The 55,961-nt window shown below is 62.1% G+C and carries 57 protein-coding genes (2 of these 57 cut by a window edge); 33 read left to right on the forward strand and 24 right to left on the reverse strand.

What is annotated here, in order from left to right; genetic code table 11:
- On the forward strand, positions 1–137 hold the 3' portion of the coding sequence (locus EP837_RS02670) for a YbaN family protein (protein ID WP_066524226.1). 217 nt of this gene lie to the left of the window's left edge; the window shows 137 of its 354 coding nt (coding positions 218–354); the start codon falls outside the window, past its left edge; the stop codon is at positions 135–137.
- 85 nt (positions 138–222) lie between these two features.
- Here EP837_RS02670 and EP837_RS02675 read toward each other — a convergent pair whose 3' ends face one another.
- On the reverse strand, positions 223–1,116 hold the full coding sequence (locus tag EP837_RS02675; RefSeq protein ID WP_197486299.1) for an SMP-30/gluconolactonase/LRE family protein: 894 nt from the start codon (positions 1,114–1,116) through the stop codon (positions 223–225).
- 96 nt (positions 1,117–1,212) lie between these two features.
- A complete protein-coding gene (locus EP837_RS02680; protein WP_066524230.1) occupies positions 1,213–2,436 on the reverse strand; it encodes a polyhydroxyalkanoate depolymerase in 1,224 nt (407 codons plus the stop codon).
- Between the two features lie 125 nt (positions 2,437–2,561).
- On the opposite strand from EP837_RS02680, the gene EP837_RS02685 reads away from it, so the two are divergent.
- Entirely contained in the window at positions 2,562–3,218 is a 657-nt protein-coding gene (locus EP837_RS02685) for a glutathione S-transferase (protein ID WP_066524231.1), read from the forward strand.
- Between the two features lie 16 nt (positions 3,219–3,234).
- Here EP837_RS02685 and EP837_RS02690 read toward each other — a convergent pair whose 3' ends face one another.
- The 3 genes from EP837_RS02690 to acnA form a co-directional block, all read right to left on the reverse strand.
- Complete coding sequence (locus EP837_RS02690; protein ID WP_066524232.1) at positions 3,235–3,936, reverse strand: glutamine amidotransferase; 702 nt, start codon at positions 3,934–3,936, stop codon at positions 3,235–3,237.
- Positions 3,937–4,008: 72 nt separating this feature from the next.
- Entirely contained in the window at positions 4,009–4,266 is a 258-nt protein-coding gene (locus EP837_RS02695; protein WP_156518370.1) for a CBU_0592 family membrane protein, read from the reverse strand.
- Positions 4,267–4,462: 196 nt separating this feature from the next.
- Positions 4,463–7,132: an aconitate hydratase AcnA gene (gene acnA, locus EP837_RS02700; RefSeq protein ID WP_066524235.1), complete on the reverse strand. Its 2,670-nt coding sequence runs from the start codon at positions 7,130–7,132 to the stop codon at positions 4,463–4,465.
- Positions 7,133–7,538: 406 nt separating this feature from the next.
- Here acnA and EP837_RS20360 point away from each other — a divergent pair, with 406 nt between their 5' ends.
- Positions 7,539–7,802, forward strand: a complete 264-nt coding sequence (locus EP837_RS20360) for a hypothetical protein (RefSeq protein ID WP_082919642.1) — start codon at positions 7,539–7,541, stop codon at positions 7,800–7,802.
- Positions 7,803–7,835: 33 nt separating this feature from the next.
- Here EP837_RS20360 and EP837_RS02705 read toward each other — a convergent pair whose 3' ends face one another.
- Together EP837_RS02705 and EP837_RS02710 are read right to left on the reverse strand one after the other, a co-directional pair.
- Positions 7,836–8,039, reverse strand: a complete 204-nt coding sequence (locus EP837_RS02705) for a DUF5818 domain-containing protein (RefSeq protein ID WP_066524237.1) — start codon at positions 8,037–8,039, stop codon at positions 7,836–7,838.
- Between the two features lie 4 nt (positions 8,040–8,043).
- On the reverse strand, positions 8,044–8,229 hold the full coding sequence (locus EP837_RS02710; RefSeq protein ID WP_066524240.1) for a DUF1328 domain-containing protein: 186 nt from the start codon (positions 8,227–8,229) through the stop codon (positions 8,044–8,046).
- Positions 8,230–8,520: 291 nt separating this feature from the next.
- Here EP837_RS02710 and EP837_RS02715 point away from each other — a divergent pair, with 291 nt between their 5' ends.
- The 17 genes from EP837_RS02715 to EP837_RS02795 all read left to right on the forward strand — a co-directional run bounded on the left by EP837_RS02715 (position 8,521) and on the right by EP837_RS02795 (position 26,960).
- Positions 8,521–9,267 (forward strand): DUF4198 domain-containing protein, encoded by a 747-nt coding sequence (locus EP837_RS02715; protein WP_066524242.1) that lies wholly within the window; start codon positions 8,521–8,523, stop codon positions 9,265–9,267.
- Between the two features lie 26 nt (positions 9,268–9,293).
- A complete protein-coding gene (locus tag EP837_RS02720) occupies positions 9,294–9,674 on the forward strand; it encodes a hypothetical protein (protein WP_066528560.1) in 381 nt (126 codons plus the stop codon).
- Between the two features lie 9 nt (positions 9,675–9,683).
- Positions 9,684–10,412, forward strand: coding sequence for a HupE/UreJ family protein (locus EP837_RS02725; RefSeq protein WP_066524244.1), 729 nt, complete (start codon positions 9,684–9,686; stop codon positions 10,410–10,412).
- A 1-nt stretch (position 10,413) separates the two neighbouring features.
- A complete protein-coding gene (locus EP837_RS02730) occupies positions 10,414–11,025 on the forward strand; it encodes a hypothetical protein (protein WP_066524245.1) in 612 nt (203 codons plus the stop codon).
- Between the two features lie 30 nt (positions 11,026–11,055).
- Positions 11,056–12,267 carry a DUF1624 domain-containing protein gene (locus tag EP837_RS02735; protein WP_082919531.1) on the forward strand — a complete coding sequence of 404 codons (1,212 nt, stop codon included), beginning with the start codon at positions 11,056–11,058 and terminating at the stop codon, positions 12,265–12,267.
- Between the two features lie 338 nt (positions 12,268–12,605).
- Positions 12,606–14,753, forward strand: coding sequence for a TonB-dependent siderophore receptor (locus EP837_RS02740; RefSeq protein ID WP_066524246.1), 2,148 nt, complete (start codon positions 12,606–12,608; stop codon positions 14,751–14,753).
- Between the two features lie 103 nt (positions 14,754–14,856).
- On the forward strand, positions 14,857–15,906 hold the full coding sequence (locus tag EP837_RS02745) for a PepSY-associated TM helix domain-containing protein (RefSeq protein WP_066524247.1): 1,050 nt from the start codon (positions 14,857–14,859) through the stop codon (positions 15,904–15,906).
- Positions 15,903–16,829: a 2-hydroxyacid dehydrogenase gene (locus EP837_RS02750; protein WP_066524249.1), complete on the forward strand. Its 927-nt coding sequence runs from the start codon at positions 15,903–15,905 to the stop codon at positions 16,827–16,829. Before EP837_RS02745 ends, EP837_RS02750 begins: the two co-directional genes overlap by 4 nt.
- 233 nt (positions 16,830–17,062) lie before the next feature.
- Positions 17,063–17,731 (forward strand): haloacid dehalogenase type II, encoded by a 669-nt coding sequence (locus tag EP837_RS02755; protein ID WP_066524251.1) that lies wholly within the window; start codon positions 17,063–17,065, stop codon positions 17,729–17,731.
- An 8-nt stretch (positions 17,732–17,739) separates the two neighbouring features.
- The gene (locus EP837_RS02760; RefSeq protein WP_066524252.1) at positions 17,740–19,023 is read left to right on the forward strand and encodes an NAD(P)/FAD-dependent oxidoreductase; all 1,284 of its coding nucleotides are present in this window, start codon (positions 17,740–17,742) and stop codon (positions 19,021–19,023) included.
- Positions 19,002–20,555, forward strand: coding sequence for an ABC transporter substrate-binding protein (locus EP837_RS02765; protein WP_443019122.1), 1,554 nt, complete (start codon positions 19,002–19,004; stop codon positions 20,553–20,555). Before EP837_RS02760 ends, EP837_RS02765 begins: the two co-directional genes overlap by 22 nt.
- Positions 20,555–21,535: an ABC transporter permease gene (locus tag EP837_RS02770; RefSeq protein ID WP_197486300.1), complete on the forward strand. Its 981-nt coding sequence runs from the start codon at positions 20,555–20,557 to the stop codon at positions 21,533–21,535. Before EP837_RS02765 ends, EP837_RS02770 begins: the two co-directional genes overlap by 1 nt.
- Positions 21,532–22,353 (forward strand): ABC transporter permease, encoded by an 822-nt coding sequence (locus tag EP837_RS02775; protein WP_066524259.1) that lies wholly within the window; start codon positions 21,532–21,534, stop codon positions 22,351–22,353. The genes EP837_RS02770 and EP837_RS02775 overlap by 4 nt, the downstream gene beginning before the upstream one ends.
- Complete coding sequence (locus EP837_RS02780) at positions 22,350–24,167, forward strand: ABC transporter ATP-binding protein (RefSeq protein ID WP_066524260.1); 1,818 nt, start codon at positions 22,350–22,352, stop codon at positions 24,165–24,167. Before EP837_RS02775 ends, EP837_RS02780 begins: the two co-directional genes overlap by 4 nt.
- A complete protein-coding gene (locus tag EP837_RS02785) occupies positions 24,164–24,472 on the forward strand; it encodes a (2Fe-2S)-binding protein (protein WP_066524261.1) in 309 nt (102 codons plus the stop codon). Before EP837_RS02780 ends, EP837_RS02785 begins: the two co-directional genes overlap by 4 nt.
- A complete protein-coding gene (locus tag EP837_RS02790; RefSeq protein WP_066524264.1) occupies positions 24,454–25,827 on the forward strand; it encodes an FAD/NAD(P)-dependent oxidoreductase in 1,374 nt (457 codons plus the stop codon). Before EP837_RS02785 ends, EP837_RS02790 begins: the two co-directional genes overlap by 19 nt.
- Positions 25,824–26,960: an NAD(P)/FAD-dependent oxidoreductase gene (locus tag EP837_RS02795; RefSeq protein ID WP_066524271.1), complete on the forward strand. Its 1,137-nt coding sequence runs from the start codon at positions 25,824–25,826 to the stop codon at positions 26,958–26,960. The genes EP837_RS02790 and EP837_RS02795 overlap by 4 nt, the downstream gene beginning before the upstream one ends.
- A gap of 131 nt (positions 26,961–27,091) precedes the next feature.
- Here EP837_RS02795 and EP837_RS02800 read toward each other — a convergent pair whose 3' ends face one another.
- Entirely contained in the window at positions 27,092–28,564 is a 1,473-nt protein-coding gene (locus EP837_RS02800) for an aldehyde dehydrogenase family protein (protein WP_225870566.1), read from the reverse strand.
- A gap of 200 nt (positions 28,565–28,764) precedes the next feature.
- On the opposite strand from EP837_RS02800, the gene EP837_RS02805 reads away from it, so the two are divergent.
- From EP837_RS02805 to EP837_RS02830, 6 genes are all read left to right on the forward strand, one after another.
- Complete coding sequence (locus tag EP837_RS02805; RefSeq protein WP_066524272.1) at positions 28,765–29,622, forward strand: GNAT family N-acetyltransferase; 858 nt, start codon at positions 28,765–28,767, stop codon at positions 29,620–29,622.
- Complete coding sequence (locus EP837_RS02810; RefSeq protein WP_066524276.1) at positions 29,619–31,082, forward strand: NAD-dependent succinate-semialdehyde dehydrogenase; 1,464 nt, start codon at positions 29,619–29,621, stop codon at positions 31,080–31,082. Before EP837_RS02805 ends, EP837_RS02810 begins: the two co-directional genes overlap by 4 nt.
- A 107-nt stretch (positions 31,083–31,189) precedes the next feature.
- Positions 31,190–32,266, forward strand: a complete 1,077-nt coding sequence (locus EP837_RS02815) for a tartrate dehydrogenase (protein WP_066524278.1) — start codon at positions 31,190–31,192, stop codon at positions 32,264–32,266.
- A gap of 245 nt (positions 32,267–32,511) precedes the next feature.
- On the forward strand, positions 32,512–33,897 hold the full coding sequence (locus tag EP837_RS02820; protein WP_066524280.1) for an aspartate aminotransferase family protein: 1,386 nt from the start codon (positions 32,512–32,514) through the stop codon (positions 33,895–33,897).
- Between the two features lie 21 nt (positions 33,898–33,918).
- Positions 33,919–34,413, forward strand: a complete 495-nt coding sequence (locus EP837_RS02825) for an Lrp/AsnC family transcriptional regulator (protein WP_066524286.1) — start codon at positions 33,919–33,921, stop codon at positions 34,411–34,413.
- Entirely contained in the window at positions 34,410–35,555 is a 1,146-nt protein-coding gene (locus tag EP837_RS02830) for a M20 aminoacylase family protein (RefSeq protein ID WP_066524289.1), read from the forward strand. Before EP837_RS02825 ends, EP837_RS02830 begins: the two co-directional genes overlap by 4 nt.
- On the opposite strand, the gene EP837_RS02835 is transcribed toward EP837_RS02830, so the two are convergent.
- The 6 genes from EP837_RS02835 to EP837_RS02860 form a co-directional block, all read right to left on the reverse strand.
- Positions 35,545–36,201, reverse strand: a complete 657-nt coding sequence (locus EP837_RS02835; protein ID WP_197486301.1) for a copper resistance protein B — start codon at positions 36,199–36,201, stop codon at positions 35,545–35,547. The two genes, EP837_RS02830 and EP837_RS02835, sit on opposite strands and share 11 nt — an antisense overlap.
- 197 nt (positions 36,202–36,398) lie before the next feature.
- A complete protein-coding gene (locus EP837_RS02840) occupies positions 36,399–37,352 on the reverse strand; it encodes a copper resistance protein B (RefSeq protein ID WP_066524293.1) in 954 nt (317 codons plus the stop codon).
- Complete coding sequence (locus EP837_RS02845) at positions 37,349–39,103, reverse strand: copper resistance system multicopper oxidase (RefSeq protein ID WP_443019123.1); 1,755 nt, start codon at positions 39,101–39,103, stop codon at positions 37,349–37,351. Before EP837_RS02845 ends, EP837_RS02840 begins: the two co-directional genes overlap by 4 nt.
- 29 nt (positions 39,104–39,132) lie before the next feature.
- Entirely contained in the window at positions 39,133–39,708 is a 576-nt protein-coding gene (locus EP837_RS02850; RefSeq protein ID WP_066528569.1) for a sigma-70 family RNA polymerase sigma factor, read from the reverse strand.
- Between the two features lie 2 nt (positions 39,709–39,710).
- A complete protein-coding gene (locus EP837_RS02855; RefSeq protein WP_066524295.1) occupies positions 39,711–40,154 on the reverse strand; it encodes a periplasmic heavy metal sensor in 444 nt (147 codons plus the stop codon).
- Complete coding sequence (locus EP837_RS02860; RefSeq protein WP_066524297.1) at positions 40,155–40,421, reverse strand: hypothetical protein; 267 nt, start codon at positions 40,419–40,421, stop codon at positions 40,155–40,157.
- A gap of 139 nt (positions 40,422–40,560) precedes the next feature.
- Between EP837_RS02860 and copC the strand changes: the two genes are divergently transcribed.
- Positions 40,561–40,938 carry a copper homeostasis periplasmic binding protein CopC gene (copC, locus tag EP837_RS02865; protein ID WP_066528572.1) on the forward strand — a complete coding sequence of 126 codons (378 nt, stop codon included), beginning with the start codon at positions 40,561–40,563 and terminating at the stop codon, positions 40,936–40,938.
- Positions 40,939–40,941: 3 nt separating this feature from the next.
- On the forward strand, positions 40,942–41,847 hold the full coding sequence (copD, locus tag EP837_RS02870) for a copper homeostasis membrane protein CopD (protein WP_225870568.1): 906 nt from the start codon (positions 40,942–40,944) through the stop codon (positions 41,845–41,847).
- On the opposite strand, the gene EP837_RS02875 is transcribed toward copD, so the two are convergent.
- A complete protein-coding gene (locus tag EP837_RS02875; RefSeq protein WP_066524298.1) occupies positions 41,844–42,842 on the reverse strand; it encodes a 2-hydroxyacid dehydrogenase in 999 nt (332 codons plus the stop codon). The two genes, copD and EP837_RS02875, sit on opposite strands and share 4 nt — an antisense overlap.
- A gap of 126 nt (positions 42,843–42,968) precedes the next feature.
- Here EP837_RS02875 and EP837_RS02880 point away from each other — a divergent pair, with 126 nt between their 5' ends.
- Positions 42,969–43,439 (forward strand): SH3 domain-containing protein, encoded by a 471-nt coding sequence (locus tag EP837_RS02880; protein WP_066524299.1) that lies wholly within the window; start codon positions 42,969–42,971, stop codon positions 43,437–43,439.
- Positions 43,440–43,443: 4 nt separating this feature from the next.
- Here the strand turns inward: EP837_RS02880 and EP837_RS02885 are convergent, their stop codons facing one another.
- Positions 43,444–45,024 (reverse strand): peptide MFS transporter, encoded by a 1,581-nt coding sequence (locus tag EP837_RS02885; RefSeq protein ID WP_066524300.1) that lies wholly within the window; start codon positions 45,022–45,024, stop codon positions 43,444–43,446.
- A 110-nt stretch (positions 45,025–45,134) separates the two neighbouring features.
- Between EP837_RS02885 and EP837_RS02890 the strand changes: the two genes are divergently transcribed.
- Positions 45,135–45,713 (forward strand): nitroreductase family protein, encoded by a 579-nt coding sequence (locus EP837_RS02890; protein ID WP_066528576.1) that lies wholly within the window; start codon positions 45,135–45,137, stop codon positions 45,711–45,713.
- 72 nt (positions 45,714–45,785) lie between these two features.
- The gene (locus tag EP837_RS02895) at positions 45,786–46,130 is read left to right on the forward strand and encodes a GntR family transcriptional regulator (RefSeq protein WP_066524302.1); all 345 of its coding nucleotides are present in this window, start codon (positions 45,786–45,788) and stop codon (positions 46,128–46,130) included.
- Between the two features lie 56 nt (positions 46,131–46,186).
- On the opposite strand, the gene prsR is transcribed toward EP837_RS02895, so the two are convergent.
- The 7 genes from prsR to EP837_RS02925 all read right to left on the reverse strand — a co-directional run bounded on the left by prsR (position 46,187) and on the right by EP837_RS02925 (position 53,288).
- On the reverse strand, positions 46,187–47,515 hold the full coding sequence (prsR, locus tag EP837_RS02900) for a PEP-CTERM-box response regulator transcription factor (RefSeq protein WP_066524303.1): 1,329 nt from the start codon (positions 47,513–47,515) through the stop codon (positions 46,187–46,189).
- Positions 47,515–49,584: an XrtA/PEP-CTERM system histidine kinase PrsK gene (gene prsK, locus EP837_RS02905; RefSeq protein ID WP_066524305.1), complete on the reverse strand. Its 2,070-nt coding sequence runs from the start codon at positions 49,582–49,584 to the stop codon at positions 47,515–47,517. The genes prsR and prsK overlap by 1 nt, the downstream gene beginning before the upstream one ends.
- 9 nt (positions 49,585–49,593) lie before the next feature.
- Positions 49,594–50,982, reverse strand: coding sequence for a TIGR03013 family XrtA/PEP-CTERM system glycosyltransferase (locus tag EP837_RS02910; protein ID WP_066524308.1), 1,389 nt, complete (start codon positions 50,980–50,982; stop codon positions 49,594–49,596).
- Positions 50,983–51,156: 174 nt separating this feature from the next.
- Positions 51,157–51,372 carry a hypothetical protein gene (locus EP837_RS02915; protein WP_066528578.1) on the reverse strand — a complete coding sequence of 72 codons (216 nt, stop codon included), beginning with the start codon at positions 51,370–51,372 and terminating at the stop codon, positions 51,157–51,159.
- 115 nt (positions 51,373–51,487) lie between these two features.
- A complete protein-coding gene (locus EP837_RS02920) occupies positions 51,488–52,150 on the reverse strand; it encodes a sigma-70 family RNA polymerase sigma factor (protein ID WP_066524310.1) in 663 nt (220 codons plus the stop codon).
- Between the two features lie 109 nt (positions 52,151–52,259).
- Complete coding sequence (locus tag EP837_RS21230; protein ID WP_197486302.1) at positions 52,260–52,400, reverse strand: hypothetical protein; 141 nt, start codon at positions 52,398–52,400, stop codon at positions 52,260–52,262.
- Between the two features lie 93 nt (positions 52,401–52,493).
- Entirely contained in the window at positions 52,494–53,288 is a 795-nt protein-coding gene (locus EP837_RS02925; RefSeq protein WP_066524312.1) for a response regulator, read from the reverse strand.
- Between the two features lie 292 nt (positions 53,289–53,580).
- On the opposite strand from EP837_RS02925, the gene EP837_RS20365 reads away from it, so the two are divergent.
- On the forward strand, positions 53,581–53,805 hold the full coding sequence (locus EP837_RS20365) for a NepR family anti-sigma factor (protein WP_156518372.1): 225 nt from the start codon (positions 53,581–53,583) through the stop codon (positions 53,803–53,805).
- 228 nt (positions 53,806–54,033) lie between these two features.
- Complete coding sequence (locus EP837_RS02935; protein ID WP_082919644.1) at positions 54,034–55,542, forward strand: sensor histidine kinase; 1,509 nt, start codon at positions 54,034–54,036, stop codon at positions 55,540–55,542.
- A gap of 3 nt (positions 55,543–55,545) precedes the next feature.
- Here the strand turns inward: EP837_RS02935 and tgt are convergent, their stop codons facing one another.
- Positions 55,546–55,961, reverse strand: the 3' portion of a protein-coding gene (tgt, locus tag EP837_RS02940) for a tRNA guanosine(34) transglycosylase Tgt (protein WP_066524317.1). The gene runs 715 nt beyond the window's last position; the window shows 416 of its 1,131 coding nt (coding positions 716–1,131); the start codon falls outside the window, past its right edge; its stop codon occupies positions 55,546–55,548.

The raw sequence follows: 55,961 nt of genomic DNA on the forward strand, positions 1-55,961 counted from the left end.
GTAAGCGCGCGGCCCTCGCGGCCTTCGCCTTCAGCGCACTGCTGGCGCTATTCCTGGCGCCCTTCCCGTGGTTCCTGGCTCCGCTGACTGCCGCGCTGATCGGCGGCACATGGATTTGGACACGGCCGGAAGCGTGAGGATGCGGAGCCATACAACCCGCCATCATGCTGACCTTTCAGCGAATCCGCCACATCGCAGTCTGATTGGCTCGAGCCCTATCGGTCAGAGGCTTCCCATGTTAGCGAGAGAAACTTTTTCCAGCCGTCCCTCAGCCGCGGAGAAAGCGGCGGGCCCCTCGAACTCCGGCACTGTGCAGATGTAGAGCGTGCCCCCATTCGTGCCGCCGATGGCGCAGGCCAGGGCACGGCGGCCTTTGGCGAGAGACACGCAATGCGTCACATCGCCACTAGGCGCTATGCGGATGACGCCGAGACCGGAGTGCACCACCCCGTCGCTATACGCCACAGGGCTCGCGCTCCATACCGCGCCGTGATTGTCCAGGCAGATGCCGTCCGGTATTCCCCCTTGAGGCAGTGCGCCGAACAACCGGCGGTTGGACAGCGCGCCACTGTCCGGATCGATGTCGAAGCATGTGATCCGCATCGCGGTGGATTCCGCCACATAGAGCGTGCGCCCGTCCGGACTGATCGCCATACCGTTGGGCGACATCATATCTGATGCCGCGATCTTAGTGGCGCCGTCAGGCTGAACCAGGATTATGTCGGTCGGATCGGGCATGCCGTGGGCCTCATTGGTCCAGATGTCGAAGCCCGGCTGGCTGACATAGGCACGGCCCCCATGGACGACCATGTCGTTGAGAACGAAACGGCAGAGACCGGTCAGATCCGCATATTCTGTCGCACCTTGAGGTCCGATGCGCAGTAGCTTGCGCTGCTTCGACAGAACGGCCAGCAGGTCGCCGTTCGCGAGAAAGCCGAGGCCACCGACGAAATCATCTGGCTCTTCATGAACGATTTCCGCCTGATCATTCATGCCCAGTCGATATATCCGGCCCGCCGTGATGTCCGAGAAGGTGAGCGCACCATCATGCCAGCGTGGACATTCCGGCAGGTTCAGCCCTTCGACGATTACCGTGGGTTCCGATAACAGGATCATGCCGCCACCCTCTCCTTCGGGATGGCGCCTGTTCATCCGGCGACTATCCGCTCATGACGAACGGCTAACCCACTGGCCGGATCGTGACAATAAGCCTCAGTTCATCGCCAGGATCATATTCCGGACCTGCGGAAAGACTTCCTTTTCCCATTTGCTGCCGGAAAAGACGCCATAATGGCCAGCGCCGATCTGCAGATGGTGGCGCTTGAGATGCGGCCGCAATCCGGTGCACAGCGCATGCGCGGCAGCCGTCTGGCCCACCGCGCAAATGTCATCCTTCTCGCCTTCCACGGTCAACAGCGCAGTCTTGCGGATCGCGCCCGGATTGACCAGCCGGTCACGATGCTTCAGCTCGCCTTTCGCCAGCAGGGTCCGCTGAAACACACGGTCCACGGTCTCCAGGTAAAATTCCGCAGCCATGTCGAGGACCGCGAAATATTCCTGGTAAAAGCTTTTGATCCTGGCCGCCTCCGCGTCGTTGCCGTCGGCGAGCAGTTGATACAGCTCACGATGCTGAGCCCCATGGCGTTCCAGATTCATCGACATGAAGGCCGACAGTTGCAGGAAGCCAGGATAGACTTTCCGCCCCGCGCCGGGATAGCGCAGCGGGACCCTGGTGATCAGATGTTTTTCGAACCAGTCAAGCGGCCGCTCGTTGGACAACTCGTTAACGATCGTGGGCGCGGCTCGCGGATCGATAGGACCGCCCATCAGCGTCATTGATCGCGGCGTCGCCGCGTCGCCATCCTCGGCCATGAGGGCCACGGCCGCGAAGGCCGGCACGCAAGGCTGGCAGACCGACAGCATATGTGCGCCCGGCCCCATTTCCTGAAAGAAGGTGATCACATAATCGACATAGTCGTCAAATCCGAACACTCCGGCTGACGTTGGGACATCGCGCGCATTCTTCCAGTCGGTTATATAGACGTCATGGTCGCGCAGTAGCGTACGCACCGTGCTGCGCAGCAAGGTGGCGAAATGACCGGACATGGGCGCGACGAGCAGGACGCGCGGCTGCTCCGTTTCGACTTCGTCCTTCACGAAATGAAGCAGATTGCCAAAAGGCAGGTCGAGCAGCACTTCTTCCCGCACCGCAACAATGGCGTTGCCGCTGCGGACTTGGTCGATACCGTAGGCGGGCCGCTTGTGGGTCAGCCTGGCGCCCTGGAACACATCCATCAGCGCGAACATGCGCCGGGGCATGGGAAGGTCCGCCATGGGTCCCAATTTGTCCCGGAGCCCCAAAGCTAGCTCTGCACCGAAGCGGGCCGGAGCCAGCATATCTTCCAGAGCTTGATAACCGTTATACAGCATCATCATAATATGAATGGTGCCCCAAAATGTTCCCCCGGCCGATTCGGCCTCTATCGTTCGTTTATACCGCTTTTGCGTATTGCACCGCATCAATGTTTGATGGAAGATAAGTTTAAAGTGGGAGGATCGTCATGGCCGCTGCGGAATTGACCATATCGAGCAAGATATATTCTTCATGGTCGCTCAGAGGTTGGCTGCTATGTCGGCTCGCGGGGCTGCGCGTCGTGGAAAAGATGGTCTCGCTGGAAAATATGGAGAACCGCGCGGAGCTTCTGCTGCTGACCCCGTCAGTGCTGGTGCCCCGCCTGACGCATGAGGGAGCGAGCGTTTGGGACACGCTGGCGATCGCGGAATATCTTCATGAACTTTATCCCAATGTGGGCATGTATCCCCAGGATCGCATAGCGCGCGCCCATTGCCGGTCCGTGTCGGGGGAGATTCACTCCGGTTTCGCCAATTTGCGGTCTGCGCTGCCCATGAACCTGAAGGTGCGTCATGACAAATTCCCGATCTTTTCGGGCGCCAAGCCGGACATTGAACGGGTCGAGGCGATCTGGACCGAATGTCTTGGCACCTATGGCGGCCCCTGGCTGTTCGGCGACAGCCCGACCGTCGCCGATGCGATGTTCGCGCCAGTTGCGCAGCGTTTCCTGACCTACGCAGTGCCGCTGTCTCAAAAGGCCGCCGCTTATTGCAATACGATCAACAGTTGGGACCTGATGCGCGAATGGATCGATGAGGCGCGCAAAGAGCCTGACGAGGTAGAGGAACTCGACATAGAGTTCTAAAATCAGCTGCCGCCGCTCAAGCGTGTAACTGACTCAGCCAACTGCCGATCACGGCCCGGCCCGCCGCAACCGCGCCCGGCCCATGCTCATCATGGTCACGCCGCAGGGCGACACCGCATTGCTGCGCAATGTCCAGGTCGGCCCAGAAATGGGTCAGCCAATCCTCAAAGCGCGGGTCCTCGCCCATCTCAGCATGGAATTGCAGCGCCAGCAGGTTGCGGCCCCGCCGAAACGCCTGATGTTCATAGGCCGATGTGGACGCCAATAACTCAACGCCACGAGGCAGTTCGAACGTATCGCTGTGCCAGTGCAGCACGGGCACGCCCTGCAGATGCCGAAGCGGGGAATCGGCCCCAGCGTCGTTCAGTGTGACCGGCGCGAAGCCCAGTTCCATGGCCTCGCCCGGATATACCCGAGCCCCCAGCGCCGCCGCGATCATCTGACTGCCCAGGCACACGCCCAGCGTGGGCAAGTCCTGCTCCAGCCGCGCGGCGAGCTTTTCGATCTGCACGGGAATCCAGGGATGGATGTCATGTTCATAGACGCCCATCGGCCCGCCCATCATGATCAGTAGATCAGGCGTGCACAGATCGACATGGTCAAATTCCGGGCTCGCCACATCGATCCGCTCGATCTCATAGCCGGCGGCCTCGATCGGCTGGAGAAACCCCGCCGCTCCCTCTCGCGGCACATGTCGGACAATCAATGCTTTTTTCATTGCTGGGCGCTTGCCTAGCCAATGACGGCCGCAATCGCCACCACAGGCTTTCTTGACGGAGCGATAATCCTCCTATCGGCTGTCGGCCGCCCTGTTCCGGCGGATGCGCCAGAGCGCCGCAAAACCGATGGCGCCCCAGATGATGTTCAGCACCATCGACGGGATCGCTCCATGCCACCAAGTATTGAGGACGAAGAAGCTCGCCCCGAGCGCGTTCATCCACTGGAAGGCGGCGGAATTGCCGGACAGACGGCCCATCGAGACCAGGAGATAGGCGCCGAGCACCAGGATCGCGCCGAGCCAACCGACAAGTTCGATGAAGAATGTCACAACAATCCCCCTCTCCCTTCCTCCCTTGGCAGGTCTGCCCCGCTTAGGTGATGGACGAGTATCACTCCTGCCCTTGCGGAAACACCCCTCCGCCAGCTTCGCCGGTTCTCCTCCAGTTGCGGACGAGGAACTTGACGAAAAAAGGCCGCCTCCTGCTGGGAGACGGCCCTTCTTCTTACTTTAATCCGTCAGCCGATCAGGCCGCCAGCTTGCGCAGCACATACTGCAAGATTCCGCCATTCATGAAATATTCCAACTCATTGACGGTATCGATCCGGCAAAGCGCAGTGAAGGTGAAGGTCGAACCGTCGGCCCGCTTGACGAGTACTTCCACATCCTGGCGCGGCTTCAAGCCAGCGACATTCTGGATGGTGAAGCTTTCATCGCCCGTGAAGCCGAACGTGTCTTTGTTCTCGCCATTCTTGAACTGCAGCGGCAGCACGCCCATGCCGACCAGGTTCGAACGATGGATACGCTCGAAGCTTTCGACGATCACGGCGCGGACGCCGAGCAGGTTGGTGCCCTTCGCCGCCCAGTCGCGCGACGAACCGGTGCCATATTCCTTGCCGCCGATGACAACCAGCGCGGTGCCGTCCGCCTTGTGCTTCATCGCGGCGTCATAGATCGGCATGACTTCGCCTTCATAGCGGGTCATGCCGCCTTCGACGCCGTCCAGCATCAGGTTCTTGATGCGGATGTTGGCGAAGGTGCCGCGCATCATAACTTCGTGATGGCCACGGCGCGCGCCGTAGCTGTTGAAGTCGGCCTGCGCGACCTGATGCTCGCTCAGCCACTTGCCCGCGGGCGAGGTCGCCTTGATCGAACCGGCCGGCGAGATGTGGTCGGTCGTGATCGAATCACCGAAGATCGCCAGCGGCTTGGCGTCGAGGATGTCGGTGACGTCCTTCGGGGTCATGGTCAGGCCCTCGAAATAGGGCGGGTTGGCGACATAGGTCGAACCAGCGCGCCACGCATAGGTGTCGGAGCCCGTGACGTCGATCGCCTGCCAATGCGCGTCGCCCTTATAGACATTGGCGTAGCGCGCCTGGAACATCTGACGGTCCATACAGCCCGCCATGGTGGTGGCGACTTCATCATTGGTCGGCCAGATGTCCTTCAGATAGACGTCCTGACCGTCCTTGCCCTGGCCGATCGGGGTGGTGATGAAGTCCTCGATCACCGTGCCCTTAAGAGCATAAGCAACGACCAGCGGCGGCGAGGCCAGGAAGTTGGCGCGAACGTCAGGCGACACGCGGCCTTCAAAGTTGCGGTTGCCCGAGATGACGGCGGCCGCGACCAGGCCGTTGTCATTGATCGCCTTGCTAATCGGCTCAGCCAGCGGACCCGAGTTGCCGATGCAGGTGGTGCAGCCATAGCCGACCAGGTTGAAGCCGATGGCGTCTAGGTGCGACTGAAGCCCAGCCTTTACGAGATAGTCGGTGACGACCTGCGAACCCGGCGCCAGCGAGGTCTTGACCCAGGGCTTGGGCTTCAGGCCCAGCTCGTTCGCCTTCTTGGCGACGAGGCCGGCGGCGACCAGAACGCCGGGGTTCGACGTGTTGGTGCAGCTGGTGATCGCGGCGATGGTGACGTCGCCGTCGCCAATGTCGAAATCCTTGCCTTCGACCGGAACGCGCTGCTGCGCCTTCTTGTAAACCTTTTCCATGTCCGCGTTGAACACGTCATCGACTTCCGGCAGCGCGACGCGGTCCTGCGGACGCTTCGGCCCTGCAAGGCTGGGGACGACGGTGGAAAGGTCCAGTTCCAGCGTGTCAGTGAAGACCGGCTCGACGGCGGGGTCGATCCAGAAGCCCTGCTCCTTGGCATAGGCTTCGACCAGCGCGATATTTTCGTCGGTGCGGCCGGTCAGACGCATATAGTCCAACGTCTTGTCGTCGATGCCGAAGAAGCCGCAGGTCGCGCCATATTCCGGCGCCATGTTGGCGAGCGTTGCGCGGTCGGCGAGCGACAGGCTGGCAAGGCCGGGGCCGAAATATTCGACGAAGCGGCCGACCACGCCCCGAGCGCGCAGCATTTGCGTGCAGGTGAGGACGAGGTCGGTGGCGGTGACGCCTTCCTTCAACACGCCGGTGAACTTGAAGCCGACGACTTCGGGAATGAGCATGGAGACCGGCTGGCCCAGCATCGCCGCCTCAGCCTCGATGCCGCCCACGCCCCAGCCCAAAACACCCAGGCCGTTAATCATGGTGGTGTGGCTGTCGGTGCCGACGCAGGTGTCGGGATAGGCGACGGTCACGCCGTCAGGGCCTTCGCTCGACCAGACGGCTTGCGCGATATTTTCCAGGTTCACCTGATGGCAGATGCCGGTGCCGGGGGGCACGGCGTAGAAATTGGCAAGGCTCTTGGAGCCCCATTTCAGGAAGTCGTAGCGCTCCATATTGCGCTGATATTCGATTTCCACATTCTGCTCGAACGCCTTGGGCGTGCCGAATTCATCAACCATGACCGAGTGGTCGATGACGAGGTGGACGGGGACCTGCGGATTGATCTTGCCGGCGTCAGCACCCAAGGCGTTCATCGCGTCGCGCATGGCGGCAAGATCGACCACGCAGGGAACGCCGGTGAAGTCCTGAAGCAGCACGCGGGCGGGACGATACTGGATCTCGCGCTCGGCCTTGCCCTTGTCATTCTGCCATTCGACGATCGCCTTGATGTCGTCGGTGGTGACGGTCACGCCGTCCTCAAAACGGAGCAGGTTTTCCAGCAGCACCTTCATCGAGAAGGGAAGACGCGAAACGTCGCCCAGCTTGGCGGCGGCCTTCTTCAGCGAATAATAGGCAATGTCCTTGCCCCCGACCGTCAAAGTGTCGCGCGTGCCGAGTGTATCCTGTCCGATGGCGGTCATGAGTCGTGCGTCTCCTCGCATTGCTCCGGCCGGGAGCGGGAAGAAAACGACATTCCGCCATATCTTCGCCGGACAGCGAAAGAAGCAGCCGGCGAGGTGACGGGATGCGCCCCAACCATCGGCCGAAGCGGGTATGTCCCTTGATGCGCGCCGCCATAGCGCCTGCTCGCCTCAAGTCAAATGCGAAGGCGCGAAATGGGACGTTCCGAGAATCTTTCTTATAGACGCGGTCATGAAGGGCGGGATACATTGAGCCGTGGCCGCGTTCTGGCAAGACGGAGCGGGCTACCATGAAATCAAGCGGGTCGCACGCTCTGACGTTAGCCGTTGCATCAACTTGGCGTTGAAATTGTTTTCAAATTTTACGCCCGATGCCCGAGAATATATGTCTGAGGAGGAAGAGACGATGCGCCCAGTTTCGAGCCTCGCGACCGGGAAGTCATTTGACCCGGCCCTAAGGGGATACATCATACATTATCATGTTGGGGAAGCTAATCATTGCCCCAGTTGCGGCCGCAGCCAGTGGATCGTCGGCCGATTAATGGCGGAATGCGCCTATTGCGAAACCGCCTTGCCGCTGGAAAATAATCGCGGCGTTGGCGCGTGCGCCCGCTTCGTGCACACCCACACATCCGTACCGTTCGAACAGGGCGGTCCCGTAACCGCCTGACCTGCTGGTCATCGCTGCCGCAGGGGGGAAGTCTCAGGCGGCGGCGACGCCTTCCACCTCCACCACATCGTCACCCGCGTAGTAGCCCTTTACGCGTACGCGCTTTTCGACATGATCGATGGGCACGCGGAGCAATATCAGGCGGAATGTGCCGCCCAGATCGCGCTGGAGCAGAAACCCGGCCTCGTCGCGCAGCAACCTGCCCGTCTCGTCAACTCCAGCGCCAATCTCGGTCATCGCGTCAATCTATGGCGTTCTTGATCCCTTTTCCAGCCAATAGGCCAAGAACCAGGAAAATCGCGAACAGGGCGATCGCGAGGAAGAACAGAATCTTGGCAATACCTACAAAAGCACCCGCCGCGCCGCCGAAGCCCAAAATGGCCAGCACCGCGGCGATGACGAGAGAAATGATAGCGAACCGGATCATCGAATAATCCTTCTTGTAAAATCAACTATATGTCTGAAACGGCCGACCCGCGGGACAGTTCCTCATTCCCGCGCCCACCTCTCCCACCGTCTTTGGGGCGATTGTAGCGAGGCGAGAGAATGGATTGGATGGCGCTCAGGTGCCATCAACCGACCTGGCAGCAAAGCCCGCCTCTTTCATGACGCTTATTTGACAGAATCTGCTTCACCACCCGCCCAATTCGGCATCAATCGGCATGTCGGAGTCATAGCCTATCCTCAATAGGACATATTGTCTCATGGGAGTGCGCCGATGAAGTTGACTCGCCTGATCACCGCCACTTTGTGCACAGGGACGCTTCTGGCAGCAGCCGCGCCGCTTAGCGCGCACGGCATCTGGTTCGCACAGCGCGCGCGGCAGCTTGCCCTTATCTATGGCGTGGGCGCCGATGATCTCGACGCGGTCAAGCGCCTGCCGCTGATCAAGGCGGTCACCGGCTATGATGCGGATTGGGCTCCGGTCAGCACCCGGTTGCGCGAGGCGGGCGTGATCCCCGTCGTCGATATCGATGAGCCGGTCGCGGCCGTAGCCGCCGTCATGGACTATGGCCTTTGGAGCAAGACTCCGGACGGCGAGTGGCACAATAAGGGCCGCGACGAAGTGCCTACCGCCACACTCGCCGAACATAATTGGAAATATGCGGTCCACCTGAACCAGGTCCCGACCCGCCAGGTGCCGCTGTTCGAAGGCCACACGCTGCAGCTCGTCCCTGTCGGCATCGCCATTCCGCAGAAGGCAGGCGAACCGATCAAGGTTCGCGCTTATTATCAGGGCAAGCCGATGGCGGGCGTGACCGTCATGTCGGACTATGTGAATGATCCCGATGAGGCGGCTCCGGCCAAGACGGCTGCTGACGGCACCGCCACCGTCAAGGTCCGCAATCAGGGCATCAATGTGCTGATGGCGATCTATGTCGGTGCTTCGGACAACAAGGCGAAGGCCGATCACAGCGAATACCGCGCCTCACTCTCCTTCGTCCTGCCGCATCTGCCGGAATGATCCTCATCCATCAGGAGCTTACGCATATGAAGACCGATCTTTTCCGCACCGGCCTCGCCGCCATCGCCCTGGTCGCTGCGCCCACGGCCCTTTACGCCCATGGCAGCATGAAGCCCCAGCATGGCGGCCTCGTGCAGATGACGGGCGAGACCATGTTCGAGCTGGTCACCGGCCCCAAGGGCGTGGACGTCTATCTGAGCGAAGAGGACGAGCCCATTCCCGCCGCCGCCTACACCGCCAAGCTGACGCAGACCGCCGCGGGCAAGAAGACAGAAGCGGCGCTAAAGGCGGCTGGCGGCAACAAGCTTTCCGCCCCCGGCTTCAAAGCGGCCAAGGGCGCGAAGATCGTCATCGCCCTGGTCGACAAGAGCGGCGCGAAGACCTTCGCCACCTTCCAGACCAAGTAAGGCAGGCCAATGCACAGCGCGCCCCTCCCCCCGCTCCTCTCCCCCGGCGTGCGGCGGGCCGCGCTGCTGCTCTTGGGAGTGATGCTGGCGCTCATGAGCTCGACGCTCTGGGCCCATGGCGTCAACGAGAACGACAAGGCGTTCATCGAAGGCGCTTCTGGCGTAAACATCATCCCCTATATGTATCTGGGCGCCAAGCACATGGTCACGGGCTATGACCATCTGCTCTTCCTCGCCGGGGTCATCTTCTTCCTCTACCGCCTCAAGGATGTCGGCGCTTATGTGACCCTGTTCGCCATCGGGCACAGCACCACGCTGCTGCTGGGCGTCATCTTCGACATTCGCGCCAATCCCTTCATCATCGACGCGATCATCGGCCTTTCGGTCGTGTATAAGGCGATCGACAATCTGGACGGCTTCCGCACCTGGTTCGGCTTCTCACCGAACCCCAAGGCAGCGGTGCTGATCTTCGGCTTTTTCCATGGCTTCGGCCTTGCCACCAAGCTGCAGGAACTCACGCTGGCGAAGGATGGGATGATCCCCAACCTCATCAGTTTCAACATCGGCGTCGAGATGGGCCAATTCATGGCGCTCACCATCATCCTGCTGCTGATGAACCTGTGGCGCATGAGCGACAGTTTCCGCCGCAGCGCCATCGTCGCCAATGCCGCGCTGATGACCGCCGGCTTCCTACTCATCGGCTACCAGCTGGCCGGCTACTTCACCCAAGGGGCCTGACATGAATACGCAGACCATTGCCGCGCTCCCGGCGCAGGTTTCTCCCTCTCCCTCGACGCTGGCTAAGGCGACCGGCGGCGCGGTGATTGCCGCCACCGCGATCCTGACGCTGTTCGTGCTACCCGCCGAATATGGGGTCGATCCGACCGGCGTCGGCACCGCGCTCGGCCTCACCGGCATGGTGTCCGGCGAAGCGCAGGAGGCTGTTCCGACAACGCTCGCCGCCCCGGCGGCAGGTTCCATCGCCACGCCGACCAAGGAAAGCATCTTCAAATCCACGCCCTGGCGTCAGGACGAGATGACCATCAGCTTGCCCCCGCACAGCGGCCAGGAAGTGAAGGCTCATATGGGAAAAGGCGACAGCTTCATCTTCACCTGGAAATCCAGCGGCCCGATCAAGGCTGAGATGCACGGCGAAGAACTGAACGCCGCGGACGACGCCTTCACCGACTACTGGAAGGAACTGGAGATCAGCGGCGGCCAGGGCGACTTCACAGCCCCCTTCGGCGGCATCCACGGCTGGTACTTTCGCAACAAGGGCGACACGCCGGTGACGGTCACGGTCAAGACCGTCGGATTCTACAAGGACCTTTACCAGCCCAAGGCTGAGTGAGCGTATAAGGGATAATCAAGGACAGGTGCCATGAGCAGTATTGCGGGCCAAGCGCCCAACATCGGCCTGAGGGCCACAGCATCTCCCATCGACGCGGCGAAAGCACGCACCCGCCTCGTCGCGATCGACGCGCTTCGCGGGCTGGTCATGCTGTTCATGCTGGTCGATCATGTGCGGGAAACGTGGTTCCTGCACCTTCAGGTGACGGACCCGGTGGACGCCAATACCACCGATCCGGGCCTTTTCTTCACCCGTCTGCTCTCAACCTTCTGCGCCCCGACGTTCGTCGCGCTGACGGGCCTTTCCGCGTGGCTTTATGGCCAGTCGCACAGCAAGGGAGAGGTGTCGGAATTTCTGTTGAAGCGCGGCCTGTTCCTGATCTTCCTGGAGTTCACCGTGGTCGGCTATGCTTGGCCGACGCAGGCGCCCGCCTTCCCACCGACGGCCATATGGCTGCAGGTGATCTGGGCGATCGGCATCAGCATGATCGCGCTGGCGGCGCTGCTACACCTGCCGCGTCCCGCGCAGTTTGCGGTGGGCCTGGCGATCGTTTGCCTTCACAATCTGCTCGACCCGATCAAGCTGACGGCGGACCAGCCCGGTTACGCGCTCTGGGCGATCCTGCACCAACGCTCGCTGATCGAGTTTGGCGGAACCGCGATTAAGACCACCTATCCGGTGCTGCCGTGGATCGGCGTCATCCTACTTGGCTATGCCTGCGGTCCCTGGTTCGCGAAGGGCAGCGATCCAGAACGGCGGATCAAGCGCCTAGTCATCACCGGCCTGTCGCTGGTCATCGGCTTCATCGTCATCCGCTATCTCAATGCCTATGGCGACAAGCCCTGGTTCATCGCGGAAACACCGTTGCGCACGGTGATGAGCTTCCTTGCGCTCACCAAATATCCGCCCTCGCTGCTGTTTCTGATGCCGACGGTCGGCACCGGCTGCCTGCTGCTCGCCCTGTTCGAAACCTATCAGGACAGCAAGCTGATGCCGCACCTCGCCCTCCTGGGCGGCGCGCCGATGTTCTACTATGTGCTGCATCTCTACACGCTGAAGGTGATCTACAATATCGCGCTGGTCCTCTACGGCCCGACCAAAGGCACGGTGTTCGGCGTCGATCACCTGCGTTGGGTGTGGATCTGGGTCTTCATCCTGATCCCGGTACTTTATTTCCCGACACGCTGGTTCGCCCAACTAAAACAGCGGCGGAAGGATATTTGGTGGCTTAAGTATCTCTAACGTAACGATCCTGCAAAACTCGGGCCGCCTTCCTACCGAAGGCGGCCATTTTTATTGGGTTTTTGGGCAGTCGTAGTTGCGAACCAGACGCAGCATTTTCCCCTGTCCCTCGCCCTCATATTCACAATTATGCACCGTGGGGCACATCAAGTTTAACGTAATATGTCTGTAACCTGATCCTAGCCTTCCATTCCAGAAGAGGTGGCAAATCACCCAGTGGACCGGCATCCGGAAAGAAAAGGACCCAAAGAATGTCCGTTTGGAGAGAAGATAAGAACAGGCCGGCTCACCCCGTTCGCAGGACAAGTGGGAACAGCGACTTTATCAGGGGTAGCAATATGCGCACATATTCGGCTTTTCGTCTGGCCCTCGCCGCCAGCGCAGCCTGCATCGCCTTCGCACCGGGCGCCTATGCTCAGGCGCCGGCATCGGGCGATAACGCAGAAATCGTCGTCACCGGCCTGAAGCGGCAGTATTTCGGGGACACGCCGGTCAAGGAAATCCCGCAGGCCGTCCAGTTCCTGGAAGGCAAGCTGCTCGACGACCTCAATATCACCCGCCTCGATACCGCGCTCGAACTGGCGAGCGGCGTGTCCAAGCAGAATAATTTCGGCGGCCTGTGGGACAGCTTCGCGATCCGCGGCTTTGCGGGCGACGAGAATTTCCCAAGCGGCTTCCTGGTCAACGGCTTCAACGGCGGCCGCGGCTATGGCGGCCCGCGCGACGCATCGAACGTAGAGCGCATCGAAGTCCTAAAAGGCCCCAACTCCGCGCTCTTCGGCCGCGGCGAGCCCGGCGGCACGATCAACATCGTCACCAAGAAACCGCTGTTCAAGGAATTCGGCAGCTTCTCCATCGCGGGCGGTAGCTGGAACAACTATCGCGTCGAAGGCGACTTCAACCTGCCGCTCAACGACATGTTCGCGGTGCGCATCAATGGCGCGGTCGAAGATGCCGACAGCTTCCGCGACACGGTTCACACCCGCAAATATGTGGTGACGCCCTCTTTCCTGGCGAAATTCTCTGAGCGGGACATCCTCACCTATGAGATGGAATATGTGAACCAGGAAGTGCCGTTCGAGCGCGGCGTGGTTGCAATTCCGACGGTCCAGGCGAACGGAACGATCAACTATAAGCTTGGCGCGATCCCGAACTCGCGCTTCCTGGGTAATCCCAACGACGGCCAGACCAAAGTCGAAGTGCTGGGCCATCAGCTGCAATATCAGCATGACTTCAGCGACGATTGGACGCTGATGCTGGGCGCGGGATACAAGGACACGACCTTCACCGGCTTTTCCAGCGATCCCGAACTGGTGCTGAGCCGCCAGCTGATCGACAATGACGGGCAGACCCTGTCCCGCCAGCGCCGCTTCCGCGATTACAGCACCACACATATGGTGTTCCGCGGGGAAATCAGCGGCAAGATCGAGACCGGCTCGATCGTCCACAATATCCGCATCGGCGGGGATTGGGACCGCTTCAAGATCGAGACATTCCAGACCCGCTATCGTCCCAGCGCTGCGGATCAGTCTTACTCCATCAACATCTTCAACCCCAATTACAACATCCCCGCGCCGATCCCCACGACGGTCATCCAGAACGCGACCGAGATCCAGAAGGCCTGGGGCGTCTATGCTCAGGACCAGATCGAAATTACCGAGAAGTTCAAGGTTCGCTTTGGCGGCCGCTATGACGACTTCTCGCAGGACATCGATCTGCGGCTCAACAACACGAATCCGAAGAAGGCCTATACCAAGTTCAGCCCTATGGCCGGCATGGTGTTCGAACCTACCCGCTCCATCTCGCTCTATGCGAGCTACGGCAAAGGCTTCCGCCCCAACAGCGGCGTGGGCTTTGATGGCCAGCCCTTCGATCCGGAAATCAGCACCTCCTATGAAATCGGCGGCAAGTTCGTGACGCCGGACGGTCGGATCACCAGCACGCTGTCTCTCTACAAGATGAAGAAAACCAACGTGCTGACCACCGACCCGGTCAACGCTGGCTTCTCCAAGCCTGTGGGTTCGGCGCGCAGCAAGGGGATCGAGTTCGACCTAAATGCCAAGCTGCCAGCCGGGTTCGAGCTGTTTCTGACCTATGCCTATACCGACGCGGAGTGGGCCACGAACGCTCTTGATCCGAATTTCGCCGCTCCCATCCGGATAGGCGATCCCCTCATCAACATCGCCAAGCATCAGGGTAACTTCCTGCTGTTCAACAACTTCAACATCGGCGGACATGATGCGATGCTGGGCGCGGGTGTGAACTATGTCGGCCGCCGCCTGGGTGAAACCGCGACGACCTTCTTCCTTCCAAGCTACACGCTGGTAAAGGTCCTCGGTTCGTTCAACATCACCGAACAGATCAAGATCTCGGCGGATGTGAACAATCTCTTGAACAAGAAATATTACGCCAGCTCCTATGCGGCACTGTGGGTCCAGCCGGGCACGCCGCGCCAGTTCACGGTACGGGCGACATTCGACTTCTAATGCTTTAAAAAATTCGGGACTTGCAGTTCCGATGGCCGCCGGTGATCCGCCCCTCCAAGCCTGAGGGTCACCGGCGGTCTTTGCATTTCTTTCGAGGGAAGCGATGAACCGGGCGCAACTGTTTCGCATCCACAAATATGCCGGTCTCACCATGGCGGCGCTGCTGCTGGTGCAGGCGTTGACGGGCGCCCTCCTCCTCTACCGTGGACCTGCCGCCCGCTGGATGGACCCGTCAGCCATGGTCAGCCACGGCCGCGCACCCCTTATCTCGCCGGGCGCGGCCGTGCTTCAGGCCGAACGGGCATCCCCCGGCTTTGCCGTCTCGCGCCTGTTCGCGCCCGATGCCGACAATGCCACCTGGCTCGCGGAGATGCGCGGCGATGGAGGAAGGACGCGCTACGCCTCCATAGATCCCGCCGGGGGCAGGCTGCTACGCGCCGGAACGGTCTGGCATTTCCCGGTCGAAGCCGCGGTGCAGATCCATTACCGGCTGATGGCGGGCAAGCCAGGCATGATGATCATCCTGCTCAATGCGCTTGCACTGCTCACCATGGCGGCGACCGGCCTTGCCTATTGGTGGCCCAAGCGCGGGCCGATTTCCAAACATCTGTCAATCCGCTGGAGCATGGCCTTCCGCTTGGTGCTACGGCAGGCGCATCGGACGCTGGGCGTCGTCATGGCGCTGCTGCTGGCTTTCATGGCCGTCACCGGCTCGCTGCTGATCGTCCCGGACCTCATTGAACCAAGCGCCCCAATCGTCGATCGCACCCCCACAGATGCCGCCGCGATCGATCGCGGACTGGCGCTGGCGCAGAGCGCGTTCCCTGAGAGCGCCTTGCGCGATTTTCGTCTTTCCACCGACCGCCTGACCGTCAATTTTCACGCGCCGGAGCGCAACCCTAGGGCCGTACACCGCGCGATCGTCACCCTATCCGCTCCCCACATCATCAGCGCCACCCGCGCCGAGAATAATGGTGCGCTCTGGATGACGATCCTCCCCCTCCACACCGGAAACAGCTTTGGCGTGATTGGGCCGATATTATTGATGATCGTGGCGCTCGGCCTGTTGGCGCTTTGCATCTCCGGGCCGATCATGTGGTGGCAGGCGAAGGGACTGCGCCGCCGCACTCTTGCCAGAAAGCAAACCGCATGACCCTGCTCTACACTTCCGATCCCGAGCGCGGGCGGATCTGGCGCGAGATTTTCGCAGCCGAGGCGCCCGGCATCGGCTTTGTAACGCCGGAGGAAATGGGCCACCCGGCAACGATCCGCTATCTCGCCGCCTGGGACCCTTCGGCTGACCTGCTCAGCCAGCTGACTGGTCTTGAAGTCCTGTTCTCGGTCGGCGCTGGCGTCGATCAGTTCGACATGAGCAAGCTGCCATCCCATGTCCGTTTGGTGCGCATGATCGAACCCGGCATTACCGAGGGCATGGTCGAATATGTCTGCGGCGCGGTGCTGACGCTGCATCGGAACTTCATCGACTATCGCATCGCGCAACGGGAGCATCGCTGGGAGGCGATCGACCTCGTTCCCGCCGCCGCGCGACGCGTCGGGGTGATGGGGCTTGGGCAGCTGGGTCAGGCCGTGCTGAAGGCGCTCCTCCCCTTCGGTTTTGCACTGTCGGCATGGAGCCGATCGCGCCATCAGCTGGAAGGCGTCAGCTGCCATGCGGGGGAAGCAGAAATGTCCGCCTTCCTTCAGAGCTGCGACATCCTCATCTGCCTCGTCCCGCTCACTGGCGAGACGCGCGGCATCTTGTGCCGGGATACGCTATCCAGACTGCCTCGCGGCGCGGCGCTCATCAATGTCGGGCGGGGCGGCCATCTGGTGGAGCAGGATCTGCTGTCGCTGCTCGATGAAGCGCATCTTTCCGCCGCCATTCTGGACGTCACCGATCCGGAGCCACTGCCGAAGGGCCATCCTTTTTGGGATCATCCGCGCATCATGCTGACCCCTCATATCGCCAGCGTGACCCGTGCGGACACGGCTGCACGGGCGCTTATCGCCAACATCCGCAGACATGAGGCGGGAGAGCCGATGGAGGGCGAGGTGAGCCGCAAGCGGGGTTATTGAAGCAGCAATATTATGTGCCGCTGCCTAGACCCTCGCTGCCTTGCGACCACAGCTTTTCTGGCCTGATGTCAGGTCCGATCGAACCGCAGCAAACTATGCCGAAACACTGCTATAAAAGCTTCTGATCTGCGTCCCATGCCGAACCAATCGGAGACATGTTCTGGACGGCCCATGCCGTAATGACCTCATCGAAACGGCTTACCAGCCATCCGACAAAGAGGGGGAACCCACCCATGCCCAACTTCCGGCCCAAATATATCAGCTTCGACTGCTATGGCACGCTCACCCGTTTCCGCATGACCGAAATGGCAACGGCCTTCATGGCTGACCGCGTCGCAGCGGAAAACCTGCCTACCTTCTGCAAGGATTGGTCTGCCTATCGCCTCGACCAGGTGCTGGGCCCGTGGGAACCCTATCAGGAAATCATCCGCAACTCGCTGCGCCGCACCTGCAAGCGTTGGGGCGTGGAGTATCGCGAAGCGGATGCCGACGCCGTCTATAATGCCGTCCCGACCTGGGGCCCACATGAGGATGTGCCGGGCGGCCTGTCCAAGATCGGCGACAAGATCCCGCTCGTCATCCTGTCCAATGCGATGAACGACCAGATTCATCACAATGTCGGCATGCTGGGCGCGCCCTTCCACGCCGTCTATACCGCGCAGATGGCGCAGGCGTACAAGCCGCGCATGCAGGCGTTCGAATATATGTTCGACCAGCTCGGCGCGAAGCCCGAAGAGATGATGCACGTCTCCTCCAGCTTCCGCTACGACCAGAATACCGCGACCGACCTGCACTTCGGCTGCCGCGTGTTCGTGGGCCGCGGGCATGAGCCGTCCAACGCCTTCTACCGCGACGTCGAGATTCCGCATATCGGCGCACTGCCGGCGGTCGTGGGTCTCTAAACCCGGCGATGAACGCATCCCCCCTCTCCTACTGGCTTGCGAGCGCGCCCGCCTTTACCGGCGGGGCGCAGGGTGCGGTCGAAGGCAAGGCTGACGTCGCCATCATCGGCGGCGGCTTTACCGGGCTGTCGGCTGCGCTGGCGCTGGCGAGGCGGGGCGCGAATGTCGTGCTGCTGGAGGCGGGGCGTGTCGTCGGAGAGGCGTCAGGGCGCAACGGCGGCCAGTGCAACAACGGCACCGCCCATGACTATGGCGCGCTGTCCGCCCGCTTCGGCAAGGATATCGCCAAAGCCTATTATCGGGCCCATGTCGATGCCGTCGATCTGGTCGAACGGCTGGTGCGCGAGGAAGGCATCGACTGCGCCTTCAATCGCTGCGGCCGGGTGAAGCTCGCCGCCAAGCCCAAACATTATGAGAAGCTGGTGCGGGCGCATGACCTGCTGGCCGCCGAGGTGGACGAGAATGTTCGCCTCGTACCGCCAGAGCGCATGGCCGAGGAAGTGGGATCGGACGCCTTTCACGGCGCGCTGATCCAGACGACCAGCGCGCAACTGCATCCGGCGCGCTTCGGCCTCGGTCTCGCCGAGGCAGCGGCGCGGGCAGGCGCGAGGATTCACGAGCATGCGGAGGTAACCGGCCTCGATCGGCTGGCAAACGGCTGGCGCGTCACTACGCCCAAGGGCCAGGTCGTGGCCGATCAGGTGCTGGTCGCCACCGGCGGTGCGCCAGCCGCCGCGCCTTTCGGCTTCTTCCGGCGGCGGATCGTCTCGGTGGGCAGTTTCATCATCGCCACGGAGCCATTGGAGGACGCAATAATCGACAGGCTGCTGCCGAACCGGCGCAACTATGTCACCAGCAAGAATATCGGCAATTATTTCCGCCTGACCGCCGACAATCGCCTTATCTTCGGCGGGCGGGCGCGCTTTGCCATCAGCGATCCGCGGTCCGACCTCAAGAGCGGGCGCATCCTCGAACAGACCATGGGAGAGATCTTCCCGGCACTCAAAGGCGTGGGCATCGATCATGTCTGGGGCGGGATGGTGGACCTGACCGCCGACCGCCTGCCGCGCGCGGGCGAGCAGGACGGGCTATTCTATTCCATGGGCTATAGCGGCCATGGTGTGCAGATGGCCACCTATATGGGCCAGATGATGGCGCGGGTGATGGGCGGCGACAAAAGCGCCAACCCCTGGGCCAATCTCGACTGGCCGAGCGTCCCCGGCCATTTCGGCAAGCCCTGGTTCCTGCCGCTCGTCGGCCTGTGGTATAAATGGCAGGATGTGATCCATTGACGGACAACCTCCCCTTTTCGCGGCGAGAGCTGCTGGGCACGATGGGCGCGGGTCTGTTGCTGCCCGAAACGGCATTCGCCGCGCCATCGAAGCCGCGCGTCGGCGGGCGCATCCGCGTCGCCAGCATGTCCAGTTCGACCGCCGACACGCTGGACCCGGCCAAGGGCGCGCTATCAACCGACTATGTCCGCCATTACATGTTCTACAATGGCCTGACGGAACTGGACCGGCACCTGACCCCCCGCCCCGCTCTGGCCGACCGGATCGAGAGCAAGGACCAGAAGCTCTGGCACTTCCGCCTGCGTCGCGGCGTCACCTTCCACGACGGCGCGACGCTCACCGCGAAGGATGTCGTCTGGTCACTGCTGCGGCACAAGGACCCGGCGACCGGCTCCAAACTCGCGACCATCGCAGAACAATTTGCGGAGGTGAAGGCGAACGGTCCGCATGATGTCACGATCCGCCTGACCGGCCCCAATGCCGACTTGCCCACCATTCTTGCCCAATCACACTTCCTGATCCTGCGCGCGGGGCAGAAGGAGTTCCGCACCGCCAACGGCACGGGCCCCTATCGCTGCGCCCAGTTCCGCCCCGGCGTGCGGACGCTGGCCCGGCGCAACGCCAATTATTGGAAGCCCGGGAAGCCCTATCTGGAAGAGATCGAACTGATCGGCATCCCCGATGAAGTCAGCCGGGTGAATGCGCTGCTCTCGGGCGACGTTCACCTCATCAACGCGATCAATCCCCGATCGACCAAGCGCGTGCTTGCTTCGCGAGGCCATGGCCTGCTGGAAACCAAGTCGGGCCTCTACACCAACCTCATCATGCGGCAGGATGGGCTGCCCACCGGCAATCCGCATTTCGTGGCGGCGATGAAATATCTGATCGACCGGCCGCTCATCAAAAGGGCGCTGTTCCGCGACTATGCGACGATTGGCAATGATCATCCGATCCCGCCCTTCCACCCCTATTACCGCAGCGACCTGCCCCAGACGCGGCTCGATCTCGACAAGGCGAAATGGCATCTTCAGCGCGCTGGGCTCAGCGGCGTGCGCCTGCCCGTCTATGCCTCTCCCGCGGCCGAAGGATCGGTCGACATGGCGTCCATCCTTCAGGAATATGGATCACGCGCCGGCCTCAATCTGGCGGTCAACCGGGTTCCCGGAGATGGCTATTGGTCAACCCATTGGATGCGGCACCCTTTAAGCTTCGGCAACACCAACCCCAGGCCGACCGCCGACCTCATCTTCAGCCTCTTCTACAAATCGGACGCCGCCTGGAATGAATCCGGCTGGAAGAATCCCCGCTTCGACCGGCTACTGATCGAGGCGCGCGGCGAGTCCGATCAGGCCCGCCGCAAACAGCTTTATGGAGAGATGCAGGGGCTGGTGCGCAACTATTGCGGCGTCGGCATCCCTGTCTTCATCAGCTTGATCGACGGCCATGACCGGCGGTTGAAGGGACTGTACCCCGTGCCGCTGGGCGGCTTCATGGGGTATCAGTTCGCCGAACATGTATGGTGGGAAGGCTGATGGCGGGCGGGTCCACATCATCCGGGGTCAAGGCCGCCCTTGTCCTCACCGCCAAGCGCTTCGCCTCTTCGCTGCTGACGCTCTTCCTGGTGAGCGTGGTGGTTTTCACCATTGCCCAGCTGCTCCCCGGCGACGCCGCGCAGGAAGCGCTCGGCCAAAGCGCCACCGTCGAGCAGGTGGCCGCCCTGCGCCACGAAATGGGCCTCGATCGCCCTGCCCATGAACGCTACGCCTCCTGGCTCAGCGGCATGGTCAGCGGCGATCCGGGGCAATCGCTGGTTGCCAATATGCCAGTGTCCGAAGTCATCTCCAGCCGCCTGCCCAACAGCCTCCTGCTCGCCGCGCTGACCGCGCTGGTGGCGGTGCCCGTCGCGCTCTCGATCGGCATTGGCTCCGCCATGAACCGGGGTGGGCGGCTTGACCGCGCGCTCAATATCTCGACCCTCTCCATGGTCGCGGTGCCCGAATTTCTGGTCGCCACCCTCGCCGTGCTGATCTTCTCCGTGAAGCTGCGCTGGCTGCCGTCGATCGCGTTGGTATCGGACGATATGAGCTGGGGCGAATATCTGCGCGGCGCGGCGATGCCGATCTTCTCCTTGAGCATCGTCGTCATAGCTCAGATGGCGCGCATGACCCGCGCCGCCGTGATCGACCAGATGGATCGCCCCTATGTCGAAATGGCTGTGTTGAAGGGCGTGCATCCCGTGCGCGTGGTGCTGAGGCACATCATGCCCAATGCGGTCGCGCCGATCGTGAACGCGATGGCGCTCAGCCTTTCCTACCTGCTGGGCGGCGCGATCATCGTGGAGACGATCTTCAACTATCCCGGCCTCGCAAGCCTGATGGTGAACGCAGTCACCAGCCGCGACATGCCGCTGCTGCAAGCCTGCGCCATGATCTTCTGCGCGGCCTATCTCATCCTGATGCTGATCGCCGACGTCACCGCCATCCTCGCAAATCCCAGGCTGCGCGCACAATGACAGCTTCCTCCATTCGCTGGGCAAAAGCCCTTCCGCTCTCGGCCCAGATCGGGCTGCTCTTCGTCCTTTTCTGGCTGGCGGTCGCACTCGTCGGGCCGATGCTTGCGCCCTACCCAGTCGGCGCGTTCGTCGCCTATGACGTGTTTGACGGCATGTCCGCGCAGCATTGGCTTGGCAGCGACTATCTCGGCCGGGATGTGCTGAGCCGGCTCCTTTCCGGCGCGCGCTACACGGTGGGCCTCGCCGCCGCCGCCGCCCTGCTGGCGAGCGCGACCGGCACGGCGCTGGCGCTGACCGCCGCGGTCGGCGGCGCGAAAGTGGACGAACCGCTATCCCGCTTCATGGACACGCTGATCTCCATCCCGTCCAAGATCCTGTCCCTGGTGCTCGTCGCTGCCTTCGGTTCGTCATTGCCGCTGCTTCTGCTGATCGCCGCCATCACCTATGTGCCCGGCAATTATCGGATCGCCCGCGCACTCGCGGTGAACCTGGCGCAGATGGATTATGTGCAGGTCGCCCGCGCCAGAGGCGAAGGCCGCATCCACCTTGCCCTTTCCGAAATCCTGCCGAACATGATCCATCCACTGCTCGCCGATTTCGGCCTGCGCTTCGTGTTTATCGTGCTGCTGCTGTCGGGCCTTTCCTTCCTGGGCCTCGGCGTGCAGCCGCCTGACGCCGATTTGGGCTCGCTGGTGCGGGAGAATATCTCCGGGCTTGGCGAAGGGGCCTTGGCGATCATGATGCCCGCCATTGCGATCGCGACGCTGACCGTCGGCGTCAACCTGCTGATCGACGGTCTCAAGGGGAGGCCCGCATGACCGCTCATGTCGAAGTCAAAGGGCTGCGCGTGACCGCCCGCAACGCAGCGGGCGAGACTTTCCCCATCGTGAGCGACATCGACTTCGCGTTGAAGCGGGGCGAAGTGCTGGCGCTGATCGGAGAATCCGGGTCGGGCAAGACCACCATTGCCCTGACGCTGCTCGGCCATGCCCGCCCCGGCGCGAAGATCGCAGGGGGCTCCATCCGGGTAGGCGATAACGAAATCCTCTCGCTTGACGCAAAAGGCTTGGCGGCGCTGCGCGGCAACCGGATCGCCTATATCGCGCAGTCGGCGGCCTCCGCCTTCAACCCGTCGCGCACAATCATGGACCAGGTGATCGAACCCGCGCTGATCCATAATCTCATGCCGCGCGCGGCGGCCGAGAAAAAGGCGATCGAATTGTTCCGCGCTCTCGCCCTGCCATTTGCCGACACGATAGGGTCGCGCTACCCGCATCAGCTTTCGGGCGGACAGCTGCAGCGGCTGATGGCCGCGATGGCGCTCATCACCGATCCTGAACTGGTTATCCTGGACGAGCCGACGACCGCGCTCGACGTCACCACCCAGATCGAGGTGCTGCGCGCCTTCAAGGCCGTGGTGCTGGAACGCGGCGCGACCGCCATCTATGTTTCTCATGACTTGGCCGTGGTCGCGCAGATGGCGGACCAGATCGTGGTCCTCAACCAAGGCCGCATCCGCGAACAGGGCAGCGCGGACCAGATTCTGCACCGCCCCGCGGATGATTATACCAAGACATTGATGGCCGCCGCGCGCCCTGCCATCCGCCCCGCACCCAAGCAGGCGAACATCCCCGCCGCACCTTTGCTCGAAATCCGCGATATGACGGCGGGCTATGGCAAGATCGGCAAGGATGGATGCCCGCGCATACCGGTGTTGCGCGATATCAACCTGACCATAGAACGGGGCGCAACGCTTGGCGTGATCGGCGAATCCGGGTCGGGCAAGTCGACCATGGCGCGCGTGATCGCCGGGCTTCTTCCTCCCGCCCAAGGCGATATCCTGCTCAATGGAGAGCCTTTGCCGCCGGGCCTTCAGGGCCGCAGTCGGGACCAGTTCCGGCGCATCCAGCTGGTGTTCCAGAATGCCGACACCGCGCTCAACCCAGCCCAGAGCGTCGGCCAAATCCTTTCCCGCCCGCTAGCCTTCTATCATGGCCTGAAAGGGAATGGCGCGCGCCTCCGGGTTTTGGAACTGCTCGACCTCATCCGTCTACCCGCGACCGTCATCGACCGTCGTTGCGGCGAATTGTCCGGTGGGCAGAAGCAGCGCATCAACTTAGCCCGCGCGCTCGCCGCCGATCCGGAACTCATCCTCTGCGACGAAGTCACCTCCGCCCTCGACACCGTTGTGGGCGCGGCGATCCTCGACCTCATGGCGGAACTGCGCAAGGAACTGGGCGTCGCTTACATGTTCATCAGCCACGATATTTCCACCGTGCGGGCGATCTGCGATGACATACTGGTCCTCTATTCCGGCACGATGGTCGAAAAGGGCGCGCGCGAAGGTTTCCGCTCCGCTCCCTTCCATCCCTATACCGACCTGCTGATCAACTCGGTGCCCGAAATGCGCGCGGGATGGCTGGAGGAAAGCGGTGCAGGCCGTGCCCCGCCGCTGATCGGCGCATCGGCCGACGAACCCGATCTCTGCCGCTTCCTCGCCCGCTGCCCGGCGCGCATCGACGGCCTCTGCAACATCACGCCACCGCCGCGCCACAGCCTGTCGAAGGGCAACAGCATCCTGTGCCATCATGGAGAAGATAGTTTGACGCAAGTTCAGGGCGTCGCTGCATGAACGGACGCTTCGTTCGTTTGGGCGAAACTGATCGCTCTCGCATCATCCTGCATGTGGATGGCCATCCGGTGACGGCGCTGGAAGGCGACACACTCATGGTTGCGGTCCTCAGCACTGGCGGGACGCTCCGCCAGTCGGAGTTCGGCGACGGCAACCGCGCGGGCTTCTGCCTGATGGGGGCCTGTCAGGATTGCTGGGTCTGGACCGAAGGCGGCGATCGCCTGCGCGCCTGCTCCACCCTCGCAGTAGCGGGCCAGCGCATCCTCACCAGCCAGCCGGAGGCGACATGGCCGAACCTCGCATAATCATCGTCGGCGCGGGGCCTTCCGGCGTGCGGGCGGCGGAGGCTGTGGTGAAGGCGGGACTGCGCCCCACCGTCATTGATGAGGCGCGGCGCGCGGGCGGTCAGATCTACCGCCGCCAGCCCGACAATTTCACCCGGCCCTATGAAAAGCTCTACGGCACCGAAGCCGCGCGGGCGAAGGCGCTGCACGACAGCTTCGACGCCTTGCAGGGACAGATGGACTATCTGCCCGAAACGCTCGTTTGGAACATCGCTGACCAACAGGTCTGGACGCTGAGCGGCAACGCCCATCAAACCCTTCCCTATGACGCGCTGATCCTCTGCACCGGCGCGACCGATCGGCTGATGCCGATCACGGGATGGAACCTCGCTGGCACCTACAGCCTTGGCGGCGCGCAGGTCGCGCTCAAGTCGCAGGCGGTCTCGATCGGCCGCGAAGTCGTCTTCATGGGTTCTGGCCCGCTCCTCTATCTCGTCGCCTCGCAATATGTGCAGGCAGGCGCGAAGGTCGCCGCCGTCCTCGACACCTCTCCATCGGGCGCCCGCATCAAGGCGCTGCCAGACCTGCTGGCCCTGCCGTCAGTGCTTTGGAACGGCATCCAGCTCACTCGCGCGCTGGCCAAGGCGGGCGTCGCTGTCCACCATCAGATCACTCCCGTCGAAGTCGTGGGCAAGGCGGATAGCGGCGTCACCGCCGTCCGCTACCGCACTGCTTCGGGCGCGGAACAGACGATCGCTTGCGACGCGGTGGCGGTGGGCTACCACCTCCGTCCCGAAACCCAGCTCGCCGATCTCGCCCGTTGCGCGTTCGTCTTCGATCCGGCCACGCACCAATGGCTGCCGCAACGGGATGAGGACGGCCGCGCCAGCGTGGAGGGCGTTTACCTGGCAGGTGACGGCGCAAAAATCCTGGGCGCCCGCTCTGCCGAAGCCAGCGGAAAGCTCGCCGCCCTCGCCGCGCTCTCCGACCTGGCTATCGTCACCGGCGAGGGCGAGATGAACGCCCTGCGCCGTGAGGTAGCGACCTACACCAAATTCGCACGCGGCCTTGCCAAGGCGTTCCCCTGGCCAGCCAGCCAAGCGGCTGGGCTCCCTGACGAAGCCATCGTCTGCCGCTGCGAAGCGGTCAGCGCAGGCGATCTCCGCTCCGTCATGCGCGAAACCGGCGCGGTCGAAGCCAATCGCGCCAAAGCCTTCAGCCGCGTCGGCATGGGCCGCTGCCAAGGGCGCTATTGCGGTCTCGCCGCAGCCGAACTCATCGCCGCCGAGGCCGGAATCCCGGTCGAGCAAGTCGGCCGTCTGCGCGGGCAAGCGCCGGTCAAGCCGCTCCCCATCGCCATCGGAGTAGAAGAATGAGCGCGGCCACCGACGTCATCATTGTGGGCGGCGGCCTCATGGGCAGCTCGGCCGCGCTCTTCCTGCGCGGCCATGGCATGTCCGTCACGCTGCTCGAAACCGACCTGATCGGGCGGCAGGCAAGCGGCACCAATTTCGGCAATGTCCGCCGCCAGGGCCGCGCGCTGCACCAATTGCCCCTCGCCAACCGCGCGCTCGCCATCTGGCGCAAGTCGAAGGAATTGCTGGGCGCGGACGTGGAATATCTCCAGTCCGGCCACATCCGCGTCTGCTATCGCGAGCGGCCCGAGCTGGTCGGTGCGATGGAGGAATATGCCGACAAGGCGCGGCTTGAGGGGCTGGACCTCCAACTCCTCACCGGCAACGCGCTGCGGGCGAAGTTCCCCTTCTTCGGGGCCGATGTGCTGGCGGGCTCCTATTCCGCGATGGACGGCCACGCCAACCCGCGCCTCGCCGCCCCCGCCTTTGCCCGCGCTGCCCAGCGTATGGGCGCGACGGTGCATGAGAATACGAAGATCGTGGATGCGCAAAAGGTCGGCGAGGATTTCCTGGTGACCGCCGAAGATGGCCGCACCTTCCGCGCGCCGATCCTACTGATCACGGCGGGCGCATGGGGCAATGCCCTTTCCTCGCAATTTGGCGAGCCGGTGCCGATCGTCCCCAAGGGACCCAATATGAGCGTCACCGAGCCGGTGCCCTATGCGATCCACCCGGCCGTCGGCGTAATGACCCCGCTGGAGGAGGAAACCGTCTATTTCCGTCAAGTCGCCCGCGGCAATATCGTGCTCGGCGGCTCGACGCGCGGGCCATCCTATCCCGACGAGTATCGCGCCTATGTCCTGCCGCAGAATACGCTGAGCCAGCTGAAGCAAATCCGCCGCCTCGCGCCCGCTTTGGGCAAGCTCAACATCATCCGCGTCTGGTCCGGGATCGAGGGCTATCTGCCCGACAGCCAGCCCGTCATGGGACCAAGCGCTACCACCAGCGGCCTCTATTACGCCTTCGGCTTTTCGGGCGCGGGGTTCCAGATCGGCCCGGGCGTGGGCGAAACGATGGCGGAAGTCATCGCCAAGGGCGCGACGGATATCCCGATGGAGCCTTATCAAATTGGCCGGTTTGCCGAAGTCGAATAACTCCACTTAACCCCTCCGCAACCCCTTCCCCGTTCGGGCTGAGCCTGTCGAAGCCCCTCACTTGTCCTTCACAGAAAGTGAAGCCCTTCGACAAGCTCAGGGCGAGCGGAGGTTTGTATAGAGGCTGGCTATCAAAACTCGATCAACGCCGTCTTCATCTTGAGGTTCGCCACATAGGCTTCCCTACCCAGATCCTTCCCGATACCCGACTGTTTGTATCCGCCCGTCGGCAGTATGAAGTCGTTGCTCCGCCCATAGCGGTTCACCCACACCGTCCCCGCCTCCAGCGAGCGTGTAGCCCTCAAAGCCCGCGCGACATCACCAGTATGCACCCCGGCCGCCAGCCCATAGTCGCTGTCATTGGCGAGCGCATAGGCCTCTTCCTCGTCACTGAAGGTCTGGACTGTCAGCACCGGCCCGAAAATCTCGCCCTGCACCACCTCGCTTTTCTGCTCCACATTCCGCAGCAGCGTCGGCGCGAAATAGCTCCCCTCCTGCGGCGAAGTCGCCCGTCCACCGCCAGCCAGCACCTCCGCGCCCTCTGCAATGGCCCGCTTCACGATGCCGTCCATCCGATCGAGCTGGCCTTCCGATATAATCGGCCCCAGCGTCGTATCCATCCGCCAGGTCGGCCCCGCCTTATGCGCGGCGAAGGCCGCCAGAACCCGGTCGATGACCTGATCCGCCACCTTCTCCTGCACCAGCAGTCGAGACCCCGCTACGCACACCTGCCCCGCATTGAGCGTAATAGCCCGAGCAACCAGCGCCGCCGCCTTGTCCAGCCCCGCATCGGCAAAGACGATCTGCGGGCTCTTCCCGCCCAGTTCCAGCGTCACCGGCTTGGGTCCAGTCTCCGCACAAGCGGCCATGATCGCCGCGCCCGTGCGGGTGGACCCGGTAAAGGTCACCTTCGCTACCTCCGCCCGCCGCACGAGCGGATCGCCGACAGAGCGCCCATCGCCCTGCACGATGTTGAACACGCCCGCCGGCAACCCGGCCTCGATCGCCAGTTCGGCCAGCCGCACGATGCTGAACGGCGTCATTTCCGAAGGCTTCAACACCACCGAATTGCCAGCAGCAATGGCGGGCGCGATCTTCCACGCCGACATCACCAGCGGCAGGTTCCAGGGCGCGATCGCCGCCACCACGCCATAAGGTTCCGCAATGGTCAGCCCCAGCTTGTCAGGCGTCGTCGCTGCGACCTCGCCGCCGATCTTGTCGGCCCATTCGGCGAAGAAGCGGACAGTCTCGGCAGTGTAACTCAAATCCCAGCCGTTGATCTCGCCAATCGTCCGCGTCGATCCCAGCGCCTCCAGCGGGGCCAGCGTCGCCGCATCTGCATCGATCAGGTCGGCCCAGCGCCGCAGCACCTTCATTCGCCCGCGCGGGTCGGTCTGCGCCCAACCGCTCTTATTGTAGGCCGCCTGCGCATTTTCCACCGCTTCGGCCAATTGCCCCGCATCCGCGCAATCCAGTTCCACCTGCACCCGCCCGTCAGATGGCCGGCGCACGACGATCCCTTCGCCGCGTCCCTGAACCCGGCACCCGGCGATGAAATTGTTGGCGCTTCCCACGCTGATCAGATCGGGGTTGAAACCGTCCACGGCATAATCTCCTGCTACGCGTCTTCGCGTTAAATTAGGGCAGTGCTGCGGCATTTGCGGTGCTTGCGCGGGAAAGCCGACGCGATAATGTTCCAAAAAAAATGAGAAGGCAGCAGCCAATGCTTGTCCGCGCACCCTAATATCCGTTCATCGATTCATGAACCAGAGGCGGTTTCCCTATCCGCCAAGGAGCAACACGCATGGCGACAGGCATAGAGGCGATGGTGGACCTGAGGCGCATGACCGCCGAGGATTTGGCCGCCGCCCACGACCTTTCCCACGAACAGAAATGGCCGCACCGGATCGAGGATTGGGAGATGATGTTCTCGCTTGGCTCCGGTTATGTAGCGGAGCGCGATGGCGAGATCGTCGGCACCGCGATGAGCTGGCTCTATGGGGAAGATACCGCCACTCTCGGCATGGTTATCGTCTCGCCCAACGCGCAGGGCATGGGTATTGGCCGCCGTCTGATGGACGCGGTGCTCGATGATCTGAAGGGCCGCACGGTGATGCTGAACGCCACGGATGAAGGCTTGCCGCTCTATCGCAAGATGGGCTTTGAACCGATGGGCTCCATCTTTCAGCACCAGGGCGCGGCCTTTGCCGTCCCCATGGCGGAACTCATCCCCGACGAACGCGTCCGTCCGCTGGGAAACAAGGATATGGACGTTCTGCGCACCCTCGCTCGCCGCGCTACCGGCATGGACCGCGACAAGCTGCTCGATGCGCTGGTGCCGGGCGCGCAGGGCGTGGTGCTGACGCGCAGCAATGAGCCGGTAGGCTTTGCCCTCTTCCGCCGCTTCGGCCGGGGCTATGTCGTCGGCCCCACCATCGCGCCGGACACCGGCGGCGCGAAGGCGCTGATTTCGCACTGGCTCGGCTCGAACAGCGGCATCTTCTGCCGCCTCGATGTGCCGGAAGAAAGCGGCCTTTCCGGCTGGCTTGATGAACTTGGCCTACCCTGCGTTGGCCGCGTCATGCGCATGACTCGTGGCCAGCACCCGAAGGCGGACCCCGAGCTCAGGATTTTCTCTCTTACGACGCAGGCCCTCGGATGACTCTCTCCCTCAACAATTCCGCGCTGCTGATCGAACGCGCCTTCATCGGCGGCGAATGGACCGGTGCTCGGTCTGGCGCCACCCTGCCGGTCGATAATCCGGCGACCGGCGCGGTGATAGGCACGATTCCCGACTGTGGAGAGGCGGAAACGCAGGCCGCCATCGCCGCCGCAGAGGCTGCCTACCCGGCTTGGCGCGCCCGCACGGCCGCCGACCGGGCTGCATTGCTCGAACGCTGGCACGCGTTGGTTCTGGACAATATCACCGACCTCGCCTGCATCATGACCGCCGAGCAGGGCAAACCTATCGCGGAATCGGAGGGCGAGATTCGCTACGCCGCGACCTTCATCAAATGGTTCGCGGAAGAAGCCCGCCGCATTGATGGCGCGATCATTCCCGCGCCCGAAGCCAATCGCCGCATCCTCGTCATGAAGGAGCCGGTGGGCGTCTCCGCCGCGATCACTCCCTGGAATTTCCCGGCGGCGATGATCACCCGCAAATGCGCGCCCGCCCTGGCGGCCGGTTGCCCGGTCGTGGTGAAGCCGTCCGAACTCACCCCCTATTCCGCTCTGGCCCTCGCCAAACTGGCGGAGGATGCAGGCTTCCCCGCAGGGGTCTTCAGCGTCGTCACCGGCAACGCCACCGCCATTGGCGGCGTCATGACGTCCAGCCCGATCGTGCGCAAATTGTCCTTCACCGGCTCCACCCGCGTCGGCGCGCTGCTGATGCGGCAGTCGGCCGACACCATCAAGCGGCTCAGCTTGGAACTTGGCGGCAACGCGCCGCTGATCGTGTTCGACGATGCCGATCTCGACCTGGCCGTCGCCAGCGCCATGGCCAGCAAGTTCCGCAATGCGGGCCAGACCTGCGTCTGCGCCAATCGCATATTGGTGCAGGACGGCATCCATGACGCCTTCGCCGAACGCCTTGCCAAGGCCGTTTCCGCGCTAAAGGTCGCGCCGGGCGATCAGCCGGGCAGCACCATCGGCCCGCTCATCAACCGCGCAGCGGTCGAAAAGGTGAAGGCCCATGTCGATGACGCGCTCGCCCATGGCGCAAAGATTTTCGCCCAGGCTCCGGAAGGGGCAACCGGCGAACGCTTCGCCACTCCGGTCATCCTGACCGGCGCAACCCGCGACATGCGCCTCGCTGATGAAGAAACCTTCGGCCCGGTCGCGCCCCTGTTCCGCTTCACCCATGAAGAGGAAGGGATCGAGATCGCCAACGGCACCAGCTATGGCCTCGCCAGCTATTTCTACACCGAAAATCTGCACCGCGCCTTCCGCGTGGCGGAGCGGCTGGAAGCAGGTATGGTGGCGCTCAACACCGGCGGCATCTCGATGGAGATGGCCCCCTTCGGCGGCGTAAAGATGTCCGGCCTTGGTCGCGAAGGCGCGCATGCGGGGATCGAGGAATATCTGGAGACTAAGACATTCCATGTCGGTGGTTTGAAGCTCTAACGTCCATCAAACCCACATCTTCTCCGTTCGGGCTAAGCCTGTCGAAGCCCTCTACTTCTCAATAAAGAACAGCCCTTCGATAGGCCCAGGGCGAACGGGAGCAGGCCATGTCCGCCAACCGCAACTACAGCATCTCCGTCATCCCCGGCGACGGCATTGGCAAGGAAGTGATGCCCGAAGGCATCCGTATCCTGGAACGCGCCGCCAGCCTCTACGGCTTCTCGATCGAGCAGAAATGGCAGGACTTCGCCTGCTGCGACTATTACGCCAAGCATGGCCAGATGATGCCCGATGACTGGAAGGCGCAGATTGGCAACCCGGACGCGATCTTCTTCGGCGCGGTCGGCTGGCCCAATACGGTGCCCGATCATATCTCGCTTTGGGGGTCGCTGCTCCAGTTCCGGCGCGAATATGACCAATATGTCAACCTGCGCCCCGTTCGCCTGATGCCTGGGGTTCCCTGCCCACTCGTGGGCCGTGAACCGGGCGATATCGACTTCTGGGTCGTGCGTGAGAATACGGAGGGCGAATATAGCTCGGTCGGCGGCAAGATGTTCCCCGGCACCGCGCGCGAAGTCGTGATCCAGGAAACGGTGATGACGCGCCACGGCACCGACCGCGTCCTGCGCTATGCCTTCGAGCTTGCGGCGACGCGGGAGCGCAAACATGTCACCTCCGCCACCAAGTCCAACGGCATCGCCATCACCATGCCCTGGTGGGACGAGCGCGTGGAGGAGATGGCGAAAAACTACCCCACCGTCACCCACGACAAATATCATATCGACATTCTGACCGCTCAGTTCGTGCTGAACCCCGATCGGTTCGATGTGGTTGTCGCCTCCAACCTTTTCGGCGACATTCTCTCCGATCTCGGCCCCGCCTGCACCGGCACCATCGGCGTCGCCCCATCGGGCAACATCAACCCCGATCGCACCGCGCCATCCCTGTTCGAACCGGTCCACGGCTCCGCCCCCGATATTGCGGGCAAGGGCATCGCCAATCCGGTCGGCCAGATTTGGTCCGCCGCCATGATGCTGGAACATCTGGGCGAAACGGAAGCCGCCGCCGCCATCATGCGCGCGGTGGGATCGGTACTCGCTGAACCGGCACTGCGGACCGGCGACCTAAAGGGCAAGGCCAGCACCGTGGAATGTGGCAAGGCGATCGCAGAGGCATTGGGCTAACCACCACAGCCGTCACCCCGGGCTTGACCCGGGGTTCCCCTTCTCTTCAAGCCTGCACCTTAACCGGGCAGCGGGACCCCGGATCAAGTCCGGGGTGACGAATGCGGGCATTTCATCCCGCAGCACAAAATGCCGCACCACTTCCCCAAAAAACCGCGCCCTTCCCATCCGTCCTATGAAATCGGCTAATCCGGCCATCACAGCGAGCTAGTCTGACTCCAACAGACAACACCGCGAGTTACCCGATGACGCTGAAATCGAACCGGTCCCTGCTCGATATCGACCGCGACCATCTGATCCATCCCGTCACCTCCTTCCGCGCCCATGAAGCGCGCGGCGCGACCCTGCTGCAAAGCGGTAAGGGCATGTGGCTGACGGACATGGACGGCAATCAGCTGCTCGACGCTTTCGCGGGCCTCTGGTGCGTCAATGTCGGCTATGGTCAGGACAGCATCGTCGAAGCCGCCGCCGCGCAGATGCGCCAGCTTCCTTATGCGACCGGATATTTTCATTTCGGCTGCGAAACAACAGTTCGCTTGGCCCAGAAGCTAGCAGACCTCAGCCCCGAAGGACTGGACCATGTTTACTTTACCCTGGGCGGCTCCGACGCTGTAGACTCTGCAATTCGCTACATCATCCATTATTTCAACGCCATCGGCCGTCCTTCCAAGAAGCAATTCATCGCCCTCGACCGCGGTTATCACGGCTCCAGCACCACCGGCGCTGGCCTGACCGCCCTGTCAAATTTCCACCGCCTGTTCGATCTGCCCCACGCCTGGCAGCATCATATTCCCTCGCCCTACCCCTATCGCAGCGAACTAACCGACGACGCCGCGATCATCGCTCGCTCGGTTCAGCAGCTAAAGGACAAGGTGGCTGAACTGGGCGCGGATAATGTCGCCGCCTTCTTCTGCGAACCGATCCAGGGTTCGGGCGGCGTCATCGTTCCGCCCAAGGGCTGGCTCAAGGCCCTTCGCGACACATGCACGGAACTCGACATCCTCTTCGTCGCCGATGAAGTCATCACCGGCTTCGGCCGCACCGGCCCTCTCTTCGCCTGCGAGGAAGAAGGCGTCACCCCCGACCTCATGACGCTCGCCAAGGGCCTGACTGCCGGCTACGCGCCGATGGGCGCACTGCTCATGTCGGACAAAGTCTATCAGGGCATCGCCAACGGAGCCGCCCCTGAACTCGCGATCGGACACGGCTTCACCTATTCCGGACATCCCGTCAGCGCGGCAGTGGGCCTGGAAGTGCTGCGCCTCTATACTGAAGGCGGCATCCTCGCGAACGGGCGGAGCGTCGGCAGGCGCTTCGCCGCGGGCCTCAATGCCATCGCGGACCATCCGCTGGTAGGCGACACACGCGGTCGCGGGCTCCTCGGCGCGATCGAGCTTGTGGCTGACAAGGACAGCAAGGCACGGCTGGATTCCGCCCTCAAAATCCCCGACCGCCTCTTCGCGCAAGGCTATAAGAACGGCGTCATCTTCCGTTCCTTTCCCGACAACATTATCGGCCTCGCCCCTGCTCTCTGCGCGTCGGATGAGGAGATGGACGAGATCTTCGCACGCATTCGGAAAACGCTCGACGATCTGCTGGAAGAGGCAGATATTCGCGCGGCGGTGGGATAAGAAACAGGGGGGATCAAGCGCATGTTGGGTGGCCCAAGACTGGACCGGATCGACCTCAAGATCCTGACGCAGCTTCAGCAATCCGGCCGCATCACCAATGTCGAACTGGCCGACGCGGTGGGCCTGTCGCCCAGCCCTTGCCTCACCCGCGTCAAGCGGCTGGAAAAGGCGGGCTACATCACCGGCTATGGCGCTCATATCAACCTGCACAAGCTCGGCGAATTCCTGACCGTCTTCACTGAAGTCACCCTGACGGAACATCGGGCGGGTGACTTCTCCCGCTTTGAGACGCGCATCCGCAAGCTGGACGAGATCGTCGAGTGTCATCTTGTCAGCGGCGGCTATGATTATCTGCTGAAGTTCGTGACGCGAGGCGTCGCCCATTATCAGTCGATTATCGAGGGGATGCTGGAAAGCGACTATGGGATCGAAAAATATTTCAGCTATGTCGTGATCAAATCGCCTTTCATAAAACATCACTATCCGATCCAGCATCTTTTCGGCGAACAGAAATGATCGACGACCTTCTCGAACCCCTGATCGCTCTCCGCCGCGACATTCACGCGCATCCCGAACTGGGTTTTTGCGAACACCGAACGGCGGGCCGTATCGCAGAGCAACTTCGGGCGCTGGGTCTCGAAGTGCATGAGGGGATCGGCGGCACCGGCGTCGTTGCAGTATTGCGGAACGGCACTTCCACCCGCCGCATCGGGCTGCGCGCCGACATGGACGCATTGCCGATCCATGAGCAAACCAACCTGCCCTATGCCAGCAAGACCGAAGGCACTTTCCATGGCTGCGGTCATGATGGCCATGTCGCGATGCTCCTGGGCGCAGCGCAGCACCTCGTCCGAAGCCGCAACTTCGACGGCGCCGTAAACTTCTTCTTCCAGCCCGCCGAAGAGGGCCTGGGCGGCGCGCGCGAAATGGTGAAGGAGGGGCTGTTCGAGCGCTTCCCATGCGACCGCGTCTTCGGCCTGCACAATTGGCCGGACCTGCCCGCTGGGACGATCGCCACGCGTCCCGGTCCAATCATGGGCGCTGCCGACAAGTTCGAAATCATATTGGAAGGCCGCGGCGGCCATGCAGCGATCCCGCAGGACACGCCGGACGCCATTCTCGCTTCAGCCAGCTTGGTGATGCAACTCAACAGCATCGTCGCGCGCCGCATCACGCCAACCGCCTCGGCAGTGCTGTCGATCACCCAGATACACGGCGGCCACACGCATAATGTGATCCCGGCAGAGGTGAAGGTCAGCGGCACCGTTCGCACCTTCGACCCCAATGTGCAGGATGTGATCGAAGATGCGATCCGTAGCATCGCCGCAGGGGTGGCGCTCGCCAATCGTGTGACCGCGACGGTCGACTATCAGCGCTATTATCCCGCTACGATCAACGATGCAGAAGCCGCGCAGGAAGCGCTGGACGCCGCCGCGACAGTAGGAACTGCGCAACTGGCGCCCGAACCCGCCTTCACCTCGGAAGACTTCGCTTTCATGCTGCAAGCGTGCAAGGGCGCATATATCTGGCTAGGCCAAGCGCAAGCGGAAGGCTCCGTGCCGCTCCATAACCCGCATTACGACTTTAACGACGATGTGCTGGGCATCGGCATCCGTCTGCATGTCGCGCTCGCCGAACGGTATCTCGCTAAAGGCTGAAGCCGAAGCCTGCGACCGCCATCGTCGATTGCAGCGTCTCGCCCTGCGCGCGAGCAAGCTCGCGGCTGTCGCTCAGCAATCGCTCATGCGCCACACCGACAAAGGCGTTGATCTTGTCATTAAGGCGGAAGCGCAGCCGCACCGACGCCTCCGCGTCAGTGAAACCAGCGCCCACGCCGTCCGCTTCCACCCTCTGCGCTGACCAGGCAATCGCGGCGCGGGGCTCGATATAGATCTTATCCGTAATCGGCAGCTGATAAATGACCTGTGCGTCTCCGGTCACCAGCCCATCGTCGGACAGAAAAGCATAGCCCTCCCAGCTCACGCGCGATCCAATCGACCCCTGCACACCAACCATTGCGTAGCTGTCATGCGGATGAGGCTGGAAATCATGCCGTACCCCCGCCAGCAGCACGACATTGTCGCTGATGGATCGGCCATAGAGAAGCCGCGCCTGCACATCGTCGATACGATTACCGACCGCCCCGCCACCTTCCACCATCAACATCAGCTGGTCGGTGCTGTCACCGTAGGAAAAGCTGCCGTCCCACAGGAATATCTCGTCGCCTTTGCCTGCGCGCACTTCAATGAAGTCGAAGCCGCCGCTGAGCGCAGCCTTGTCCTCTTCGGCGGGCTCTTGCGCCAACACGGGCTCCGCCGCGGCGAGAGCGCAAATGCCAATGAGGGAACAGAGGAAGGCGTGGCCCACGATCTACCTTGATCAATTGTTGTCCAAGATCAGATTAGCCGCGATCGGCAGAGCATAAGCGCGAAGCAACGGCGCTAAGCCGCCAATCATGATAAGTTGTCTTGAAGCTGCAGCAGATCATGCCGCACCGGCTTTTAGAACCAGAATCGTACGCCCATGACCAGGCTCGTAGTCGATGCACTCTCCCCCTCTGCCCGCGCCAAACGCACGGTATCGCCGAGTTTCCGCTCCCAATTGATCCCCAGATAGGGCGCGAATTCCCGCGCGAATTCATAGCGCAGTCGCAAACCCAGTTCGACATCGGAGAGGCCCGAACCAATGCCAAGTTCGGGCACATCCTGCGCAGCTATATTTAGCTCGGCGGCTGGCTGCAGGATCAGACGCTGCGTGATGCGCTGGTCATAGCTCGCCTCCAACCGCAGACGCGCGTCGCCCTTGGTGGACAGAAAAGCCTGTGCCCCAACCTCGAACCAGTAGGGGGCAAGCCCTTCGATACCGACAACCGCATAGGTCCGGTCGGGGTCGGGCCGGAAATCGTGCCGCACCCCCGCTTCCAGATTGAACCAGGGATCGATGGCGCGGCTGTAAAGCGCCTGAACCTCCGCGCTTTCCAGGCGGCCGCCAATTTCGCCCTCACCTTCGGTCTTGAAGGCGAAGCGATTGATGTCGCCGCCGACCCAGCCTTCGCCTTCCCAATGGTAGCCGTCCGCACCCTTGCCCATGCGATATTCCAGCCGGTCGAGCATGATCTGCGAGAAGGTCATGCCGCCGCTTTCCTTCAGCATCGCGGCACGCGCTCGCGCCATGTCCGCCCGGCTGTAAAAAGCTTCGGCGGCATGATCGGTCGGGGCGGGCGGCGCCTCGCCCTTGGGGATGGCGTCGCCGGGGGCCGCCATGGTGTGACCGGCGTGAGGATCGGCCGCAGCGGGCGATTCTGCGGCCTGATGGGCTGAGCGATCCTGCGCCTCCGATTGCTCGGCAGGTCCGACAGTTCCATGGTCCATCTGACTATGATCCATTTCCTGCGCCCATACAGGAACCGAAGCGGATGCCAGCAGGAATGTGGCGGCGGAAATCAGCATCTTCATGCCGTCCCTCCTTCATGCCGCACGGTCACGACGCGCATCATCCCGCTGTGCATGTGCATCAGCATATGGCAATGGAACGCCCAATCCCCCAGCGCATCAGCGGTAAGGTCGAAGCTCACCTTCCCCCCGGGTAGCACATTCACCGTATGCTTGACCGGATCATGCGCACCCGCACCGGTCACCAGTTGGAAGAAGTGGCCGTGCAAATGAATGGGATGCGGCATCATCGTGTCGTTGATCAGGTTCACGCGCACCCGCTCCATATGGCGGAAGGCGATCGGCTCAGCACCGTCGGACAGCTTCACCCCGTCGAAGGACCACATATAGCGCTCCATGTTCGCGGTGAGGTGAATGTCTAATGTCCGCGTCGGCGTCCGCGTGTCCTTGAAAGGTTCCAGCGACTTCAGATCAGCATAGGTCAGCACCCGATGCTCGACATTCTCCAGCCCGGTCGGTCGATCCGCCGTCCGATCGGCGGGCATGGGGGAGAGCGTCGCTACGCCCGGCCCCATCTTCACCTGGGGTGCGACAGAAGGATCGAGCATCTTCATCGAATGCCCCGCCATGCTTTCATTGGCAGGCTGGCTGAGGTCGATGACGCCTCCCTGCCCCATGTCCATGCCGGACATGTCCATGCCCATATCCTTCATGCCCAGCAGCGGCCTTTCGCGCACCGCCGGCACCTCCGCCACCATCCCGATGCGCGGCGCCAAAGTCGCCCGCACCAGCCCGGACCTATCGATCGCCTCCGCAATCAGCCCGTAAGCCTTCGCCTCTTTGGGCTGCACCACCACATCATAGGTTTCGGCGATGCCTATCTGAAACTCGTCCGTTTCGACGGGTTGGACATGCTGGCCGTCGCACTGCACCACCGTCATCGACAGTCCCGGCAACCGCACGTTGAAGTTGGTCATGGCCGCGGCATTTATGATCCGCAGCCGCACGCGCTCACCGGGCATAAACAGCCCCGTCCAATTCTCCGCCGTGCCATGGCCGTTGACGAGGAAGCTGTAGGTGGAGCCGGTGACGTCCGAAATGTCAGTCGGGTCCATCCGCATCGCGCCCCATTCGAGCCGCTCCTTCGCGCTCTGGTCCTTACCCGCCATCAAACCCGCCAGTGTCTGCCGCTGCATGTTGAAATAGCCGCCGGATTGCTTCAGCCGCTTCAGCAGCACGTGCGGATGGACCGGACTCCAGTCGGACAGGACGATCACATGCTCGCGCTCGCTTTGCACAGGATCGACGCCAGCGGGATCGATCACGATCGGCCCGTAGTGGCCAGTTGCCTCCTGCATCCCCGAATGGCTGTGATACCAATAGGTGCCAGACTGGCGGATCGGAAATTCATAGGTGAAGGTCTTACCGGGCCGGATACCGGGGAAGCTTACTCCCGGCACTCCGTCCATTTGGAACGGCACGATCAATCCATGCCAATGGATTGATGTGTCTTCCTTCAGCTGATTGGTGACGGACAGTCGGACATTCTGCCCTTCCTTCAACCGGATTAGCGGCGCGGGCAGCGTGCCGTTGATCATTACCGCATGGGCCGAGCGCCCGCCGATCGAAAAGTGGCTCTCCCCCACGTTTAATGCAATCTGCTCGCCGCTCAGCACACCGGGCGCAGGCGCAAGCCCAGCCGTGCCGCTCCGCGCCCAAGCTGGAAAGACACGGGCCAGCGCCAGCGCGCCGCCAACGCCGCCCAGACCACGGATCAAGCTGCGGCGATCAATATCAGGTAGGGACAAGGGCATGAAATGCTCTGCAAAAGGGATGATCCCCCTTATACGCGGACCAAGCCGACATCCCTCAATTGTTCGGCCAATTTGTTGCGCGCCCGGTAAAGGCGTGTCTCCACGGCCTTTTCGCTCACTCCCAGCGCTTGCGCCGCTTCCGCTTGACTCATTCCCTCGATGGTCCGCAGCAACAGCACATCCTTGAGGTTGCCAGGTAGTGCCGCGATAGCCGCATGGATTTGTGCCAGTTCCGCGCGCGATTGAAGCTCGCGCTCCGGCGTCAACGCGTCATCCGCGACGGCAACAGCTTCCTCAATGGGTCGGGCGAAGGTGAAGAAGCGGCGCACCGCACGCCGCCGGGCCCAGTCATGGCACTTATTGATCGCGATCCGCGCGATCCACAGCCGGAAAGGGCGCGCGCCGTCATAGCGGGTCAACGCAGCGAAGGCGGCAATGAATGTTTCCTGCGTAATGTCCAGCGCCTCGGTCGCGTCGCCCACATGCCCCCGCGCTAGCCGGAATACACCGTCGCGATGCCGTCGCATCAGCTCGCCATAGGCGCTCTGCTGCCCGGCAAGCGCCGACGAGGCCAGCTCGGCATCGCTTTGTTGGGAAAGCGGCAGGTTCACCGCCCTGGGTCGGTCAGAACCTTGACGACCGCGGCATCAAATTGCGCGGCCTGATCGGGCCGCAGCACCGCACGCATGGCGAAGATATGCTTCAGCGTCTCTTTCTGCAGCATCCCCATGACATGATGCGAACGATCGACCGCCTCGCTCACCTGAGGGCCATAGCCATGCTCGGCCGCTATCGCCTGCGCCAGCCGGGCGTTGTCGGCGCGCATCTCCGCTTCCATCGCAGCACGCCGCTTGGCGAAATCCGCCTCCAGCGCATGGATGCGCCGTTCCTGACTCTCGTCCAGCTTCAACTTCTTGTGGATGAGGGAGTGGACCTCGCTTTCCACCCGAGGCTGCGGAGCGATCCAGACGCGCGCCACCAGCACCGCCGCCAAAGCCGCCGCAAAGGCGACCAGCGCGACCAGCCCATATCGCCCTGCCCCCTTCACCATTTACTGGCCCAACAAACGTGACGGCGCGTAATCGGACATGCCAATCACTACTGGCTGCGACGCTGCCTGAGCCGGGCTACCCGGCACCACGCTGCTGACCCAGCCAATGCCAATGGCCATGATCCCCGCCAGCGCCAGACTGCGCCGCGCAACTGCACGCTCCCGGCGATGGGCAACGCCTGCCATTACCGCCTCATCCATCATCGCGAGACGAGGATCCGTTGGCGCTGCGCGGAGTTGGCCAAGCCATTGATCAAGGTCGCTCATCACTCACACTCCCTATACACGCCCAGGATACGCTCGCCGCCCGCCAATCCCTCATGCAAAAATTTATGCACGTCCGTCGAGGGGTGACATAATCCGCCGCGTAATATCCCTAATCGCAACCCGATTGGAGATGAGTTCCATGCGCCGTATCCTGTTCACCGCCGCCGTCGCGCTTGCCACCCTCCCCGCCGTGGCTATGGCGCATCCCAAGCTGCTTTCCTCTAACCCTGCCGCGAACGCCACCGTCGCCAAACCGAACAAGCTGACGCTGACTTTTTCCGAAAAGCTGCTCGCTCCTCTGAGCGGCGTTGATCTCACCATGACCGGCATGCCGGGGATGGCCGATCATGCGCCGATGCCGATCAAGGGCTTCAAGACTGCTGTTGAAGGCGATGGCAAAACCTTGGCCATCACCCTACCCCGCGCGCTTCCGGCGGGTAGCTATGATCTTAGCTGGCATATCGTCGGCGCTGATCAACATAAGATCGCGGGCAAATACAGTTTCTCGGTAAAGTAACCCGTGCCGATCGACGGGCTCCTCGTCGCCACGCGATTCGGCCTTTACGCCGACTTAGCGGCTCTCGCTGGGCTCCCACTATTCTGGTGGAGCATGCGCAAGGGCACTGGTGCCGGAGCCCGCGGCATTCTGGCAGTGCTTGCCTTTGGCGGCATTGCCTTTTCGGCGCTATGGCTGCTCGCCACCGCTGCCGCTATGGCTGGAACTTCCGTGTTCGCTCCTGACTGGAGCGTGGTGGACATCCTACTGCGCGAGACCATGATCGGCCCGCTCTTGGGCGTGCGCGCGGTCGCGTTGCTCCTGATCCTAATGCTTCCGCTCGTCTCGCGGAGAGCGGACGGACCACCCGTCACCATCGCCCTGCTCGCAACGGTGGCAGCAGCCACTCTCGCCTGGTCAGGTCATGCAGGCGCAACCGAAGGCGTGGCTGGAACGGTCCACCGGGCGGCGGACGTCCTTCACATCCTCGCCGCGTCCGCTTGGGTGGGCGCGCTGCTGGCTCTACTAACCAGAATTTTCTGCAGTGCATCGGATGTGCAGGAAACAGAGCAGACTGCACTCATGCTCCATCGTTTTTCGCTGTTCGGCACCTTGTTCGTGATCACCCTCATCGTCAGCGGTGCGATCAACAGCGTGATGATCGTTGGCTTCGCCAATCTCCCGCTCCTGCTGCACAGCCTCTATGGCTGGCTGCTGCTGGCGAAAATCGCGCTGTTCGGCGGTATGCTCATCCTGGCTGCAGCCAATCGCTGGCGCCTGACGCCAGCCCTCACACGGGCCGCCAGTTCCGGCGACCTCGCATCTGCCCAGGCTCGGTTGCGTATGTCGCTGACCTTTGAAACGATCATGGCTTTGGGTATCCTGGCGTTGGTCGCTGCGCTCGGCACCCTCGACCCGCTGGGTGGCTAGATCCAGCCTTCCAGCACCTGATTAGGCGGCCGGTGTCCGTCTGCCCAACTGCGGATATTCGCGATCACTCGCGCGCCCGTTGCGTCCCGTCCCTCGAAAGTAGCCGATCCCATATGAGGCAACAGCACGACGTTGGACAGCGCCAGCAGCCGCGGATCGACCGCAGGTTCATGCGTATATACGTCGAGCCCCGCCCCTGCGATCCGGCCCTCGGCCAGCGCCGCGATCAGCGCTGGTTCATCCGTGATCTCGGCACGTGAAGTATTGATGAGATAGGCATCCGGCCGCATGAGCGCGATGCGGCGCGCATCGATCATGCCCCGGCTGTCTGCATTGAGCGGACAATTGATCGACACGATGTCGCTTTCGCGCAGCAGAGAATCCAGTTCGGGATGCCAGGTGGCGCTCAGTTCTTGCTCCACCTCAAACGGCAAGCGGTGACGATTGTGATAAGCGATCGACAGCCCAAACGCAGCCGCGCGCTTGGCCACCGCCCGGCCGATCCGGCCCATGCCGATGATGCCCAGCTTCTTGCCGCCGATGCGATGTCCCAGCATACCCGAAGGGCTCCAGCCGGGCCAAGCGCCCGACCGCACCAGCTTTTCCCCTTCCGCCAGCCGGCGGGGCACTGACAGGATCAGCGCCATCGTCATGTCGGCTGTATCTTCGGTCAGCACGCCGGGTGTGTTGGTGACGATGATCTCCTTCCGCCGCGCCGCGCCGAGATCGATATGATCAACGCCGCTGCCAAAGCTCGCGATCAACTGCAGCCTTTCCGGCGCAGCCGCGATCAGCGCTGCATCGATCTGATCGGTGACGGCGGGCACCAGCACGTCGCATTGCGCCATGGCGCGGGTCAGCGCCGTGCGATCCATCGGCACGTCGCCAACATTGAAGACCGCGTCAAACAGTTCGGCCATCCGCGCCTCCACATTGGGAGGCAGGCGGCGTGTCACGACGACACGCGGCTTGGCGGGACGCGGTTTCTTGGCCATGCTTGGCCGCTATTCCTGGTGGCAGCGATGGTCAAGCACCTTGTACTTCCCGCCAAAGACAATGGTTGTCGGTCGCCTCTGTCAGCCGCTATAAAGGGCCGGGCACATGAAGGGAAAAGATCAGGCATGAAGGGCTATTTGCCGCGCGCAGGCATCGCCGCCGCCGCGCTATGCATTGCAAGCGGCACATCCGCCTCACCAGCCAAGCCTGTCCCTTATTGGGCCTCACTCAGTCAGGATGAGGCGCGGATGCGCGTCGGGCCCAGCCTCGATTATCCATCCAGCTGGGTCTATCGCCGTCGCGACCTGCCCGTGAAGGTCGTGCAGGTGCTTGGCCTCTGGCGCAAGATAGAGGACCCCAGCGGCGCTCAAGGTTGGATGCACGTCCGTCTGCTGAGCGACACGCCCACGGCCATTGTTACGGCATCGATCGCTCCGATGCGCCAGTCCGCAAGCGAGGGCGCCCGCACCGTTTTCCGCGCGGAAAAGGGCGTGGTCGGCCGGTTGTCATCATGCAGCGACGGCTGGTGCGGCTTTGATGTAGGTGGGCAGCGCGGTTTCGTCCGAGCCACCGATATATGGGGCGCGACCTCCTGATGGTTCAGGTCTGCGCTTCACCTTCGCGATCGACGATGGCGAAGCTGTCGCGCTGAGCTTCGGCCTCGGCGCCTTCTTCGCCGCCGAATTGGTCCGCATGCATCAGACGCTTCACCATGGGCGCGATAGCCATGACCACTATGCCGATGCCGATCGACCACCATCCGATCTGGCTATAAACCGAAAGAACGCCATCGCGCGAAGCCGCGCCTGCCTCACCCCCCGTAGCCGCAGCGATCATCCCGGCGGCATATTCGCCAAGCGCCATCGCCAGGAACCATATCCCCATCATCAGGCCGATCATCCGCGAAGGCGCGAGCTTCGACATTGCCGACAGCCCCACCGGCGACAGACATAGCTCGCCCAGGGTGTGGCAGAGATAGAGAAGGAAGATGAACAGCACCGGCGTCAGAGTCTCCGGCGCGCCCGTTCCCGCCACCAGGATCAGGAAGCCCGCACCAACCAGCGCCAGCGCCAGCCCGAACTTCGCGGGCGTGGAAGGCTCCCGCCCCCGTTTCGCCAGTGCGATCCACAGCGCCGCGATCACAGGTCCAAAGATGAGGATATAGGCGGCATTGACCGACTGAAACATCGATGCCGGTACGTCGAAGCCGAGAATATGCCTGTTAGCGTAACGATCAGTAAATAGGCTGAGCGACGACCCCGTCTGCTCATAGAGGCCCCAAAATAGTGGGTTTATGACCAGCAGGAACAGCGCCGCCAGCATGCGGTCGCGGCCAATGCGCTCCATTCGCCCAAATGCTTCCCAAAAAATGTAAAGCACCATCAGCACGCTCGCGCCGGCCAGCATCCATCCCACGACAGCATGCTGTTGGATCAGTACCCAGCACAACAGGATAGCAAGCAGGCTCGACAGATAGACCAGCCATTCCCGGCTGATTATCCCGCCAACCCGCTCAGCGAGTTGTTGCGGATTAGGCGGTTCGCCCCCGCCCTGCAGCAGCGGCTTGGCCAGAACGAAGCCAATGACTCCGGCAATCATCCCGACTGAAGCCGCACCGAAACCCCAATGCCATCCCCAGCGCTGCCCCAAATAGCCGCAGATCACCGGGCCGATCGTGGCGCCAACATTGATGCCCATGTAGAAGATCGTGTAGGCGGGATCACGCCGCATATCGTCTCGCGGATAAAGCTGGCCCACCAGCGCCGAAACGCTGGCCTTCAGAAATCCTGTCCCAATGATCACCGTCGCAAGCCCCAGCCAGAACAGGCCAAGGCCCATGCTGTCGGCTGATCCGTCCGCCTCAAGGCCCAGGATGATATGGCCAATTGCGATAACGATGCCGCCGAACAGCACCGCCTTGCGCTGCCCCAGATAGCGGTCGGCCAGATAGCCGCCCATCAGCGGCGCGATGTAGACTAGGGACATGTAGGCGCCATAGGAGTGCGCCGCGTCTCGATCGGAAAAAAGGAAATGCTGCGTCAAATAGAAGATCAGCAACGCACGCATGCCGTAGAAGGAGAAGCGTTCCCACATTTCCACAAAGAACAGCAGGAACAAACCGCGCGGGTGGCCAAGCCAGGTCTTGCCTGCGGGCGCTACGTTCGTAGGTGAGGTCGCCATCCCTATCCTGTCCGGCCAAATGCTGTGCGTAAAGTAGAGCGGAAATCACGGGGCTGTCAAAACAGGGGAGGCCCTTGCGCGCCGAGCGCTGCCGCGCCATCTGGATCGCCATGTTCAACGACGCCTCCACTCCGCTTTCGCTCCTACGCACCCGCCGGTCCGGCAAGCCTCGCGACCTCATCGCGCCGGGCCCCGACGCCGGACAGTTGCAGCAGATATTGGAGATCGCCCTGCGAACGCCAGACCATGGGAAGCTCGCCCCCTGGCGCTTCGTCATCGTTCCGCTGGATCAGCGCGGTCGCCTCGCAGATCTGCTGGTCAGTGCCTATCGCCGGGAGAAGCCGGATGCTGGACGGCTGGAGCTGGAGGCGATGCACCAATTCGCACATCAGGCGCCCACACTGGTCGTGGCGCTATCCGCTCCGGTCCTAGGTAGCAAGATCCCTGTATGGGAACAGGAACTGTCTTCCGGAGCGGCAATCATGAACTTGCTCCACGCGAGCCACGCGCTGGGCTTCGCGGCCGGATGGCTGACTGGCTGGCCCGCTTATAATGAAGATGTCCGCGCCGCTTTCGCCCCGGCAGGCAAACGGATTGCCGGATTCATTTTCATCGGCACCCCCGGCAAGCCGCAGGAGGAACGGCCCCGGCCGGTTTATGACGAGATAGTTTCCGTCTGGAACAGCTAGTTACGGGCACTCTCGGCCACGACCGGGCGCTCGCCTTGACCTGCTTCGCTGTATTATGGCACCGATGCACCTATGGCTGACGACTCCAAGCCCGTTTATCTCCGCCTGCGCGACATCATCGCGGCGTCGATACTCGACGGCAGTTACAGCGATGGCGATATGCTCCCGTCTGTGCGGGCGCTCGCAGCCAAAGAAGGCGCCAATCCGCTGACGGTCGCCAAGGCATATCAAAGTTTCCAGGACGATGGCCTAGTGCTGGTCAAGCGCGGGGTAGGTATGTTTGTCGCGGAAGGCGCGACCCGCCGCCTGCGTGAAGCGGAACGCCGTCGCTTCCTGGACACTGTCTGGCCGCCGGTTGCAGAACAGATCAAACGCTTGGGCATTTCCGCCGAGGATCTAGACCTGCGACGGGTTTGAGGGCGCAGTTCAACGCATCGCCTAAAATTCCGGTCGCGAGTAATGAGTCCGGTGGGCTAGCCCTGCATTTGATACTGTTTGAGTAAATCATATAGCGTCGGCCGACTGATCCCCAACATCTTCGCCGCGCCTGAGATATTGCCATTTGTCCGCGCAATTGCCCGGCGGATCGCGCGCCGATCCGCTAGTTCGCGAGCGGCCTTAAGGTTCACGACGTCGCCTCCCTCCAGTCGATCGCCGTCAAGGTCCAGATTGGCGGCCGTGACATATTTACCGTCCGCCATGATCGCTGCGCGTTTGATGCGATTTTCCAGTTCGCGCACATTTCCCGGCCAGGCCCAGGCATCGAGCGCGGCGAGCGCATCAGGCGCTAGCCCTTTGACTTGCGGGTTCATATCTTTAGCGAAACGGCTCAGGAAATGGCGCGCCAGCAGCGCAGCGTCCCCGGGCCGCTCCTTCAGCGCTGGTATCCGCACCACGATTTCCGCCAACCGATAATAGAGATCCTCACGAAAAGCGCCTGCAGCGATCATCGCCTCCAGATCATGATGCGTCGCGCAAACGATGCGCGTGTCCACCACCAGCGGCTCCCCGCCTTCGGACCCCACCACCCGCTCGCGCACGAAACGCAGCAGCTTCATCTGCAGCGCCGGTGATATGTCGCCCACTTCGTCCAGGAAAAGCGTGCCGCCATGTGCGAGCGCAATTTTGCCTGCCTCTCCCCCGAACAGTTCGGCTTCCAGCAAATCCTCAGGGATCGCTGCGCAACTGATCGTTATAAAGGGACCTCCGCGCCGGGGGCTCGCATCATGCAGCCCTTGAGCCAGCAATTCCTTGCCAGTCCCGCTTGCGCCGGTCAGCAGCACCGAAACCTGCGTCGCCGCAACCCGCTCGATGGTCCGGGCGACCTTCATCATTTCCGGGGCTGCGGTGATAAGCCGCCCCAGCACGCGCGCATCCTCTGGGGCAGCCTCCGCCAGCCGGGCATTTTCCTTCTCTAGCGCATGGACGTGGAAGGCGCGACGGACGATCAAGCCGAGTTCGTCGATATCGACAGGCTTTTGATAGAAGTCATAAGCTCCGCTTGAAATGGCGCTCAGCGCGCTTTCCCGAGCACCATGGCCGGACGCGACGATGATCTTCGTGTCCGGCTTGATCTGCAGCATCTCCGCCAGCGTCGCGAAGCCCTCGCTAGTTCCATCGGGGTCAGGCGGCAAACCAAGGTCCAATGTCACGACATCGGGCGTTTCGGCCCGCAACATCTCGATCGCTTCCTCACGATCGCCAGCGATGAACAGCTGATAATCCTCATAGGCCCAGCGTAATTGCCTTTGGAGCCCTGGGTCATCCTCGACGATCAGCAACTTGGGTCGCATGTCGCTCATCAGGCTGCCTCCCCCTTAGTTTCTTGGCTCAACGCCAGCGGCAGGCACAGCGTAAATCGGCTGCCGACGCCCGGCTTGCTTTCCACCTTGATGCTGCCAGCCATGCTCTGCGCCAGCGCTCGTGCTTCGAAGGCGCCAATGCCGAAACCACCGGCCTTGCTGGACGAAAAGGGCTTGAACAGATCACGGCGGATATATTCGGCGGTCATACCGCGCCCTTGGTCGATCACATCAACGGTGGCACTTCGCTCATCGCCACCAAGGCGAATTTCCACCGGATGACCGGCGTCACTCGCGTCAATCGCATTCTGCAGCAGATGGACGATGATCTGTTCCACCCGTGCCGGATCAGCCAGAGCAAGGGGCGCCGCCCCGATAAGACGGATCGCATGCTGACGCGACCGGCTGTTTGCTATCTTGCTCGCCACCTCACCCAGCGACATAGGCCGTGGCTCTTCCGTGCGCGCCTTGTGATGCTGGGACAGGCGAGCCAGCATATCGTTCATCTTGCCCACCGACTCCTTCAACGTCAGCACCATGTCGGCCCGGAAATCAGGGTTTTCGGCATGCCGTTCGGCATTGCGGGCGAGAAGTGAAAGCTGGCTCACCAGATTCTTGACGTCGTGCATGATGAACGCGAAGCGGCGGTTGAACTCGTCGAACCGCTGTGCATCATTCAACGCCTGCTGCCCCTGCGCTTCGCTCAAATAGCTGGCCGCCTGACGACCCACGGTGCGCAGCATGTCCAAATCTTCCCAATCCAGCCGCCGGTCGATCGCAGGCCGCGCCAGCAGAATCGCGCCGATCAACCGGCCGAAGTGGATGAGCGGAACCAGTACCCAGGCTCGGCTATCAGCCCGCATCCAATCGGGCATCTCACCTGCTTCTTGCAGAGTCGGTCCCTGATCGATGTCGATGATCCACCCGCTGCATTCGATCAAAAGCGCCAAGGGCGGGGGGATGACTGCATTCTCCGGCAGTTCGCCTTCCCAGTTCCACTGCATCTCGAAAGTCAGGGCGCCATCGTCGGAGCGCAGCATCAATATGGCCGCAGGAGAATCGGTGATGTCCGCCACCGCCTTCGCAACACGCTCACTCAGGGGCGGTGCGTCATTTCCCGGCCTGCCGATCGTGTTGCCAAAACGCATCCACTCGCTGCGATAATCATAGCGATGCTGAAAGACATGTTTTGCCACCTGCACCTTCCACAATGCGCGCATCCGTGGCGACGGCAGCAGCACCAAGGCGCTTACCGCCATGAAGAAGACACAACCAATCTCGATCACTCGCGCATAGGGTCCAGCGATCAGCTCGATCGCCACCGCCAGTGCCGCCACAACAATGACGTAGAGCGTGATGGACATCAGCGAAAGCGCGCGAAAGGTGAGTGCGCGCGAGAGTTGCACCTGGGCCTTGTCCCGTCGCATACCCGCCGCGATGACGGGCGCCAGCAACGCCATCAACGGTCCGCGCAGCGCGTAAAGCTCATTGGCCCGGTTGATCGCGAAATAGCCGATCACATAGAGGTTGAAATCATAAGTCCACATTGCCGCGAGCGCGCCGAGCAGCAGCGCCACCCGGCCACGCTGTTGTGGCGGCCAGCTTATATAGAGATGATGGACCAGCATCAGGCTACCGATCGCCGTCATCATGTGCAGGCTCAAGGACACCTGTACCAGCCTGTGGTGCAGGTCGCTGGCGCTGGGCAGTTGCCGCCAGATCAGGTCGGTAAAGGTCTGCAATAGGATCAAGCCTGCCACTGCGGCATAGACTGACCCGATCGCCACCATCGATCCTGCCCGGTCCGCAGCCTCCCTGCGCAACATCACGAACAGCAGCAGCAGCCAGGCGGCATTACGAATATTCTCGCCGATCCCGGTCAGCGGCTTATCGACGCCTCCGAACGATACATAAAGCGACCAGCAGGAGGTGAGCAGCACAGCGACCGCCAGCATGCGCTGCTCCACCACGTCCTCGCGACGGCGCAGGATAAATATGCCAATCGCCGCAAACAGGACGGCGGCGAGCGCATGGCCCCAATCCCCAACAAATTGCAGTAAAACTCCCATCGCCCTGCCTCAGCGCGCGCCTTCAGGCCACAGGATTACCCGCAATGTCTGGATCAGGATCAGCAGGTCCAGAAATGGCGTATAATTTTTGGCGTAATAAAGGTCATATTCCAGCTTGTTGCGGCTGTCCTCGATCGATGCGCCGTAAGGATAGTTGATCTGGGCCCAGCCTGTGATGCCTGGCTTCACCATATGACGTTCGGCATAGTAGCGCAGATGCTGTTCGAGATTGTCCACGAACTGACGCCGTTCGGGACGCGGTCCCACAAAGCTCATCTCTCCTTTCAGCACCGTCCAGGTCTGCGGCAGCTCATCGATCCGCAGCTTGCGCAACCAATAGCCCAGCCGCGTGATGCGCGGGTCGTCTTTCTCCGCCCAGACTGCCTGTCCGCTAACCTCCGCATCCTGCCGCATGGTGCGCAGCTTCACGATCCAGAACTCTTCGCCGTAAAGCCCGACGCGCTGTTGGCGGTAGAAGGCTGGGCCTTTGCTATCCAGCTTCACTAGGATCGCGGCGATCAAAATGACGGGTCCGGTGAGCAGCAGCAGAATCGAACTGGCGAGGATATCGAAAAGCCGCTTAGCGATGCTCGACAGGCGGCGTCCCGCGGAAAAGCCATCAGAAAAGATCAGCCAACTGGGATTGACGCTGTCCAGATCGACGCGCCCGGTTTCCCGCTCAAGGAAGGTCGAAATCTCGTTTACATGAACGCCGGTGGTCTTGATCCGCAACAGGTCGGACAATGGCAGGGCATTGCGCCGCTCCTCTAGCGCCAGCACCACCTCGCTCGCCCCCAGCCGTACCACGAAGTCCGCCAGATTATAAATGGCGCTGCGATTGATCGATTCCGGAATGACCTGCGCACCATCGTTCATCGCAATGTAGCCGACAACCAGGAAACCTGCGCCCTTGCGCTGCTCCAGTTCCTTGATGCGATTGGCCCGATTTCCCGCGCCCAGCACCACCAGCCGCCGCTTGAAGGCTTCTCCGCCCAGCATCGATCCCAGCAAAAGGCGCACCGCCAGCAGGAGTAGGATGGCAAGGCCCATCGCATAGAGGGAATTTGACCGCCACAATGTCAGGTCGGGCAGCGCAAAATGCATGACCGACAGGAATATGACGCCCAACGAAATCGCCACGAGTAGCCGCGCAAAGGCGAAGCGGATCGACTGAAGCGCCCCGGTTCCGTAAACGCCCACTGCGGTCATCGCGGTCTGGATCGCCAAGGCAAAGCTCAGCAACGGCGCGGCGCGGGTCAGGATAGGATCGACATCCATACCGATCTGCTGGGCGCGCAATATCCATCCGGCTTCCGCAGCGGAAAGCAACAGCAGCAGATCGAGCAGCCCCAATAGCAGCACGGCGTGCGGCACATAATGTTTGAACAGCCTGATCATAGGTCGCGCGCAATCCCGCTGCTGCCTAACGAAAGCAGCTTATTGGCATCGGATCAGCTTACATCGGGTGTAAGAAAATCCGACAGTGCACGCACCGTGAAGGAAAATCCCAAAGATTTTCTGAAGATGACTGGCGAGCTGACAAGCACAAGTCCGATCGACTCGCCCTTAAAGTCAATTTCGCTGGCGGAGACGGTTAGCAGCGTCGTGCGCGGCATTTCCAACCACCCGGGCAGCACTATCTGCGGACTCTGCAGCTTCGGTAATGACGCGGCTTTCCTTTTCCTCACGTTCCTTGGTGAGGTAGAAGAACGTGATAGCCAAGATGAGGGCGATCGTCACCAGCGCGAAGATCACGCCAGTGCCGCGCAATCGCTCCGCCTGCATCATATTGTCTCGACGGTCCTGATCTTGAGGAGGACCGCCGCTCCTATCACCCTCCTCCATCGTCCATCTCCCATGCGCCCTTCCCACCGGGAAAGGTCGCCGGAACCGGCCTTACACATCAGTCGGCATCCAGGTCGGAATCTTGTCTTGTCTCCCGCCCGCGGCTGAGGCGATCGACATCGTCCATGATCTCGTCGAGCACGGCGGAATCGGTCGTCTCCTGGGTACGGCGCGACGGCAAATCGCCGCTATCGAGTATCTGTTCTAGCGCCGCCCGACCACGCGCCACCCTGCTCTTGATCGTGCCCACCGCGACGCCGCAAATCTCTGCCGCCTCTTCATAGGCAAAGCCGCCGGCGCCGACCAGGATCAACGCCTCGCGCTGGGGCTGGGGCAGTTGCAACAGCGCGCGTTGCATATCGGAAAGCTCGACATGCTTATCCTGTCCCGCAGGCGCGGCGAGAAGACGATCCGCCGTCAAATCGTCCCAGTCGCCGCGGAAGCGGGAGCGCCGCATCTGAGAAAGATAGTGATTGCGCAGAATGATGAAGGTCCAGGCACGCATGTTGGTCCCGGCCTGAAAGCGGCCACGCGCCGCCCATGCCTTCAACAACGTCTCCTGCACTAGATCGTCGGCAACGTCGCGATTACCCGAAAGCGACCGACCAAAAGCGCGCAAGTGCGGAATGACCGCTGCAAGCTCGCGTTTGAAATCCGTATCGGACAGCGACTCCCGCTTATCCTCCTGGTGCTCCGCCTCTTGGCCAAGCCCTTCGCTCATGGGAACAACCCTCTCACTGGCTGTCGCCCGCGCCTCATGAACCGAAGCCGTCAAAGCCATATGTGCGTCCGCATCCTATATACTCATTGCTGTACGGAACCAATGATGATTACCCGTAATAGCTCCACAACACGATCAGCATGCCGATGATGACCAAGGGCAGGGAAATGCCGAGAATGTAACGGACTATGTGTGGCGTTGATCCTGACCGGGCGTCTTCGGTAGCAATATGCTGTTCCTCTTCCGCCATGTTTTACCTCCCGATCGTTACGCCTGAATAACGCGGGGAGATAGGCGGGGTTCCGCTGCCGCCCAGTCTTTTGTGCAAGTCGAGCGGCCTCGCTCAAACTGGCGCGGTCGCCTCGTCGAAGAACAGCGCCTGTGAAATGGCAGCTTTCACCGTCGATCGCTGGAACGGCTTCGTGATCAGGAAGGTCGGCTCGGGACGCTCGCCAGTCAACAGCCGCTCTGGGAAAGCGGTGATGAAGATCACCGGCACCGAAAATTCAGCCAATATGTCCTTCACCGCATCGATGCCGCTGGAATCATCGGCAAGCTGTATGTCGGCAAGGACCAGGCCCGGACGTTCGGCCATGGCTTCGCGTACGGCGTCTTCACGGGTCACCGCAATGGCGGTAACTTCATGGCCGAGGTCGCGCACGATCGTCTCGATATCCATCGCGATGATCGGCTCATCCTCGATGATCAGCACCTTGGCCCGCGTCTGCGCCTCAATCTCGCTGAGAGCCTCTTCAACCAGCGCCTCAACGTCAGCTGCATCCAGGCCAATCAGATAGCCTACGTCATCGACCGTGAAGCCTTCCAGAGCAGTCAGCAGCAGTGCCTGGCGAGGAAGCGGCGTCAGACGGGCAAGCCGGGCCTGTGCCACAGCTTCCTGACCGTCGCCGCCCGACAAAACCGGGCTATCCTCCAAATGAGAAGAGGACCAGATCGCGTGAAACGTTTTGTACAGGCCAAGGCGGGGATCGACATCAGCCGGGAATTCTTCGGGCGCAGCCACGATCGCTTCCAACGTCGCGCGCACATAAGCGTCGCCATGGGCCTGACTGCCTGTCAGGGCGCGGGCATAGCGGCGCAGGAAAGGAAGATGGGGGTGCAGTTGCTGTCCAAGCGACATCGGTAAATCTTCTCCCAGCCCATAGGGCGAATTGCTACGAAACACTCGCTGAGCAGGAGGATGGATCGGCAATGCCGATGTGGCAAGCCCCCGCCCCTTTCAGCCGCCGTCCGGAAAGCGGCAAAAAATGCTTCGAGGTGCGGAACCATCGACAGACAGATTTGTTTCACAGCCGTTCGTTTTTTACTGATAACCGATTTGCTGTTGCTATTCGCGACCGTCGATTGACGCCGCGAAGGAAAGCCGCAAAAGAAAAAGCCGGTGTTATGCTAGCGTTGCAGAGGGGCGTATTTTGGTTGCTTCAACGACGGAACGGGATGTGAAGGGAGGGGACAGGAAAGATGTCGGCGCCACCACCCCGGAGTCGGGTGTGACTGGCAATGCCTCGCCCAAGCGGCGCCCCTCGCCCGGTAAGGATGAGGGTCAGGTCGCCAACGCCTTGCGCTCTGTTTATCAGCGCGCTGTCGATGAGGATATTCCTTCCGAAATGCTCGACCTTCTGAGGAAGCTGGATTAAGCGTCCATCCATGGTCAACTTGTTTGACCAATTGGGGCGGAGGGCAGGTTGGTGCTTTTCGAAGATAATAAAATAAAGGGCAGGTCCATCGTCGCTGCGACTCAACTGCATTCCCCTTCCCTCTTGGTCTCACGATCTTGATTATCGCATGACCGGGGCGCCCCTGTCCCACCCAGTTGATTGCTCATGCGCAGCCTGAACAGCCTCATTCACTCAACAGGCATCAAGATGTTCCTCATCTTGACGCTCGCCTTGCTGCCGCTCGGCCTGATCGCCCTCATCGCCTCCCTTCAGGCAATCCGGACCGCCGATCTTGAAAAGGAAGCGTTGCTCCGCGTTTCGGTAACGCAGAGCGCGCGCAAGCTGACTACAGATCTGGCATCGGACCGCACGGCATTGATGCTCACTGCCAACGCGCTATCCACGGGCAGCGAAGGTCCCGAGATGTGCGAGCGGCTGGCAATCTTCCTGACGTCGCACGACCGGGAGGGCGGCCGATATTATATCTATGATCGCAGCGGCCGGCGCCTGTGCGGATCGTCCCAGGCGGAGCCCGTCGGCTTGCCCCAGGCTGCACGCTTCCACGCAGCGCCTGCGCAATTGCTGCCGGCGTCGGGTTATCTGCTCAGCCGCGCCGTCAGCAACAATGGCCGCATCGCTGCGCTAGCCTATTATTCCCGCTCCTATCTGGAAGCGATCACCAGCCCGACCACGGCGCTGCAAAACCGGCAGTTGAGCTTGCGTCAAGGCGAGCAACTGCTTGTCGTCAGCAGTCCGCTTGGCAGTCTTCAGGGCCATAGCACCAGCTTATCGGCACGGCTCGATCCTCCTGACATTTTGCTCACCATGACGCTGCGTGATCCTCCGGTCACGCTCGCTCGAATGCTCTCCCTCTTCCTGCCCCTGGTCATGTGGTTTGCCGCTGCAGCCATCGGTTGGTTCGTGGTCAACCGATTGCTCATACGGCCGCTCGTGGTGCTGCGCCGGACCGTTGCCGCTTATCATCCCGGCGAGGTGCTGGAGCCGACGCGCCGCATCCGCACGCCCGCGCAAGAAATCGTCGCTCTGGGCGACACCTTCCGCGCGATCAGCGAGGATGTCGCCACGCATGAAGCGGAAATGGCCGAAGGGCTCGAAACCCAGCGCAAGTTGACGCGCGAAGTGCATCATCGCGTCAAAAACAACCTTCAGATCATCGCCAGCCTCATCAGTCTGCACGCCCGCGCTGCGCATGAACCCGAGGCGGTGGAAGCCTATGCCTCGATCCAGCGCCGCGTCGATGCGCTTTCCGTGGTCCATCGCAATCACTATGCCGAACTGGAGGAGCATCGCGGAGTCGGCGTACGATCGCTCATTAGCGAATTGTCGGCCAGCCTGCGCGGCACGGCTCCAGCAGAAGCACGCCGCTTCGGCATCCAGATCGACAGCGATAACCTGCACATCAGTCAGGATGTCGCGGTGCCCATCGCCTTCCTGCTGACGGAACTGGTCGAACTGGCGATGCTGTCCGATCCACGGACGGCAATGCGTATCTCGGTGCAGTTGGAGCCGGGCCGGGATGATCGCGCCGTTCTACATATCAGTTCGCCAGCACTGCGCGAGTCAGACGAAATGAGCGCTCGCATCAAGGAACGCTATGGTCGGGTTCTCACCGGCCTTTCACGCCAATTACGCGCGCCGCTTGAGCATGACGCGGCAGTGGGCGATTATGCGATCGTAATCACCGTCATTCCCTGACGGCTACACCCGCTGATAATCACGGCGGAAATCGGCAGCAAAGGTTGCGAACCGGCCCTCGGCGATACTGTCGCGTATCGCTTGCATCATCGCTTGGTAGAAATGGATGTTATGCTGCGTCATCAGCATTGCCCCCAGCATTTCGCCGGCCTTCACCAGATGATGCAGGTAAGCACGGCTCCATGTCCCGCAAACCGGACAGGTGCAACGGGAATCCAGCGGCGACAAATCCTCGGCAAAGCGAGCGTTCCGGATATTAAGCGGCCCAGCCCAGGTGAATGCTTGGCCATTGCGCCCGCTGCGTGTCGGCAGGACGCAATCGAACATGTCGATGCCCCGCTCTACCGCGCCAACGATGTCATCGGGTTTACCGACCCCCATGAGGTAACGCGGCTTGTCCTGCGGGAGCATGGCGGGCG

The sequence above is a fragment of the Sphingobium sp. EP60837 genome (assembly GCF_001658005.1).
In the GTDB taxonomy this organism is placed as follows: domain Bacteria; phylum Pseudomonadota; class Alphaproteobacteria; order Sphingomonadales; family Sphingomonadaceae; genus Sphingobium; species Sphingobium tyrosinilyticum.

What these genes read in the sequence shown, in the direction of transcription:
- EP837_RS02920 (WP_066524310.1), bottom strand. Translation starts at nt 52,150, where the DNA reads ATGAGCGAAGGGCTTGGCCAAGAGGCGGAGCACCAGGAGGATAAGCGG.
- EP837_RS02685 (WP_066524231.1), top strand. Translation starts at nt 2,562, where the DNA reads ATGGCCGCTGCGGAATTGACCATATCGAGCAAGATATATTCTTCATGG.
- EP837_RS02770 (WP_197486300.1), top strand. Translation starts at nt 20,555, where the DNA reads ATGGCGGGCGGGTCCACATCATCCGGGGTCAAGGCCGCCCTTGTCCTC.
- EP837_RS02915 (WP_066528578.1), bottom strand. Translation starts at nt 51,372, where the DNA reads ATGATGCAGGCGGAGCGATTGCGCGGCACTGGCGTGATCTTCGCGCTG.
- prsK (WP_066524305.1), bottom strand. Translation starts at nt 49,584, where the DNA reads ATGGGAGTTTTACTGCAATTTGTTGGGGATTGGGGCCATGCGCTCGCC.
- EP837_RS02825 (WP_066524286.1), top strand. Translation starts at nt 33,919, where the DNA reads ATGTTGGGTGGCCCAAGACTGGACCGGATCGACCTCAAGATCCTGACG.
- EP837_RS02895 (WP_066524302.1), top strand. Translation starts at nt 45,786, where the DNA reads ATGGCTGACGACTCCAAGCCCGTTTATCTCCGCCTGCGCGACATCATC.
- EP837_RS02755 (WP_066524251.1), top strand. Translation starts at nt 17,063, where the DNA reads ATGCCCAACTTCCGGCCCAAATATATCAGCTTCGACTGCTATGGCACG.
- EP837_RS02815 (WP_066524278.1), top strand. Translation starts at nt 31,190, where the DNA reads ATGTCCGCCAACCGCAACTACAGCATCTCCGTCATCCCCGGCGACGGC.
- EP837_RS02785 (WP_066524261.1), top strand. Translation starts at nt 24,164, where the DNA reads ATGAACGGACGCTTCGTTCGTTTGGGCGAAACTGATCGCTCTCGCATC.
- EP837_RS02715 (WP_066524242.1), top strand. Translation starts at nt 8,521, where the DNA reads ATGAAGTTGACTCGCCTGATCACCGCCACTTTGTGCACAGGGACGCTT.
- EP837_RS02725 (WP_066524244.1), top strand. Translation starts at nt 9,684, where the DNA reads ATGCACAGCGCGCCCCTCCCCCCGCTCCTCTCCCCCGGCGTGCGGCGG.
- EP837_RS20360 (WP_082919642.1), top strand. Translation starts at nt 7,539, where the DNA reads ATGCGCCCAGTTTCGAGCCTCGCGACCGGGAAGTCATTTGACCCGGCC.
- EP837_RS02845 (WP_443019123.1), bottom strand. Translation starts at nt 39,103, where the DNA reads ATGCCCTTGTCCCTACCTGATATTGATCGCCGCAGCTTGATCCGTGGT.
- EP837_RS02675 (WP_197486299.1), bottom strand. Translation starts at nt 1,116, where the DNA reads ATGATCCTGTTATCGGAACCCACGGTAATCGTCGAAGGGCTGAACCTG.
- prsR (WP_066524303.1), bottom strand. Translation starts at nt 47,515, where the DNA reads ATGAGCGACATGCGACCCAAGTTGCTGATCGTCGAGGATGACCCAGGG.
- EP837_RS02880 (WP_066524299.1), top strand. Translation starts at nt 42,969, where the DNA reads ATGAAGGGCTATTTGCCGCGCGCAGGCATCGCCGCCGCCGCGCTATGC.
- acnA (WP_066524235.1), bottom strand. Translation starts at nt 7,132, where the DNA reads ATGACCGCCATCGGACAGGATACACTCGGCACGCGCGACACTTTGACG.
- EP837_RS02925 (WP_066524312.1), bottom strand. Translation starts at nt 53,288, where the DNA reads ATGTCGCTTGGACAGCAACTGCACCCCCATCTTCCTTTCCTGCGCCGC.
- EP837_RS02820 (WP_066524280.1), top strand. Translation starts at nt 32,512, where the DNA reads ATGACGCTGAAATCGAACCGGTCCCTGCTCGATATCGACCGCGACCAT.
- EP837_RS02860 (WP_066524297.1), bottom strand. Translation starts at nt 40,421, where the DNA reads ATGAGCGACCTTGATCAATGGCTTGGCCAACTCCGCGCAGCGCCAACG.
- EP837_RS02810 (WP_066524276.1), top strand. Translation starts at nt 29,619, where the DNA reads ATGACTCTCTCCCTCAACAATTCCGCGCTGCTGATCGAACGCGCCTTC.
- EP837_RS02730 (WP_066524245.1), top strand. Translation starts at nt 10,414, where the DNA reads ATGAATACGCAGACCATTGCCGCGCTCCCGGCGCAGGTTTCTCCCTCT.
- EP837_RS02890 (WP_066528576.1), top strand. Translation starts at nt 45,135, where the DNA reads ATGTTCAACGACGCCTCCACTCCGCTTTCGCTCCTACGCACCCGCCGG.
- EP837_RS21230 (WP_197486302.1), bottom strand. Translation starts at nt 52,400, where the DNA reads ATGGCGGAAGAGGAACAGCATATTGCTACCGAAGACGCCCGGTCAGGA.
- EP837_RS02740 (WP_066524246.1), top strand. Translation starts at nt 12,606, where the DNA reads ATGCGCACATATTCGGCTTTTCGTCTGGCCCTCGCCGCCAGCGCAGCC.
- EP837_RS02680 (WP_066524230.1), bottom strand. Translation starts at nt 2,436, where the DNA reads ATGATGATGCTGTATAACGGTTATCAAGCTCTGGAAGATATGCTGGCT.
- EP837_RS02830 (WP_066524289.1), top strand. Translation starts at nt 34,410, where the DNA reads ATGATCGACGACCTTCTCGAACCCCTGATCGCTCTCCGCCGCGACATT.
- EP837_RS02935 (WP_082919644.1), top strand. Translation starts at nt 54,034, where the DNA reads ATGTTCCTCATCTTGACGCTCGCCTTGCTGCCGCTCGGCCTGATCGCC.
- EP837_RS02875 (WP_066524298.1), bottom strand. Translation starts at nt 42,842, where the DNA reads ATGGCCAAGAAACCGCGTCCCGCCAAGCCGCGTGTCGTCGTGACACGC.
- EP837_RS02840 (WP_066524293.1), bottom strand. Translation starts at nt 37,352, where the DNA reads ATGAAGATGCTGATTTCCGCCGCCACATTCCTGCTGGCATCCGCTTCG.
- EP837_RS02690 (WP_066524232.1), bottom strand. Translation starts at nt 3,936, where the DNA reads ATGAAAAAAGCATTGATTGTCCGACATGTGCCGCGAGAGGGAGCGGCG.
- EP837_RS02855 (WP_066524295.1), bottom strand. Translation starts at nt 40,154, where the DNA reads ATGGTGAAGGGGGCAGGGCGATATGGGCTGGTCGCGCTGGTCGCCTTT.
- EP837_RS02720 (WP_066528560.1), top strand. Translation starts at nt 9,294, where the DNA reads ATGAAGACCGATCTTTTCCGCACCGGCCTCGCCGCCATCGCCCTGGTC.
- EP837_RS02795 (WP_066524271.1), top strand. Translation starts at nt 25,824, where the DNA reads ATGAGCGCGGCCACCGACGTCATCATTGTGGGCGGCGGCCTCATGGGC.
- EP837_RS02780 (WP_066524260.1), top strand. Translation starts at nt 22,350, where the DNA reads ATGACCGCTCATGTCGAAGTCAAAGGGCTGCGCGTGACCGCCCGCAAC.
- EP837_RS02910 (WP_066524308.1), bottom strand. Translation starts at nt 50,982, where the DNA reads ATGATCAGGCTGTTCAAACATTATGTGCCGCACGCCGTGCTGCTATTG.
- EP837_RS02775 (WP_066524259.1), top strand. Translation starts at nt 21,532, where the DNA reads ATGACAGCTTCCTCCATTCGCTGGGCAAAAGCCCTTCCGCTCTCGGCC.
- EP837_RS02765 (WP_443019122.1), top strand. Translation starts at nt 19,002, where the DNA reads ATGGCAGGATGTGATCCATTGACGGACAACCTCCCCTTTTCGCGGCGA.
- EP837_RS02735 (WP_082919531.1), top strand. Translation starts at nt 11,056, where the DNA reads ATGAGCAGTATTGCGGGCCAAGCGCCCAACATCGGCCTGAGGGCCACA.
- EP837_RS02805 (WP_066524272.1), top strand. Translation starts at nt 28,765, where the DNA reads ATGGCGACAGGCATAGAGGCGATGGTGGACCTGAGGCGCATGACCGCC.
- EP837_RS02885 (WP_066524300.1), bottom strand. Translation starts at nt 45,024, where the DNA reads ATGGCGACCTCACCTACGAACGTAGCGCCCGCAGGCAAGACCTGGCTT.
- EP837_RS02710 (WP_066524240.1), bottom strand. Translation starts at nt 8,229, where the DNA reads ATGATCCGGTTCGCTATCATTTCTCTCGTCATCGCCGCGGTGCTGGCC.
- EP837_RS02750 (WP_066524249.1), top strand. Translation starts at nt 15,903, where the DNA reads ATGACCCTGCTCTACACTTCCGATCCCGAGCGCGGGCGGATCTGGCGC.
- EP837_RS02760 (WP_066524252.1), top strand. Translation starts at nt 17,740, where the DNA reads ATGAACGCATCCCCCCTCTCCTACTGGCTTGCGAGCGCGCCCGCCTTT.
- EP837_RS02745 (WP_066524247.1), top strand. Translation starts at nt 14,857, where the DNA reads ATGAACCGGGCGCAACTGTTTCGCATCCACAAATATGCCGGTCTCACC.
- EP837_RS02790 (WP_066524264.1), top strand. Translation starts at nt 24,454, where the DNA reads ATGGCCGAACCTCGCATAATCATCGTCGGCGCGGGGCCTTCCGGCGTG.
- copC (WP_066528572.1), top strand. Translation starts at nt 40,561, where the DNA reads ATGCGCCGTATCCTGTTCACCGCCGCCGTCGCGCTTGCCACCCTCCCC.
- EP837_RS02705 (WP_066524237.1), bottom strand. Translation starts at nt 8,039, where the DNA reads ATGACCGAGATTGGCGCTGGAGTTGACGAGACGGGCAGGTTGCTGCGC.